General features: G+C 66.3%; 50 protein-coding genes and 5 pseudogenes. 22 read left to right on the top strand and 33 right to left on the bottom strand.

Annotation, left to right across the window (positions count from 1 at the left end; genetic code table 11):
- Nucleotides 1-150 (top strand): annotated as a pseudogene (locus A5787_RS28285) (hypothetical protein); the annotation flags it as partial.
- Nucleotides 151-213: 63 nt separating this feature from the next.
- Here A5787_RS28285 and A5787_RS18945 read toward each other — a convergent pair.
- The gene (locus A5787_RS18945; RefSeq protein WP_066969737.1) at nt 214-1212 is read right to left on the bottom strand and encodes a GGDEF domain-containing protein; all 999 of its coding nucleotides are present in this window, start codon (nt 1210-1212) and stop codon (nt 214-216) included.
- A gap of 265 nt (nt 1213-1477) precedes the next feature.
- Between A5787_RS18945 and A5787_RS18940 the strand changes: the two genes are divergently transcribed.
- Entirely contained in the window at nt 1478-2989 is a 1512-nt protein-coding gene (locus A5787_RS18940) for an FAD-dependent monooxygenase (RefSeq protein ID WP_066969735.1), read from the top strand.
- On the opposite strand, the gene A5787_RS18935 is transcribed toward A5787_RS18940, so the two are convergent.
- Together A5787_RS18935 and A5787_RS18930 are read right to left on the bottom strand one after the other, a co-directional pair.
- On the bottom strand, nt 2956-3237 hold the full coding sequence (locus A5787_RS18935) for a hypothetical protein (RefSeq protein WP_066969733.1): 282 nt from the start codon (nt 3235-3237) through the stop codon (nt 2956-2958). The genes A5787_RS18940 and A5787_RS18935 overlap by 34 nt on opposite strands.
- Nucleotides 3234-3821, bottom strand: a complete 588-nt coding sequence (locus A5787_RS18930) for a TetR/AcrR family transcriptional regulator (protein ID WP_066969731.1) — start codon at nt 3819-3821, stop codon at nt 3234-3236. The genes A5787_RS18935 and A5787_RS18930 overlap by 4 nt, the downstream gene beginning before the upstream one ends.
- 165 nt (nt 3822-3986) lie before the next feature.
- Here A5787_RS18930 and A5787_RS18925 point away from each other — a divergent pair, with 165 nt between their 5' ends.
- Complete coding sequence (locus A5787_RS18925; protein ID WP_066969729.1) at nt 3987-4817, top strand: LLM class F420-dependent oxidoreductase; 831 nt, start codon at nt 3987-3989, stop codon at nt 4815-4817.
- A 15-nt stretch (nt 4818-4832) separates the two neighbouring features.
- Here A5787_RS18925 and A5787_RS27810 read toward each other — a convergent pair whose 3' ends face one another.
- A complete protein-coding gene (locus tag A5787_RS27810) occupies nt 4833-5003 on the bottom strand; it encodes a hypothetical protein (RefSeq protein ID WP_197507269.1) in 171 nt (56 codons plus the stop codon).
- Nucleotides 5004-5128: 125 nt separating this feature from the next.
- On the opposite strand from A5787_RS27810, the gene zwf reads away from it, so the two are divergent.
- Entirely contained in the window at nt 5129-6631 is a 1503-nt protein-coding gene (gene zwf, locus A5787_RS18920) for a glucose-6-phosphate dehydrogenase (protein WP_066969727.1), read from the top strand.
- A gap of 43 nt (nt 6632-6674) precedes the next feature.
- Nucleotides 6675-7106, top strand: a complete 432-nt coding sequence (locus A5787_RS18915) for a nuclear transport factor 2 family protein (protein ID WP_066969725.1) — start codon at nt 6675-6677, stop codon at nt 7104-7106.
- On the opposite strand, the gene A5787_RS18910 is transcribed toward A5787_RS18915, so the two are convergent.
- The gene (locus tag A5787_RS18910) at nt 7081-8322 is read right to left on the bottom strand and encodes a triacylglycerol lipase (protein WP_066969756.1); all 1242 of its coding nucleotides are present in this window, start codon (nt 8320-8322) and stop codon (nt 7081-7083) included. The two genes, A5787_RS18915 and A5787_RS18910, sit on opposite strands and share 26 nt — an antisense overlap.
- Before the next feature lie 270 nt (nt 8323-8592).
- On the opposite strand from A5787_RS18910, the gene A5787_RS18905 reads away from it, so the two are divergent.
- Both A5787_RS18905 and A5787_RS18900 read left to right on the top strand, forming a co-directional pair.
- Nucleotides 8593-9372 carry a PE family protein gene (locus tag A5787_RS18905; protein ID WP_197507267.1) on the top strand — a complete coding sequence of 260 codons (780 nt, stop codon included), beginning with the start codon at nt 8593-8595 and terminating at the stop codon, nt 9370-9372.
- Between the two features lie 26 nt (nt 9373-9398).
- Nucleotides 9399-10298 (top strand): CoA ester lyase, encoded by a 900-nt coding sequence (locus A5787_RS18900; protein WP_197507265.1) that lies wholly within the window; start codon nt 9399-9401, stop codon nt 10296-10298.
- Here the strand turns inward: A5787_RS18900 and A5787_RS18895 are convergent.
- Nucleotides 10295-10870 (bottom strand): cyclic nucleotide-binding domain-containing protein, encoded by a 576-nt coding sequence (locus tag A5787_RS18895; RefSeq protein WP_066969753.1) that lies wholly within the window; start codon nt 10868-10870, stop codon nt 10295-10297. The two genes, A5787_RS18900 and A5787_RS18895, sit on opposite strands and share 4 nt — an antisense overlap.
- Nucleotides 10871-11032: 162 nt before the next feature.
- On the opposite strand from A5787_RS18895, the gene A5787_RS18890 reads away from it, so the two are divergent.
- Nucleotides 11033-12268 (top strand): osmoprotectant NAGGN system M42 family peptidase, encoded by a 1236-nt coding sequence (locus A5787_RS18890; RefSeq protein WP_066969751.1) that lies wholly within the window; start codon nt 11033-11035, stop codon nt 12266-12268.
- A 232-nt stretch (nt 12269-12500) separates the two neighbouring features.
- Entirely contained in the window at nt 12501-12908 is a 408-nt protein-coding gene (locus A5787_RS18885) for a limonene-1,2-epoxide hydrolase family protein (protein ID WP_231994057.1), read from the top strand.
- Here A5787_RS18885 and A5787_RS18880 read toward each other — a convergent pair.
- The 4 genes from A5787_RS18880 to A5787_RS18865 form a co-directional block, all read right to left on the bottom strand.
- Nucleotides 12905-14110: an FAD-dependent oxidoreductase gene (locus tag A5787_RS18880; RefSeq protein WP_082977315.1), complete on the bottom strand. Its 1206-nt coding sequence runs from the start codon at nt 14108-14110 to the stop codon at nt 12905-12907. The genes A5787_RS18885 and A5787_RS18880 overlap by 4 nt on opposite strands.
- A gap of 73 nt (nt 14111-14183) precedes the next feature.
- Nucleotides 14184-15272: a diguanylate cyclase gene (locus A5787_RS18875; protein WP_066969719.1), complete on the bottom strand. Its 1089-nt coding sequence runs from the start codon at nt 15270-15272 to the stop codon at nt 14184-14186.
- Between the two features lie 226 nt (nt 15273-15498).
- Nucleotides 15499-15975 carry an SRPBCC family protein gene (locus tag A5787_RS18870; protein WP_066969717.1) on the bottom strand — a complete coding sequence of 159 codons (477 nt, stop codon included), beginning with the start codon at nt 15973-15975 and terminating at the stop codon, nt 15499-15501.
- The gene (locus tag A5787_RS18865) at nt 15972-16673 is read right to left on the bottom strand and encodes a DUF899 family protein (protein ID WP_066969747.1); all 702 of its coding nucleotides are present in this window, start codon (nt 16671-16673) and stop codon (nt 15972-15974) included. The genes A5787_RS18870 and A5787_RS18865 overlap by 4 nt, the downstream gene beginning before the upstream one ends.
- A 99-nt stretch (nt 16674-16772) precedes the next feature.
- Between A5787_RS18865 and A5787_RS18860 the strand changes: the two genes are divergently transcribed.
- Nucleotides 16773-17015, top strand: coding sequence for a DUF167 domain-containing protein (locus A5787_RS18860; protein ID WP_066969715.1), 243 nt, complete (start codon nt 16773-16775; stop codon nt 17013-17015).
- Here A5787_RS18860 and A5787_RS18855 read toward each other — a convergent pair.
- Together A5787_RS18855 and A5787_RS18850 are read right to left on the bottom strand one after the other, a co-directional pair.
- Nucleotides 17005-17850, bottom strand: coding sequence for an alpha/beta fold hydrolase (locus tag A5787_RS18855; RefSeq protein WP_066969713.1), 846 nt, complete (start codon nt 17848-17850; stop codon nt 17005-17007). The two genes, A5787_RS18860 and A5787_RS18855, sit on opposite strands and share 11 nt — an antisense overlap.
- 106 nt (nt 17851-17956) lie before the next feature.
- Complete coding sequence (locus A5787_RS18850) at nt 17957-18394, bottom strand: nuclear transport factor 2 family protein (RefSeq protein WP_066969711.1); 438 nt, start codon at nt 18392-18394, stop codon at nt 17957-17959.
- A gap of 99 nt (nt 18395-18493) precedes the next feature.
- On the opposite strand from A5787_RS18850, the gene A5787_RS18845 reads away from it, so the two are divergent.
- Nucleotides 18494-18814: a hypothetical protein gene (locus A5787_RS18845; protein WP_066969709.1), complete on the top strand. Its 321-nt coding sequence runs from the start codon at nt 18494-18496 to the stop codon at nt 18812-18814.
- Between the two features lie 63 nt (nt 18815-18877).
- Here A5787_RS18845 and A5787_RS18840 read toward each other — a convergent pair whose 3' ends face one another.
- From A5787_RS18840 to A5787_RS18815, 6 genes are all read right to left on the bottom strand, one after another.
- Nucleotides 18878-19744 carry a maleylpyruvate isomerase family mycothiol-dependent enzyme gene (locus A5787_RS18840; protein WP_156764019.1) on the bottom strand — a complete coding sequence of 289 codons (867 nt, stop codon included), beginning with the start codon at nt 19742-19744 and terminating at the stop codon, nt 18878-18880.
- An 81-nt stretch (nt 19745-19825) separates the two neighbouring features.
- Entirely contained in the window at nt 19826-20389 is a 564-nt protein-coding gene (locus A5787_RS18835) for an FKBP-type peptidyl-prolyl cis-trans isomerase (RefSeq protein WP_066969707.1), read from the bottom strand.
- An 11-nt stretch (nt 20390-20400) separates the two neighbouring features.
- Entirely contained in the window at nt 20401-21585 is a 1185-nt protein-coding gene (locus tag A5787_RS18830; RefSeq protein ID WP_066969705.1) for a serine hydrolase domain-containing protein, read from the bottom strand.
- A complete protein-coding gene (locus A5787_RS18825) occupies nt 21582-23042 on the bottom strand; it encodes a biotin carboxylase (protein ID WP_066969703.1) in 1461 nt (486 codons plus the stop codon). The genes A5787_RS18830 and A5787_RS18825 overlap by 4 nt, the downstream gene beginning before the upstream one ends.
- Nucleotides 23043-23191: 149 nt before the next feature.
- The gene (locus A5787_RS18820) at nt 23192-25876 is read right to left on the bottom strand and encodes a DUF4185 domain-containing protein (protein WP_197507259.1); all 2685 of its coding nucleotides are present in this window, start codon (nt 25874-25876) and stop codon (nt 23192-23194) included.
- A gap of 181 nt (nt 25877-26057) precedes the next feature.
- The gene (locus tag A5787_RS18815; protein WP_156764018.1) at nt 26058-29162 is read right to left on the bottom strand and encodes a hypothetical protein; all 3105 of its coding nucleotides are present in this window, start codon (nt 29160-29162) and stop codon (nt 26058-26060) included.
- Between the two features lie 145 nt (nt 29163-29307).
- Between A5787_RS18815 and A5787_RS28280 the strand changes: the two are divergent.
- Nucleotides 29308-29453, top strand: a pseudogene (locus A5787_RS28280) (cellulose binding domain-containing protein); the annotation flags it as partial.
- Nucleotides 29454-29617: 164 nt separating this feature from the next.
- Here A5787_RS28280 and A5787_RS18810 read toward each other — a convergent pair.
- A complete protein-coding gene (locus tag A5787_RS18810) occupies nt 29618-30436 on the bottom strand; it encodes an alpha/beta fold hydrolase (protein WP_066969697.1) in 819 nt (272 codons plus the stop codon).
- 116 nt (nt 30437-30552) lie between these two features.
- Between A5787_RS18810 and A5787_RS28800 the strand changes: the two are divergent.
- Nucleotides 30553-30765: pseudogene (locus A5787_RS28800) on the top strand (WD40 repeat domain-containing protein); the annotation flags it as partial.
- Here the strand turns inward: A5787_RS28800 and A5787_RS18805 are convergent.
- Nucleotides 30745-31755 carry a zinc-binding dehydrogenase gene (locus tag A5787_RS18805; RefSeq protein ID WP_082977312.1) on the bottom strand — a complete coding sequence of 337 codons (1011 nt, stop codon included), beginning with the start codon at nt 31753-31755 and terminating at the stop codon, nt 30745-30747. The pseudogene A5787_RS28800 and the gene A5787_RS18805 overlap by 21 nt on opposite strands.
- 124 nt (nt 31756-31879) lie before the next feature.
- Between A5787_RS18805 and A5787_RS18800 the strand changes: the two genes are divergently transcribed.
- Nucleotides 31880-32530: a TetR/AcrR family transcriptional regulator C-terminal domain-containing protein gene (locus tag A5787_RS18800; protein WP_066969695.1), complete on the top strand. Its 651-nt coding sequence runs from the start codon at nt 31880-31882 to the stop codon at nt 32528-32530.
- A 660-nt stretch (nt 32531-33190) separates the two neighbouring features.
- On the opposite strand, the gene A5787_RS18795 is transcribed toward A5787_RS18800, so the two are convergent.
- From A5787_RS18795 to A5787_RS18785, 3 genes are all read right to left on the bottom strand, one after another.
- Nucleotides 33191-33394 (bottom strand): cold-shock protein, encoded by a 204-nt coding sequence (locus A5787_RS18795; protein ID WP_066969694.1) that lies wholly within the window; start codon nt 33392-33394, stop codon nt 33191-33193.
- A gap of 103 nt (nt 33395-33497) precedes the next feature.
- A complete protein-coding gene (locus A5787_RS18790; RefSeq protein WP_066969692.1) occupies nt 33498-34775 on the bottom strand; it encodes a DEAD/DEAH box helicase in 1278 nt (425 codons plus the stop codon).
- 406 nt (nt 34776-35181) lie between these two features.
- Complete coding sequence (locus tag A5787_RS18785) at nt 35182-35724, bottom strand: carboxymuconolactone decarboxylase family protein (protein ID WP_231994055.1); 543 nt, start codon at nt 35722-35724, stop codon at nt 35182-35184.
- A gap of 193 nt (nt 35725-35917) precedes the next feature.
- Here A5787_RS18785 and A5787_RS18780 point away from each other — a divergent pair, with 193 nt between their 5' ends.
- On the top strand, nt 35918-36316 hold the full coding sequence (locus tag A5787_RS18780) for a cupin (RefSeq protein ID WP_231994054.1): 399 nt from the start codon (nt 35918-35920) through the stop codon (nt 36314-36316).
- 14 nt (nt 36317-36330) lie between these two features.
- On the opposite strand, the gene A5787_RS18775 is transcribed toward A5787_RS18780, so the two are convergent.
- The 3 genes from A5787_RS18775 to A5787_RS18765 are packed head-to-tail and all read right to left on the bottom strand — an operon-like array spanning nt 36331 to nt 38245.
- Complete coding sequence (locus A5787_RS18775) at nt 36331-36996, bottom strand: nitroreductase family protein (RefSeq protein ID WP_066969743.1); 666 nt, start codon at nt 36994-36996, stop codon at nt 36331-36333.
- A gap of 23 nt (nt 36997-37019) precedes the next feature.
- The gene (locus A5787_RS18770; protein ID WP_066969687.1) at nt 37020-37733 is read right to left on the bottom strand and encodes a 2OG-Fe(II) oxygenase; all 714 of its coding nucleotides are present in this window, start codon (nt 37731-37733) and stop codon (nt 37020-37022) included.
- Complete coding sequence (locus tag A5787_RS18765) at nt 37733-38245, bottom strand: methylated-DNA--[protein]-cysteine S-methyltransferase (protein ID WP_066969685.1); 513 nt, start codon at nt 38243-38245, stop codon at nt 37733-37735. Before A5787_RS18765 ends, A5787_RS18770 begins: the two co-directional genes overlap by 1 nt.
- Nucleotides 38246-38420: 175 nt before the next feature.
- Between A5787_RS18765 and A5787_RS18760 the strand changes: the two genes are divergently transcribed.
- Complete coding sequence (locus A5787_RS18760; RefSeq protein WP_066969683.1) at nt 38421-38927, top strand: RNA polymerase sigma factor; 507 nt, start codon at nt 38421-38423, stop codon at nt 38925-38927.
- A complete protein-coding gene (locus tag A5787_RS18755) occupies nt 38924-39556 on the top strand; it encodes a methylated-DNA--[protein]-cysteine S-methyltransferase (protein ID WP_066969681.1) in 633 nt (210 codons plus the stop codon). Before A5787_RS18760 ends, A5787_RS18755 begins: the two co-directional genes overlap by 4 nt.
- On the opposite strand, the gene A5787_RS18750 is transcribed toward A5787_RS18755, so the two are convergent.
- Nucleotides 39549-40925, bottom strand: a complete 1377-nt coding sequence (locus A5787_RS18750) for an aldehyde dehydrogenase (RefSeq protein WP_066969741.1) — start codon at nt 40923-40925, stop codon at nt 39549-39551. The two genes, A5787_RS18755 and A5787_RS18750, sit on opposite strands and share 8 nt — an antisense overlap.
- 122 nt (nt 40926-41047) lie before the next feature.
- Between A5787_RS18750 and A5787_RS18745 the strand changes: the two genes are divergently transcribed.
- The 4 genes from A5787_RS18745 (at nt 41048) to A5787_RS18730 (ending at nt 46190) form a co-directional block, all read left to right on the top strand.
- Nucleotides 41048-41980, top strand: coding sequence for an alpha/beta hydrolase (locus A5787_RS18745; protein WP_066969679.1), 933 nt, complete (start codon nt 41048-41050; stop codon nt 41978-41980).
- A 35-nt stretch (nt 41981-42015) separates the two neighbouring features.
- Complete coding sequence (locus A5787_RS18740; protein WP_066969678.1) at nt 42016-42624, top strand: TetR family transcriptional regulator; 609 nt, start codon at nt 42016-42018, stop codon at nt 42622-42624.
- Between the two features lie 237 nt (nt 42625-42861).
- The gene (locus A5787_RS18735) at nt 42862-43296 is read left to right on the top strand and encodes an MmpS family transport accessory protein (RefSeq protein ID WP_197507257.1); all 435 of its coding nucleotides are present in this window, start codon (nt 42862-42864) and stop codon (nt 43294-43296) included.
- Nucleotides 43293-46190 carry an RND family transporter gene (locus tag A5787_RS18730; RefSeq protein WP_066969675.1) on the top strand — a complete coding sequence of 966 codons (2898 nt, stop codon included), beginning with the start codon at nt 43293-43295 and terminating at the stop codon, nt 46188-46190. The genes A5787_RS18735 and A5787_RS18730 overlap by 4 nt, the downstream gene beginning before the upstream one ends.
- Nucleotides 46191-46277: 87 nt before the next feature.
- Here A5787_RS18730 and A5787_RS18725 read toward each other — a convergent pair.
- From A5787_RS18725 to A5787_RS18700, 6 genes and pseudogenes are all read right to left on the bottom strand, one after another.
- Nucleotides 46278-47059, bottom strand: a pseudogene (locus A5787_RS18725) (SDR family oxidoreductase).
- A gap of 100 nt (nt 47060-47159) precedes the next feature.
- Nucleotides 47160-47489: a DUF732 domain-containing protein gene (locus tag A5787_RS18720; protein WP_197507255.1), complete on the bottom strand. Its 330-nt coding sequence runs from the start codon at nt 47487-47489 to the stop codon at nt 47160-47162.
- A gap of 257 nt (nt 47490-47746) precedes the next feature.
- Nucleotides 47747-48625, bottom strand: coding sequence for a hypothetical protein (locus A5787_RS18715; RefSeq protein ID WP_066969671.1), 879 nt, complete (start codon nt 48623-48625; stop codon nt 47747-47749).
- Nucleotides 48622-49869 (bottom strand): acyl-CoA dehydrogenase family protein, encoded by a 1248-nt coding sequence (locus A5787_RS18710; RefSeq protein ID WP_066969670.1) that lies wholly within the window; start codon nt 49867-49869, stop codon nt 48622-48624. Before A5787_RS18710 ends, A5787_RS18715 begins: the two co-directional genes overlap by 4 nt.
- Nucleotides 49870-49956: 87 nt before the next feature.
- A complete protein-coding gene (locus A5787_RS18705) occupies nt 49957-50346 on the bottom strand; it encodes a DUF1801 domain-containing protein (protein WP_066969668.1) in 390 nt (129 codons plus the stop codon).
- Entirely contained in the window at nt 50343-51362 is a 1020-nt protein-coding gene (locus A5787_RS18700) for an NAD(P)-dependent alcohol dehydrogenase (protein WP_066969666.1), read from the bottom strand. Before A5787_RS18700 ends, A5787_RS18705 begins: the two co-directional genes overlap by 4 nt.
- A 138-nt stretch (nt 51363-51500) precedes the next feature.
- Between A5787_RS18700 and A5787_RS18695 the strand changes: the two are divergent.
- Nucleotides 51501-51866: pseudogene (locus A5787_RS18695) on the top strand (acyl-CoA thioesterase); the annotation flags it as partial.
- Nucleotides 51867-51919: the final 53 nt, after the last annotated feature.

Raw genomic sequence — 51919 nt, 5'->3', positions numbered from 1 at the left:
GACGGGCGACCGCTGAGTCCAGGATCACTCGCGCGTGCCCCCACCGGCCGCCCGCCCGCCGTACCGCCATGGCCCGGGCCCCTCGGCGAACGCGCCGACTGGTGGTGGTACGACCCCTTCCAGCCGCAACCACCACCAAGCAACAATTAGACTGGCATCTAAGCTGAAATAGGTTGGGGCACAGAGGATTCTAATTCCGCTGGCCAATCGGATCTACAGCGCGTGGCGCAGATCGGGGCCCCGGGCCTCCGGGGATCTCTTCTGCTTGGCGGCGTAGAGATCGTCGTCGGCGACCGCGTACAGCGCGGCGACGTCAGCGCCTTCACCCGGTGCCGATGCCGCGCCGACGCTGGTGCCGGGGGTGTGCAGCCGCACGCCCGCGACGAACCGCTCGGCCGCCGTCGGTGTCCGGCCCGCGCGCTCCGCGATGCACACGGCGAATTCGTCGCCGCCGAACCTGGCCAGAACGGCGTTGGCCGGGGCCACTTTTCGCCACACGCTGGCGCGGCTGACCAGGTGCTCGTCCCCGGCGACGTGTCCGTCGGTGTCGTTGATCCGTTTGAAGTTGTCGATGTCGAGCGCGATGACGGTGACGGTGGCCGCCGATGAACGGGCTCGCGCCAGCAGGTCGGTGGTGGCGATCTCCCAGCCGGCCCGGTTCAGCAGGCCCGTGAGGGGATCGGTGCAGGCGGCGGCGACCAGGCTTCGCGTCACCAGCCCGAAGGACTCGGCGGCCCCGACGATCGCGACCACGAAGATCAGGTAGTCGATGTACAACTTGGCCGTGTGCGAGACCGCCAGGCCGACAATGGACGCCAAGGTGAGCAGGCCGGCCAGCAGCACCCCGCGGCGCGGCGAATAGAACGCGCGCAGGTACATCGCCAGGAACATCGGCGCGATCAGGCAGACGAACTCGGCGGTAATGGAGATGTGGAAGGCCATCACGATGGGCGTGGCCGCGATCGCCGCGGCCGTGGCCGGCGCGGGTTTGTCGGGTCGCACGGCCAGCCACACCAGCGCCGCCACCCCGAGGACGATCGCCACGATGCCCCCTGCCGGATTGCCCGTGGGCAGGCCGTGACGGAGCGGAAACACGGTGGTGAACACCACGCCGTAGGCGTACAGGAACGTGGTGGCGCCCAGATAGATCCGGAGCAGCCGAACCTGGTGCGCGGCATAAAAGCCGCTTCCCGAATCGGCGCGCAGCCGCAATTGGTGTCGGCGAGTGTCTCGACGGCCGAAGGGGCCTGCGTGGCGAAGACCCATCCCGTCACTCTCTGGTCAGCTGTGGTTATGCGAGCGCGCCCGCGATTATCTGAACCGTAATGGATGGGTCGGGCAATGTCCGCAAAAGAAGGGGACGGTTTTAATCCGTCCCACTTCAACATATTACGCACCCGGGGGCTTGCGGCAAGACCGGGGTCATGCCGCAAAATCGCTGGTCGAAGCGGAAGCGGAGCGAATCGGGGGTTGCGAAATGAGTGCGTTGTCAGCGGCGGGGAAAAGCCACGCGGTGGTGATCGCCGGGGGAGGGCCGACGGGGTTGATGTTGGCCGGCGAGTTGGCGCTGGCGGGGGTCGACGTCGCCATTGTCGAGCGGCGCGCCAGCCAGGAGCTGATCGGCGCGCGGGCGGGCGGATTGCATTCGCGCACCATCGAGGTGCTCGATCAGCGCGGAATCGCTGACCGGTTCCTCGCGGAGGGCCAGGTGGCGCAGGTCGCCGGGTTCGCCCAGATTCGATTGGATATCAGCGACTTTCCCACCCGGCACCCCTACGGGCTCGCGCTCTGGCAGGCCCACATCGAGCGGATCCTGGCCGGGTGGGTCGACGAGCTGGCGGTGCCGATCTATCGCGGACGCGAGGTGATTGCCGTCGCCCAGGACGACACCGGCGCCGACGTGGCGCTGTCCGACGGCCGGTTCCTGCGCGCCCACTACGTCGTCGGGTGCGACGGCGGACGCAGCGCGGTCCGTAAGTCCGTCGGCATCGACTTCCCGGGATGGGATGCGACGACGAGCTACCTGCTCGCCGAGGTCGAGATCGCGGGCGACGGCGAGCCGGACTGGGGCATCCGCCACGACGCCCTCGGCGTCCATTCGTTCAGCACGCCGGAGGACGGGGGGCCGGCGCGGGTCATGGTGACCGAGCGGCAGGTGACCGACACCGGCGAGCCCACCCTCCGCGAGCTGAGCGAGGCGCTCGTCGCCGTATACGGGACCGATCACGGGATACACAGTCCCACTTGGATTTCGCGGTTCACCGACGTGGCGCGGCAGGCGGCGGCCTATCGCGCGGGGCGGGTCCTGCTGGCCGGCGACGCCGCACACGTGCATCACCCGATAGGCGGGCAGGGCCTCAACACCGGTGTGCAGGATGCGGTGAATCTGGGTTGGAAGCTGGCCCAGGTGGTCAAGGGGATATCGCCCGACGGGCTGCTCGACAGCTACCACGCCGAGCGGCACCCGGTCGGTGCGCGCGTGCTGCGCAACGCGATGGCTCAGATGACGCTCCTTCGTCCGGATGACCGTCTGAAGGCGTTGCGCGACAGCATGTCCGAGCTCCTCGGCATGGACGAGCCGCGGCGACGATTCGGTGCGATGATGTCGGGCCTGGACATCCATTACGACCTCGGCGAAGGCCACCCGCTGCTCGGGCGCCGCATGCCCGATTTGGAGGTGGCCACCGGCGCCGGCCCGGCGTCGGTATTCAGCATGCTGCGCGACGCGCGGCCGGTGCTGCTCAACTTCGGCGTGGATGCGTGCGACATCGGCGCCTGGGCGGATCGGGTGAAAACGGTCGACGCGAAATACGGTGGGGCCTGGGATCTTCCGGCGCTCGGCGCGGTGACCGCGCCAACCGCCGTGCTGATCCGGCCCGACGGGTATGTCGCGTGGGCGGGCGAGCGAGACGGCGCCGGGCTCGCCGACGCCCTCACCGTGTGGTTCGGCGACGGTCAGCGGCGCCCGAACGCGCCGGGCCCGGCGTGAAACAGCCCGATCAACAGCACCCCGAGCGCCGTCGCGCAGAACGGCCACAGTGGCTCCCGCCCGTGAAAGGCGGCGTGCAGCGCCACCGCGGCCAGCACCAAACCGACCCATCCCGCAACGACATTCGGGACGGGGCCACCGCCGCACGCGTTCGGGTAACGCTGCCTGGTGATGCCGCGGACGAAATGGGGAATGGCGTTGCCGGCCAGCAGGCCGCCGAGGAATGCGAGCGCAAGCGCCGGGATCATCGCGTACGGCCGCCTTTCCGCGAATCGCGGGTCAGCACGGGAATCAGCACGGCGTCCACGATGCGCGCGACCTCGGCGTCGTCGAGCGGCTGGCCGGTGACCAGGACGCGCGTGAAGACGAGCGCGGAGGCGATCTCGGATGCCAACTCGTGGTCCGCCCCGGTCGGCAGCTCCCGGCGCTCGACCGCGCGCGCGACGAGACCCCCGATGACCGATCGCTTTGCGCTCAAGACTTGACCGCGGACATGCTCGGCAAGCTCGCCGTTTTCGCGCATCGCATTGAGCAGACCCAAAATCAAGGCGCCGTCTTGGGACGCCAGGCTGTCGCGCATCTGCGTGATCGCTTGAGCCAGGTCACCGCGGAGATCACCGGTGTCGACCTCCGCGGTCGCGGCCGTGCCGTGCCGCGACAGCGCCGCCATCACCAACTCGGGCTTACCCGGCCAGCGACGGTAGATCGTCGCCTTGCTGGCGCCCGCTCGCGCCGCGACCGCGTCGATGGTGAGCCGGTCGTACCCGGTGGCCGCCATCAATTCGAGGGCCGAATCCAGGATCGCGTCGGCGCGCGCTTCTCCCCGAACCACTCGGCCCTCCGCTGAACGAAACGGTTTCGTACACTTAGCTCCGACGATAGGTGCGCCACCGCCGCCCGGTCAAGGCGGGAAGGAACTGGACGTTCGCTCAGTTTGTAGTGCACGTGCCCGGCCAGAACGCCAAGATCGGTTTGCAGACCACGATGAGAGGCAAAGATGACCGACTCAGCCAGCGGGGTTAGTCCCGGCCACGTGCGAATCGGCGTTCAGCTGTGGCCTGGCGGGACGCCCGACTACCGCACCTGGCGGCAGGCCGTGCTGCACGCCGAAGAACTCGGCGCCGACGCCATCTTCGGCTACGACCACTTCCACAAACCGTTCGTCGACATCGTCGCCGGGGTTCCGCAGCTGCACGATGAACAGCCGGAGGTCAACAACTTCGAGGGCTGGACGGCGCTGGCGTCCTGGGGAGAGATCACCAGCCGCGCCGAGATCGGTCTGCTCGTCACCGGCATGCCCTACCGCAACCCCGACCTGGTCGCGGATATGGCACGCACGGTCGACCACATCAGCGGGGGCCGCCTGATCCTCGGGCTGGGGGCGGGCTGGTACTGGAAAGACTTCACGGTCTACGGATACGACTACGGCAGCGTTCGAGCCAGAATGGACCAATTCGACGAAGGCCTGGCGCGCATCGAGCACCGGCTCACCCACCTGACACCCGGCCCGGTGCGGCACATCCCGATCCTCATCGGCGGCGGCGGTGAGCGGCGGACAATTCCCATCGCGGCGCGCCACGCCGACATCTGGCACAGCTTCGAACCCATCGAGGAATTTCGTCGCAAGAACGATCTCCTCAAGCGGCTGGCCTCCGAGGCCGGACGCGACGAGGCCGCGATCGAACGGGCAATGGCGTGGACGGACGCCCCCACCGCCGACGCCTTCGTCGACGAGGGGGTCACGCTGTTCACCACCGAGATCCACCCGGACGGCGACGGCTACGACTTCTCCGAATTGGAGACGATGCTCGCCTGGCGCGATCGATAGGCCGAGCCGGTACGGCTAGTCCGGCGGCTCTTCCTTGGTGCCGTGGGTGGCGGCGTGTTCCCGCTCGCTGGGCTTGCCGGGTACGTCCTGGGCCTCCCGCTCGTTGGCGACCTTCTCGCCGAGCTCGTCGACGATGTCCTCCAGCTGCTGAGCGTGGCTCACGGGGTCTCTGTCGGGGTTCGTCATGTCGCTTATTCCATACCCAGCCGCGCGATTGGTAACCGCCCGTATTGGGAATGGGGACTGGGACAACATCAACCGGACGCGTCGCAGGGCTGCACACACGGCGCGGCGATGGAAGTATCGCAAGAGTGGCCACCAAGAAACCGCAAACGATCGCGTACCCGGCGCCGGAGAAACGCCCGCGCCACCATCAAACCGAAGCACTCGACCCCCACGTCATCGTCCTTTTCGGTGCGACGGGGGATCTGGCCAAACGCAAGCTGATCCCCGGCCTGGCCTACCTGGACCAGTCCGAGCTTGCCCCCGATATCCAGATCGTCGCGACGTCGCTCGAAGATCTCAGCGACGACGAATTCCGCGAGCTGGCCAAGAACGCGATCGAGTCGTTCGGCACGCACAAGCTCAACGACGAGCAGTGGGCCAACTTCGCGAAGATCATCACCTACGTCCCACAGGGCGCCGGGCCCGAAGCGCTCGCCGCCGCGGTTGAAGAGGCCGAGAACAATCTGGGAACCAATGTGTGCCGGCTGCATTACCTGTCGGTCCCCCCGAAGGCGGCGCGCGCCGTCATCACCATGCTGCGCGACGCCAAGCTCGTCGAGCGCTCGCGGGTGGTGATGGAGAAGCCGTTCGGCACCGATCTGGCCAGCGCGGTGGCGCTCAACGACTTCGTGCACGAAACGTTCGAGGAATCTCAGATTTTCCGCATCGACCACTTCTTGGGCAAAGAGGCCGCCCAGAACATCCTGGCGTTCCGCTTCGCCAACGGGCTGTTCGAGCCGATCTGGAACCGCAACTTCATCGATCACATCCAGATCGACATCCCCGAGGCGCTGGGGCTGGATCAGCGGGCGAACTTTTACGAAGAGACCGGCGCCTACAAGGACATGGTCGTCACGCACCTGTTCCAGGTCATGGCCTTCGTGGTGATGGAGCCCCCGACCGCGCTCGAGCCGTTCGCCATCAGCGAGGAAAAGAACAAGGTGTTTCGGTCGATGCTGCCGATCAAGCCGTCCAACGTGGTGCGCGGCCAGTACAGCGGGTACCGCGACGAGAACGGGGTGGCCAAGGATTCCGACACCGAGACGTTCATCGCGCTCAAGGTCGGCATCGACAACTGGCGCTGGGCCGGCGTACCGATCTATCTGCGCACCGGCAAGAAGATGGCCGAGGGCATCCGCATCATCTCGATCGCCTTCAAAGAGGCTCCGCGCACGATGTTTCCGCCCGGATCGGGCGTGGGGACCCAAGGTCCCGACCATCTCACGTTCGACCTCGCCGACAACTCGAAGGTGTCGCTGTCGTTCTACGGCAAGCGCCCGGGTCCCGGCATGAAGCTCGACAAGTTGTCCATGCAGTTTTCCTCGCAGGAGATCGACACCGTCGCGGATGTGCTGGAGGCCTATGAGCGGCTCATCCTCGACGCGATGCGTGGCGATCACACCCTGTTCAACACCGCGGAGGGCATCGAATCATTGTGGGAGCGTTCGGAAGATCTGCTCAACGATCCGCCCGTCGCCAAGATGTATCAGCCCGGCACGTGGGGTCCCAACGCCATTCATCAGTTGATCGCGCCCAACGCGTGGCGGCTGCCGTTCGAGCGGGAGTGGCGCGAAAAGAAGGAGGACTAGCCGCGTCAGGTTAGTTCGATCGACCCCGGGCAACACAGGGTCTATGACGAATCGAAACGACACCACAGCAGGCGCCGCGGCAGTCGAAGCGGTGACCCACGCCTGGGAGAAGGCATTGGCCGAGCACGATGTTGAGGCGCTCCTGGCGTGCTATGCGCCCGACGCGGTGCTGGAGAGCCCGGTCGCGGCCCACATCCTCGGCGGCAAGGGCGTGTGCCGGGGTCACGACGAGTTGCGTGCTTTCCTCACCGAAGTCGTCGCCCGCACACCCGACGAGCGCAAGTACCACCGCGCCGGATTCTTCACCGACGGGCGCCGGGCGACGTGGGAGTATCCCCGCGAAACCCCGAACGGCCAGCAGATGGACTTCGTCGAGGTGATGGAGATTGACAAGGCGTTGATCACCGCGCACCGCGTCTATTGGGGATGGCGGGGCGTGCAAATCCTTATCAACGATCAGTACCACCGGCCGTGACTGGCCGGCCCAGCCAGTCACGCAATTTCGCATAGATCTCGGCGTGGTTGAGCAGGTCGAAGTGGTGCAGGCCGGTGAGCGTCAGCCCGTGGTCGGGGTCGAACGGAACCCGGCGGGTCTTGCCGTTCCCGGAGGCGCTGCGGTGGCGGACCAGGCGGTCGCCGAGAACGGTTCCGACCGCTCCCGGGCCGGCGCTGGTCGCGACGAAGTGGTAGACGGCATGCGGCAGGAACGGCACCTCGTTGCAGCGGTCGCGCAGGAACTCGTCCGGGTCGCCGTCGCACCAGTCCTCGTCGAGCAGGGCGCCATACCGCAGATCCTTCGTGCCCGAGCTGCGGGCGTTGAGAAATGCGGCCAGGCCTTGGGTTTCGGGCAGTCGCGCGAGCGCCCACGAGGCGGCATTGACGCCCTTCTCCAAATCGGCGCCCAGGTGCGGGGAACCCAGGCAGACGACGTGGCTCACCGAGCCGGGCCAGCCGTGCGGGTGCTGGGTCCCGTAGTGGCACGCGCTGCGTGCCACCAGGCCGCCCATCGAATGACCGATCAGGGCGATCTCCTCGACCGGAACCGGCCACAGCGCCCGCAGCCGATCGATCAAGGAGGCCAGCGATTTCCCGTTGTCCGAGATGTGCAGGCCGGTGTTGTAGCGCAGGTAAACAGGGGTGAAGCCCAACTCGTCGCGCAGGCGGGCGCCGTACGGGGTCGCCTCCTCGCCGTCGCGCGGCCGGCGCCACCACGAGCTTTCGGTCATGCACCAGCCGTGCACGAACACCGCGATCCGCCCGGTAGCCTGCGGGAACGCCGCGGCAATGTCGTTGGCGTTCATCGTGATCGGCTTGCCGCGCCGGCGCATCTGCATGGTCAGCGCGAAACCGTTGCCGCGCTCGGTCAGCTCGTCGCCGTAGATTCCGTTGAGCGCGGCGATGAATCCGGCGACCCGCGGATCCGATTCGACCGTCTCGTCGTCGTCGCTGCCGCGCGCCTCGGCGGCCAGCGCACCGGCCCCGCGCAGCGCGGCCCGAAGCGCGCGGTCGACGGCGTAGTACGTCGCCGCGGCGGTCGTGTTGTGGACGACCTGCACGGGTTTGGACACCGGGCCGATGGAGCCGAAAACCCGCCGCGCGATGCCGCTGTGCGTGTCGCGCACCAGGCTGGTGAGCACGCGGGTGCCCTCGCCGGCGAGGTCGGCGAGTGAACGAATCTCCTGTCGCTGCATGAGCTGCTCCTCCCTGTTCCCGTCCAGGGTTCCCACTCCGGGCCCGGCGTAAAGCGGCCTTTACCAACCGAGAAACGCGGCTTTCGAAGAATTGACAGCCATTTTAGACGTAATCCAGTTTGTTACCCGCAGTGCGCAACTCGACGCCGGCTGACACGGTCAATGATCAAGCGCCAATTCGGCTCCGCATCGACATTCGGCTGTTACGATTCGGCGATCGCCAAATGTCTCGGCGTTATGTTTCGCGACTATTCAGTGGAGGGCGGGATTATGTCGTTGCTGAGCATCGCACCGGACGTGGTGTCAGCGGCCAGCGGAAACCTAGCGAACGTGGGCTCTGCGCTGCGCAGCGCGACCGCGGCGGCGGCTGGTCAGACGACCGCAATAGCGGCGCCGGCCGCCGATGAGGTTTCGGCGGCGGTCACAGCCCTTTTCGGTATGCGCGGTCAAGAATTCCAGGCGCTCAGCGCCAAGGCGGCGGCCTTTCACGACGAGTTTGTGAACCTGTTGAATGGCGGGGCCGCGCAATATGTGAGCGCCGAAGTCGCCAATGCCCGGCAAACGGTGATGAACGCGGTGAATACGACGGGCGCCGGTGCAGCCGCGGCCAGCCCGGCTCAAACGTTCAGCCAGAATTTCGGCCCTCTGCAGGTCGTCATAAGCGGGGGCGCCGGAGGCGTCGCTGAATCCGTCATCCTGAACGGTCCGTTGGGCCAAGTCGGGTCGTTGTCGCTGAGCGGGATCCCGTTCGCTGCGCCCGGCGGCTCGGGCATCGGGTTGGCCGTGAACGGGACCGGGAGCGTCAACACGCCCCTGGGCCCCCTGACGTGGTTGTCGGCGACCGGGAGCGAGTACGCCGGGCCCAGCGGCTTCGGGGCAACCCTCGGCGGGCTCACCCCAGTCGGCTACCAGGCAATTTCGGTGACCGGAAACGCTTTGGGCCAGATCACTGGCGGATCGTTCACCACCTTCGGTTTACAGTTCTTCTTCCAAGGGACCCAGTTCGGCATCATTCCGCAGTTCGGGAACCTCCCGCCGCTGATCTTCTAGCCGCGGGCCCCGCCTACCCTTGCCACGTGGATGTTGAACACCGCGGGGCACCGACGCTGCGCCCGCGCAGGTCGGCCCTTTACCTGCCGGGCAACAACTCCCGGGCGCTGGAGAAGGGCACGACGCTGCCGGCGGACGTGTTGATCTTCGACCTCGAGGACGCCGTGGGACCGGATGCCAAAGGCGACTCGCGGGCCCGGGTCTGCGACGCGATCTCGTCGGAGAGCTACCGGCCTCGCGAGCTCGTGGTGCGCATCAACGGCCTCGACACGGACTGGCACGACGGCGATTTGGCCGCCGCGGCCGCTTCGGCCGCCGATGGGGTGCTGGTGCCAAAGGTCGAAACGGGCGGACAGGTCCAGGCGCTCGCCGCGGCGCTCGACAAGCTCGGCGCCCCTGAGTCGCTGCGGCTCTGGGTGATGATCGAGACGCCGCGGGCCTTCCTGCGGGCGGAGGAGATCGCGTCGGCCAGCGACCGCTTGGCCGCATTCGTGGTGGGCACCAACGATCTCGTGAACGATCTGCACGCACTGCACGTCCCCGGACGCGCGCCGGCGCTGACCGCGTTGTCGCTGGCGGTGTTGGGCGCGAGGGCGGCCGGAAAGGCCGTTCTGGACGGCGTTTTCAACGACATCGCCGACGAAGACGGCTTCCGGGCCGAGGCCCGACAAGGTCGCGAGATGGGGTTCGACGGCAAGACGCTGATCCACCCGTCCCAAATCACCCCGGCCAACGAGCTGTTCGGCCCCTCGCACGAAGAGCTGGCCGACGCCCGCAAGATCGTCTCGGCCTACGATCAGGCCCGGGCAGCGGGAAACAGTGTCATCACGGTCGATGGCCGCATGATCGAGAGCTTGCACGTGCGTGACGCCCAGCGAATCATCGCCCTTGCCGAGCTCATCTCAGAGCGCGAATCGGCTTCCTAGCGCGCGGCGATCCACTGGGTGAGTGCATCCTCGAGCGCCGCCGTGACACTCACGCCGGCGGTGATGGCGGCCTCCTCGAACCGTTCGACCAGGTCCGAGGGGACGGCAGCGTTTACCTTGCAGCGGTCCGGTTTTGGCTTCCCCTGGGCACGGACCACCGGCTCGTGTCGCGCGACGGTCGCGTCCATGGTCTCGCGCAGGGCGGGAATCTCCTTGAGCAGGCGGGCGAGCTCGTCGCGTTCGATGCGGAGTATCTCCGACGGCCCGGTAGTCGTCACCGTCGCAGATCGGAGTTGCCCACGGCGGAGCACAGATTCGCCGATCACCTCGCCCGGCCCCAACACGGCAATGCGGTCCTGGCCGACGTAGACCCCGGCCTCCCCGCTGAGCATGATGTAGCAGGCGTCCGCGGGAGTCTGCTCGTGAATCAGCGGCCACGGCTTGGACCGTGCGATGCGGTGTGCCGCTTCGACGAGTCGCCGCAACTCACCATCCGAGAACTTGTCGAATGCGTTGAATTCACGTAGCCGGCGGACGTCTTCCTCCTGGTGTCCTTCCGCATCTACTTTCATTGCGGGCTCCTCATTCGCGATGTAAACCCGGACATCGAGGAGCCTAACGTGAATTTGCAGCAATGACGGGAAAGATATTCGGCGGCATGCGCCTGCCAGCCGGTCGGGTCCCGCCACCCGGTAGGTTGAACGCGAATCTTGATGACACCGAAGGGAGACACCGTGCGCCAAACCGCGGCCATGGCTGAGGCCGACCGCGCGTGGATGATCGACACTCTGCTCGCGCTGCTGCAGACCCCGAGCCCCGCGGGGCGCACGGACGCGGTGATGCAGCTGATCGGCGACATCTTCGACGACTTTGGCGTGCCGTTTACCCTGACCCGCCGCGGCGCGCTGACCGCCGAGCTGCCGGGGGAGTCCGCGACCACCGACCGGGCGCTGGCGGTTCACGCGGACACCATCGGCTGCATGGTGCGCAGCCTCAAGGACAACGGGCGCCTCGAGCTGATTCCCGTCGGCACCTTCTCGGCCCGGTTCGCCACGGGCGCCCGGGTGCGGATCTTCAGCGACGACCCCGACGAGTTCATCACCGGCACCGTCTTGCCGCTCAAGTCCAGCGGGCACGCGTTCGGCGACGAGATCGACACCCAACCCACGGATTGGAAGCACGTCGAGGTCCGCGTCGACCGCCAGGTCTCCTCGCGGGAAGACCTGGTCCGTCTCGGCCTGAACGTCGGTGACTTCGTCGCGTTGATCGCGAGCCCCGAACTGACCGCCGACGGCTTCATCGTCTCCCGTCACCTCGACGGGAAGGCCGGTGTCGCGATCGCGCTCGCCCTGGCCAAGAACTTTTCGGAGAACAAGGTGGTGCTGCCGCACCGCACCACGATCATGATCACCATCACCGAGGAGGTCGGGCATGGGGCCAGCCACGGCCTGCCCGCGGACGTGGCCGAGCTGGTCTCGGTGGACAACGCGGTGTGCGCGCCCGGCCAGCACTCCGTCGAGGACGGCGTCACCATCCCGATGGCCGACATGCACGGCCCCTTCGACTACCACCTGACCCGGAGGCTCTGCCGGCTCGCCGAGGAGCAATCAATTCCCTTCGTGCGGGACGTGTTCCGCTACTACCGCTCCGACGCCGCCGCCGCGATCGAGGCGGGCGCGGGCACCCGGGCCGCGCTGGTCGGCTTCGGGGTCGACGGCAGCCACGGGTGGGAGCGCACCCATATCGACTCGCTGGAGGCGGCGTACAACCTGCTGCACTGCTGGCTGCGCACGCCGCTGACCTTCGCCAAGTGGGACGCCAAGCCCTCGGGCAATCTGCGCGACTTCCCGTCGTCCAAGCAGCCCGCGCCGAGCGAGCAGTGGGTGCCGCTGGCCCGTGGTGAGCATGCCGAACCCGGCGACGCGTCCCCCGGATCGCCCTGGCCGCCCTCGGAGGGGCCCCAGGCCTGACGCGGCCTGACCACCCGGCACCGACTCGGCGGCGGCGCGGCAGCTCAGTTCTCACGCCGCTGCGAGCACACTGCGGAACCGGGGAGCGGCGGGGCCTTTACCGGACCCGGTGCGCCGGATAGTGTCGAGCCCCAAGCATTAAATCAATCAATTTATTTACGCATCGGGCGAGAATGACCGGGAGAGCGACATGCCAGAGGGCGTTGCCGACAAAAGCGAAACCGAACAGCTGGTGCTCGACTTCATCCATGCGGCGTACGGCCAGGACATGAACATCGACGCGATGACCGCGTTGATGGCGGACGACTTCGCCTGGCAACTGCACGTGCCCCTCTCGCCGGTGGTCGTCGGACGCGAGGCGGCGCGCGCCGAGCTCGAGAAGCACAACAGCCTCGCCACCGGCATGATCGAGGGAAGCGAAATTCGCACGATTGTGTCGAGCGGTGACACCGTGGTAGTCGAACGAATCGACGTGAATGCCATGAACGGCGTCACCGTGAAGTTCTTCGTCACAGCCATTTTCGAGGTCCGCGACGGCGCGATCACGCACTGGCGTGAGTATTGGGACGCCAGCCACGTTGCGCGACAACTCGGTATCGACCCGGCGCACATGTTCGATCCGCTGGCCGGCAACTCCTAGCCGGCGTGCACGTCCGGGGTCCGCACGTGCTCCGGGCGGAACCCGCGTCCGACGATGATCGGCGGGATGAACTGCAGGGGGCCCCGCCCGACGAATTTCGGAATGGGGATGGGGGACAGGTCGCCGGTCAGATTGGGTTCGACCGCCCGGTTCTGGATGAAGACCTGACCGGCCTGGATGATTCGAGTGGGCAACTCGCGGCGTTTCTGAACCTTGGCGAGGTCCGCATCGGTCAGCCGGTTCTCGCGAAGTGGACCGCACAAGATATTCGCCGCGGCGACCGCGTCGGCGACGGCGAGGTTGATGCCGATCCCTCCGGCCGGCGACATGGCGTGCGCAGCGTCGCCGATGCACAGCAGGCCTGTGCGCCACCACTTCTCGAGCCGGTCCACCCGCACGTCCAGGTGGCTGGTGTCGTCCCAGGAGCGCAGGTCGTCGACGTGTTCGCGCAGCTGCGGTCGTGCGGAGACCAGGCGTTCTTTGAACGCTTCCAGCGACCCGTCGCGCGGGTCGGTTCCCTTGGGCATGAGATGGGCGACCTGCCAGTAGTCGCCCCGGTAGATCATAGCCATGAGCAGGCCCCTGCGGATGACCCCGAATAGCTCTTGGGGGTCGCCGGGACGCCATTTCAACCGGAACCACAAGACGTCCATCGGGGAGTGCGCGGCGGCGATGGTCAGGCCGGCGGCAGCGCGAACGGCCGAGGTGCGTCCGTCGGCGCCGATCACCAGCTCGGCGTGCACCTCGAGGTCGGGCGTGCGTACCCCGGCGACGCGCCCGCCATCAAAGATCAGGTCTTTAACCTCCGCGTTGCGGATCAACGTGAATTCCGGGTAGACACTTGCCTTTTCGGCCAGAAAATCCAGGAAGTCCCACTGCGGCATCAGCGCGATATATGGCTGCCGAAAGCCCAGCCGGGTGAGCACGCTGAAGTTGCCGAAGGTGCGAAGTGAGCCGTCGGTGTCGAAGGCGACACGCGTGATCTTGGTGTGGGGTAGGCGCAAGAACTCGTCGATGAACCCGAGCTCGTCCATGATCCGCAGGGTGCTCGGATGCACCGTGTCGCCGCGGAAATCGCGCAGGAAGTCGTTGTGCTTCTCCAGGACGACAACCTCGACGCCGGCACGGGCGAGCAGAAGAGCGTGGACAAGTCCGGCGGGACCGCCGCCGGCTACACAGACCTGGGTTCGCAGAACGGTCATGCGCTGACCCTACGCGCCGACTATGGTGATCTCGTCCCGCTGCCGCAAGGCATTTCCAAGAACGAGATACCCCTCAGGACGTCGAGGCCGCCGCCGGAGATCGGTGGTGCCGCGCCTGGTTTCCGCCGCATCGCTTGGCTTCGTACATGGCGGTGTCGGCGTCGGCGACCAGCTGACGAAACGCCCGTTCGGCGTCATCGCATCCCACGCTGCGCAACGGCAGGGTGGCGGTTCCCACGCTGGCCGTCACCGGGGCGGGGATCGCCGCAACGGCATGACAGAGCCGATGGCCCCACCCGTTCGGCGGTTGTGTCGTGACGACGTCCGCGATCAGGAACTCTTCCCCGCCGACGCGGCCGATGATCGAGGTGTCCAGGCACGCGGCTGTGAGCGCCCGGGCCGCGGCCACGAGCGCCTTGTCGCCGGCCGCATGACCAAGGCTGTCGTTGACCGCTTTGAAGCGGTCGAGGTCGACCATGGCCACGGCCAGAAACATGTGGTCGCCACCGGCGAGCATCCGGCCGATGATGGCGCGGTCACAGGCGCGCCGATTCAATAGGCCGGTCAGCGGATCGCAATTGGCGCGCAATAAATCCACGCCCAGCGCCCGGACGACGATTTGGATGGCGAATGGCACTATCACGTTGAGTTCGAGCACGAGAAAGTAACCGGTGAAGGCCAGCGTCGCCTCGCCGACGAAGACCAGGCGCACCACCTCGAAGGCCCCCACTGCACCGGCCAGGCAAAAGTTGAGAGCCATATATCGGCCGGTGTGAAAAAACGCCACGTAGCCACCCGGAACGGCTAAAGCCGAACATGCCATCAGCGCGACGATCGGCTCGGTCTGCCAGAGGCAGCCGGCGGTCACGCTCGCACTGCCGGTCATCGCGAAAACGATCGATTGCCGCCGCGTGGGCCATCGGGACAACCACACCATCGCCATGCCCAGGCCGACGAGGCCGGCCAGCACCGAGACGGCCAGCGCCACGCGCGGGTAAAACGGGGTCTGCCCCCACAGGACGTTGACCGGCCACAGCGCCAAGGACGCAGAGACGACCGCGAGGACGCGGCGGGTGTTGGTGCTCAGACCGTGGGCTTGCAGGTAGCCGGTCAGCCAGTCGAAGTGGTCGGGCTGTCGCCACCACGCCGCCAACCACCGCATTGGTTGCCTTCCGAACGGGTATCCAGCGGCCGCACGGCGCCGGATTTTTATCATCGAGATTTACCAAACTAAACCGGATCGGACGCTGATTCCAACGAATGCTTTTATTCGACCGGAGGAATGCTTCGGGCGAATAACGTGGAATGCAAGTCTGATGTACCCACGCACTTTTCGGTGGACCGAATACATGACGCGCCACGATCATTCGCGTCGCAAAAGCGCAGGATCAGTGCGCGATCGACCGGTCCAGGGCCGCCAGCGATTGCTCCAGGTAGTCCGGGCCGAAGATGGGCATGGTGCCCACTTGGTCGCGGAAATCCTGCGGCGTGCCGCTCCAGTCATAGGTCAGGGTGACGTCGGTGCCGTCCCCGTTCGGGGCGAGGTCGTAACGCCAGAACCAACCGCCGGGCCGGTGGTTGCCCGCGTCGTCGAGCTGGCCGGGCATCCACCCGATCGCACGGTCCTTTTCGAACAGGTTCACCAGGTTGTGGACGACGTAGTCGCCACCGGCCTGGGTCAGGAACATGTTCATCGCGAACATCTGTCCGGCGCCGGTGATCGGCGCGACATCCACCGCGTCACGGACCCAGTCGGTGGGCTCGGTATTGCAGTGGTGGGACGGGTCCGCGAGGACGGCGAAGATCTGCGTCGGCGTCGCGGCGATGGTGCGGGTGGCGACGTAACGTTCGGCGGTGGCGGTCATGAGTTGTCCCTTGGTCCGTAGGCGCGGGCGATATCGGGGGAGTCGAGCCACCCCGAGTATGTCGGGCGGGAGGGCCAACCTTCAGGGGAATCGAGCCATTCTTCCTGCCGACCCCACGGCAGGATGTCGATCAGCCCGAACGAATGGCTGAGCTGCTCGGTGCCGCGCCCGTTCGTGTGCCACGTGCGGTACACGGTGTCGCCGTCGCGCAGGAAAACATTGACGCCGAAGCCCCCGCCGGGCGGGGCGTCCATGTCGGAGCCGAACGTGCTCTCCGAGGACGAGTACCACTCCATCCGGTTGCCGACCTTGCGCTGGTAGGCGAGCGCCTCCTCGATGGGTCCGTTGGTGACGATGACGAACCGGGCGTCGTAGTTGTCGAGGAACTCCAGCCGGGTGAACTGCGACGTGAAGCCCGTGCACCCGCCGCACTGCCACTCGGCGCCGTCCCACCACATGTGGTGGTAGACGATGAGCTGCGAACGGCCGGCGAACACATCCACCAGGCGAACGGGCCCGTCGGCGGCGGTCAGGGTGTAGTCGGGCAACTCGACCATCGGCAGACGCCGGCGCTGGGCCGCGATCGCGTCCAGTTCGCGGGTCGCGGCCTTCTCGCGCTTGCGCAGTTCGTCGAGCGCGGCGCGCCACGTCCCGGGGTCGACGACGGGGGGTAGGGCTTCGTTGTGCTCGGAGGGCATGGGATCCACCTTTGCGGTCATTTCTTGGCTCTGAAAGGTCTGACTGGTGGCGCGCCCGAAATTCATCGGTGCGGCATCCCGTCGGTAGCCTCACGCGGCATGAGCGACTTCGTCGTCGTCAAGGTCAAGCCCGGCAGCCGCAAGGGGCCGCTTGTCGAGGTCGGTCCCGACGGTGAGCTGACGATCTACGTCCGGGAGCGGGCGGTTGACGGCAAGGCCAACGAAGCGGTCACCCGGTTGCTCGCGGCACACCTTCAATTGCCGAGAAGCCGAATCGAGTTGGTGTCCGGAACGACGGCGCGGCTCAAACGTTTCCGGGTCAGGCCCAGCGCTACGCCCTGATCGCAGCGATCGCGACGATCGCGTCGATGACCGCGTCCGGCTGATCAAGGGAGACAAAGGTTCTCGCGTCGGGCACCTCGATCAGCTTCCCGTTGCCGAACAACCCGGCCAGGCGCCGGCCCAGGCCGGGCGTGAAGCAGCGGTCCTCTTGGCCCCACACTAGGGTGACCGGCTTGGTGAACCGGGGAAGGCGGGTGGCCACATCGTTGAGGTCGAAGGCGGTCACCTGGCGCAGCAGCGCCGCCATGTCGCGGCAGATGCGTGAGTCGTTGAGGCAGGGCTGCAGCCAGGCGGAGGTGAGGTCCGGATCGGGGCGCTTGATGAGCAGGCCGAAGCCCAGCGGCGAGTGGCGCAGCGCCCGCAACCGTAATTGCTGGAACATGGCCTTGATCGAGATGGGGCCCCGCAGCAGCCCGAACGCGATGTCGAACGGGAATGGTGGGCACTTGTCGAAGGCGTCGCAATTGGTGAGCAGCAGACGGCCGATCCGGTCCGGGTGGGCGTCGACGACCAGTTGGCACAGCCCGCCTCCGGTGTCGCTACCGACCAGCGTCACATCGGAAAGGTCGAGGGCGACGATCACGTCGTTGATCAGCTCGGCGATACCGGGCAGGGACAGCGCGGTGGCGTCGTGGACCGGGATGGTGTGCGAGCCCAGCGGCAGGGTCGGCACGATGCAGCGGAAGCCGCGCCGCGCCAGGGGATCGACGACCTCGCGCCACAGTCGCCCGTCGACCAGGATGCCGTGGACGAACAGCACCGGCGCGTGCGGCGAATCCTTCGGTCCGTACTCCTGGTATTCGATGGTGGCCTGCCGGAGCGCGAGCTGTGCCATGCGGTTGTCCCTCCTTGAGCTTTCGGTGCCGACCCCTCACCGAATAAAAGCTCAGCGGCCGCTGCCAGGGCCACCCCAGGAACTGCCATGCACTGCCAATGCCTGCTCAGGGCTCTAGATTCACCAGCGCCGTACCCGTCGACATGTCGAAAGGCACCGACACGTGGTCGTGCGCAATGGCCCAGCGGCCATTGAGCTTGCGAAAGCACGTCGTCGCTCGGACCCAGAAACCGGTGGTCTTTGCACCGTTGCGCAACGTGCCGCTGAGCCGATTGAGGCTGTGGGCAAACGCCACGTCCTCTCCCACCGTGATGGTGAGCTCGCGAACCTCGTATCCGAGGGGGCACTCGTATGCCGCGAAGACGCGTTCCCAGTTCTTCCGTTTTGCTTCCGCACCCACGTGTTGGAGCGGTGGTTCGATGTCGAACGACACGACGTCGGGCGCGTAGATCGACATCGCCGCCTCCAGGTCGTGGGCCCGAAGGGCGCTGGCCAGCTCGTCAACGAGGCGTCGGATCTCCGCGGGGTCGGTTTCAGTCGTCACAGACTCGACGGTAACCGGGGCGAGCGGTCGCGCTCGAGTCTTGACCTGTGCGGCTCGGCTCGGTTCGATGATCCATATGCCACACGGGGGAGGCTCGCCATGAGGACGTTCGTTCGCCGTCTTGTTCCCGCCGTCATGGCGGCGTTGGCATCGATGGCTGCCGTGACGATCGCGACGCCGGCGGTGAGCAGGGCTGACTGCGCGGACGGCGAGTGGTGGGACCCGACGGGCAAGGTCTGCCGGCCGCTGGGTGTCGGGCCGCAGCCGCTGGCATGCGACCCCGGGCAGTGGTGGGACCCGACGGCCAATGTGTGCCGGCCGCTGGGTGTCGGGCCGCAGCCGCTCGCATGCGACAACGGCTGGTGGTGGGATCCGGGCGCCAACGTGTGCCGTCCGCCGCTGGTACCGCCGGCGAGCTAACGAACGGTGGCTTCGCAAGATCGCATAGTAGACGCTGGCGTTCCTTCGCCATGCATAGTAAGCTCATAGCAAGTAGTGAACGTGCTCGTCTATAATCCGCAGAACGAAGGCGCCATGTACACCGCACCATCGCCTTTTGACGACCCGACTACGCCGATTGACGCTCAAGCATTGCGGGCATGGTGGGCACGCCAGCGACGCGAGACGCAGGCCATGCAGCGACGCAAGCCGGAGCGCGTCGCGTTCATCCGTCAGAGATTGTGAGAGGCGCCGGCCCCGCCGCTCAGCCGGCGGGGCACCGGGCGCGCAGCGTCGGGACGCCGGGACCGGCGAGCTCGTCGCAGTGGCGCCGCGCCCGGCCATCGCCATCGTCAGCGCCAGGGTCGTACCGCTGACCAGCGGGCCGGTGCCGGTCGCAAAGGAACTGTCCGTCGCCTCCATGCGCAGACCATCGATCGCACTCCGGCCGGCCACCGTGAAGTCCCGACGAGCAAAGAAGTTAGCGACCGGGGTGACGACGCCCACCGGGGGTGTGCGGAGGAGTCCGAGGGGCCGCCGGATGTCTTGAGCGTGCACGACGACCTCACCCAGCCACGCGGTGGTCGGGCCCAGTGGCGCGGTGGTGCTGGTGATGACCTGCCGGAATCGCTCGAGCGTCTCGGCGGGTGTCCCGCCTCGGTGCTCGGCCAAGCGCCGGTCGTTATGCAAATCGAAGTCGAATCGTGCGCCCAGGGCGCTGGTGAACCAGCGCAGGGGACCGGTGCTCGCGGCCGCCGTCAGGTGGGCAACCACCTCCTCGATAACCCACCGCCCGCACAATGATTCCTGCGCCCACTGCGCATCGTCGAGCCAGGCGAGGTCGTCCGCGAGCGCGGCGCGCTCAGCATGGACCGCCGACCAGAGAGCGTCGCGGTAGGCGCCTTGGAACATGCGAGCCTCCTGTGCGCAGCGAGATGACATCGGTGTAGACCTGCGTTAGCCACCAAAGTCATCGGATGACCGGCACGGGCGTCAGCTCGAGGCGCTCAGGATCTTGATCGCGAACACGAGCGAGTCGCCCGGCCGGATGCCGGCGCTGGGCTGACCGTCGGGATAGCCGTCCGCGGACGTCATTGCGACGGCGACGGTGGACCCGACCTTTTGTCCCGCAATGGCCTTCTGGAACCCTGGCACGACCCCGCCGAGCGGGAAGTCAACCGGGGCGCCCCGGTCGTAGCTGCTGTCGAACACGGATCCGTCGCGCCCGTTGACGCCCATGTAGCAGACGGAAACCTTGGCCGTGCTCGGGACCGCCGCCCCATCTCCGGCGTGCAGCGTGTGCACCTGCGTCTGGGCCACGCTGAAGGGTGCCGTCACGGTCACGCGCGGGGCCGTCGTATCCGTGGACCCGGTGACCGCGACGCTGCCCGTGGTTCCCGCCAGCGTCCACTCAGGCGTCGCGCCGTTCGGCGGCGCGGCGGTGGGGCAGGAGCCGGCGGCGGTGGCCGTGCCCGGCGTGGCGAGCATGACGGTGGCCGCGGCACAGGCCGCGAGCGCGACGGAGTAAGACACCCGGGAAGATTTCACGGCCGTCACGCTACCGCCAGCTAGTGGCGCCGTGCGTGGTGCCCGGCCAGTTCGTGTGCCACCGCATCGAACGCGCGCAGCGTGTCCAGCATGTGCGGCTCGTGGGAATGCGGCTGACTGGACAACTTGGCGGCGACCATCTCGGTCGCGCGATTGATGTAGATCATCTGACCACACATGCCCAGGCACAATGCCACGTTGTTGCCGGGGTAGGGGATCCACACCTGGTCGCGGTACATCCCGCCGGGCAGTTCGGTGTCCTCGGGGCAGGCGGCGAAGGCCTGACGCGAGTCGGGGCCGCCGGCGAGGGTGTCGGCGATCCACGCGGCCGGTATCACCTGCCGGCCGGTAAGCGAGACACCGTCGCGCAAGAACAACGAGCCGAATCGGATCATGTCGGTGAGGCAGGCGTTGACGCCGCCGTCGAAAAATCCGGTGCCGGCCGGGTCTACACCGATGCTGGCGTCACATTGGGCGCCGATGCGGCTCCACAGCAGTTCGGACATCAGTCCGGGCATCCGCTGGCCGCCGGCGACCTCGCAGATCCAGCCGAGTACATCTGTTTCACACGAGCGATATTCGAACGGCCCGCCGTGAGCCGACTTCTGCCGCAAGGTCAGCAGGAAGTCGCGCAGGGTGGCAGGGGCGTCCGGATTACGCTTGGGCGCCCAGCCCATCGCCTGGTCGAGGAGATGAATCTCCGCGGAGGAGTCGTCGTAGTTCTCCGAGAAGGCGATACCCGACCTCATGTCCAGCAGGTGGCGCACCGTCGCACCGTCATAACCGCAATTCGCCAGGGCGGGAACGTATTTCGTGACCGGCGCCTCGAGCTCGATCGCACCGGCCCCGTGCAAAACGCCGACGACGGCGGCTACCAGCGATTTGCTCACCGAGAACAGCAGGTGCCGGGTGTCGGCCGTGAGGTCGTCGAGGTACCTCTCGGCCACCATCGACCCACGATGGGCGACGGCCCACCCTTCGGTCGCGGTGGCCGCCATCACCGCGCCGACGCTGGTCGCTACTCCGTCGGTGTTGGTGACTGGGATCTCCGCGAGGGGAGCGGGGGCCGGGGGTATCGCCGCGACCGGGCCGGTCCCGCGCGAGATCGGCGCGGTCGGCACCATGTCTTCGACATGCTGGAACGACCACTGCGAGTAGGGCGGCGACAGCCAGTTGTCCAGTGAGATGCCGGCCGGTGCGCTCACGCGCGCGCGACGAGCCGAGAGACGATCGGCGCGGCGGGCGTCAGGGGCGTTGACGTGAACTTCGCCTTCATACCCTTGACCCAGCGCTGGCAGCGCTCGCTGAGCTGATAGTCGTCCGTCTGCAGGTGTCCACGGGTGACCAGCACGCCGAGTTGGGCGCCCTCGGAACGCAAGTCGCCGGGCGCCGCGACCCGCATGTAAAAGGCCTCGGAGCCGTCGAGCAGCGTGGCCCAGTCGTTGGCGGTCCGCGAAAAGGAGACCCGACCGTCGTCGTCGATGCGCCATACCCCGGTGCGTGGCGTCGCGGTGAAGATCTCGATATCCGGCGACGTCTCCGTGATGACCACCTGGCCCCAGACCTCGTCGTCGCCATAGCCCCGCTCCCAGCGCGCGTTGACCTCATCGATGTCGAGCTCGTACTCCACGTCCATGTACTCGAGCAGATGAAAGAGGAATAGCGGCATGTCGGCGTAGGCCTCGGCGGTCAAGTTCGTCATCGGGCTGGCGCCGCTGAGGCGCGGATTCACCTCACCGAGGTAGAGCTCGTTGGAGTCGAGGTCGTGCAGAAGGTCCACCTCGAAGTAGCCGAGGTAACCCTCGCGGCGCATCATGTCGCCCAGCTTTGACACCATTTCTCGCGCGGCGTGGGTCTGGGCGGGCGGCAGCACCTCGCGCCAGATGTCGTTGCCACACCAGCTGCCCCGGCTCGGAGTCAGCTCCGAATAACCGACGAGACTCGTCATCGCGGGGCCGACCACGGTGCCGTGGCGGGTCACGGCACCCTCGAGGCACACCTCGACATTGCGGATCCGCTTCATCACCTTGAGGTCCTGCCCGGCCAGGTCGCCGGCGTACTTGTCCCAGTCGCCCGGACCGTGGACAAAGAACGTCCCGCTGCCGGCGTTGCCGTAGGCGATCGAGATGACGAGGTCATCTCCCAATCCGGCGTTTTGCGCGAGCTCCAGAAGTTCGTCGTAGGAGCCGGCCCGCCCGATCGTGTTAGGCACGCTCGGCACCCCCGCCTCGTTCGCCAGGCGCGTCATGACGATCTTGGAGCCCAGGCGCTGGCGTAGCTCGAACGGCGGATGCATGATCTCGAGACCCGCCTGTCGTGCGAGGCCCTGGATTTCCTCGTTCAGCATCACGAAGCAGCACTTGCCACCGGGACCTTTACCTGCGATGAAGTCGAGCGTTTCGGGGTCGGACAAGAGGTGGCTGCACACCTCGTCCATGGAGTCGAAATCGCGGCGGTCGCGTCGGCGGGGCACGAACACGCGCGAGTGGGTGCCCTCGAAAGAGTCAAAGTAGGTCAGGTAGAAGAAGTTTCGTATCCAGCGGTCGACGCCCAGCAGGTTGAACGGGGTCGGCGAGATGAAGTACAGCGGCACCTTGTTCGTGTGAAAGAACGCGCGGATGTCCGACAGGCCGTTCAGCACGCGCGGCTTGGGTTCGCCCATGTTCAGGCCTCCAGGGGTGCTGCGGTCAGCGTGACGCTGATGAAATGACGTAGCTCCATTGCTCAAGTGTGCGCTACGCCCCTGGCCGTGGAGAAGTGCGGAGTGCCGCAAGGCTGGCCGAGTTATCGCCAGGGAGTTGCCGTGTTGAGTCAGGCCGGCAGGAGGTCTTCCAGCCTGGTGGGGTTCCCACCGTTGCGCTCGTTGGACGCATCGAGCAACGCAGTCGTGAGCGCGGCGATGTTGACGGTGTCTGCGCTGAGCGGCGTCGGCTGATTGAGATACTGCGGGCCGGTGTAGAAGCCGTTGACGACATCGATTTCGACCGGCTGCTCCAGACGCCTGCCCTGCAACAAACTCAGGAGCGCCTGCGCGAGTGCGGGATATCCGGAATATGGATTCCCAAGCCAGTCCAGCAGATACGACTCGTCGACGCTACGCACGATGTTGGCCGACGCGAGGGCGGCGATGGTGTCGGTGGGCGACGAGGGCGCTACGCGGGCAGGCGGTGGGAGTCGCACAACAGTGCGCATCACTTGCACCTGATAAGGGCTGGACGTCGACATCAGGTAGACCAGATTCAGGTCGCGGGTGTCGCGGTCGAAGTTAGTGAACTTGTCGATCATGAAGGCGCCGTAAGCGAAGCCCGGGGTGTCCTGCCACGCCAGCCACGTCGGTGGGATGCGGGTATTGAGATCGTCCATGCCGCTCCAGTGCATGAAGTTGCCGTAGGCCCGTTCGCGGCAGGGGTTGAAGATGGGAACCTCGTCGGACCATGGTCCCCACGGGTTTGGAGCGAACCGCACCACGACGGGTCCCGCGGGAAGAAGGGGATCCGGCTTGTTGGCCAAGGAATACGCAACGACCCACTGTCCGGCGTCCTCGATCCACAGCGCGGAAATCGAGGTGTAGTGCGCGGGGAGCGGCGCCAGGCCCACCGCCGAGACTTCGGCTGCAAGAGCATCGTCGACATTGGTGTGCGCGGGCGTCCACGACGAGTCGCCCGTGCAGTATCGTATGGTGCTCGGATCGGGGCTGCCTGGTTGCAAACTCATCCACGCCAAACAGAGCTGGTTTCCCCAGCCGCCGCCCAGCAGAACCACACCCTGCCCGTCCGGGCTGGGGAGGCCCGGATGTTGGGCGTTGTCCACGACCACGGCGGCGACTTGCCAAAATTTCGCGCCCGACCCGTCCCTGAACCGGCTGAGCTTGTATTCGAATTTGAATGGTCCCGGCATGCCGGGATTGGGCTTGCTCGTAAGCAAGGTGCTGACAGGAGGATTAGACCACCCAGGGGGAGTGACCTCGGCGTGGTCGGACCACACGGCCATGACGTACACCGTTTGGTTGTAGGTAAACGCCCCTGTGGGGGTCTGACCCTCGGGCAGCGTGAATGGCTGGTTATTCCCGATCTGAACCGCAAACGGGTCGAACCAATGACCGTCCTTGTCTTTGACCGGGTGCAGCGTGAATCCGCCTGGCTGCAACTCGGTGTCGTCCGTCCAGGCGACGAGGTCGGTGTTGGCCGCAGGGCCGCCACCGCCACCGGGCAGGGTGTCGCCGAAGAAGAAGTAGATGCGGTCACCGAGTTGGGTGCACGCACCGAGGTCGGTTCCCGTCGCGCCGCAGCCACCCCACTCGCCGGCGTTGGGAGGGTTCAAACTGGGCAGGTTCTGCGGGTCGGGCTCGCCGGTGAGCTGGCCGACGCGTTCCGTGCGGATGACGGTGGGGGAGTCGACCACCGCGGGGATGGGGGACGCTGGCGGTGGGGTGCCCGCTAGCGGAACCGGACACGGCAGCCAGGCTTGGTTGTGGACCTTCCACTCGACGTTGAGCAGGCCGCCCCGGTCGACCGAAAACGCCTCCACGTGATCGTATTTCGGGTAAACCGCTGCGGCGATCGGCGCGCCTGCGACGAACCGCTGGTCGGTGACCCCGACCGGACTTTGCCAGGCCCCGTTGTGGTTCTTCCAGAGCACGTTGAAAGCTCCTGAGGCATCGATGGAATACACCTCGAGTTGTTCGGCCGGCGCGTAGTAAAGGCCCGCGATCCCGCAGCCGGCTTGGGCGGTGGCCAGCCGGACCGGGCCCTTCCACGGATTGTTGTTGTCTTTCCACACGTCGTAGAGGCCGCCGTCAGTACTCGTGAAGAAGACCTCGAGTTGGTCGTTGAGTGGCTGATACAGCACCGTCAACGGCGCACCGGGGGAGGCATGGACCGTGGGTGTCAGCGATAAGGGCGCCTGCCACGCGCGGTTGTTGAGCTTCCAGACGTCGTTGACGACGCCCTGGTTGTCGGTCGTGAAGACTTCCAGCGTCTTGAACGTGGGGTAGTAGGCGCCCGCCACGTGTGCGCCGGGCGGGGCAAAGCCCGCGGGTGTGAGCCCAACGGCGCCCTTCCAAGGGTTGTTGTTGTCCTTCCACACGTCATAGAGCGCACCGTCGGCGCCGATGAAGAAGACCTCCAGCTGCTCGTTGAGCGACTGGTAGACGACCGCCAACGGCGCTCCCGGGACCGACGATCCGGCGGCCGTAAGCGCATGAGGCGCTTGCCAAGCACCGTTGTTCTGCTTCCAGACAACGTTCACGGCGCCGTGGCTGTCGATGGCGAACACTTCCAGCGTTTTGAAGGTGGGGTAATACGCACCGGCCACGTGCGCGCCGGGTGGGGCGAAGCCGGGAGGTGTCAGCCCAATCGGCCCCTTCCAGGGGTTGTCGTTATCCTTCCACAGGTCATAGAGCACCCCGTCGGTACCGACGAAGAACACTTCGAGTTGCTCGTCGAGTGGTTGATACACCACCGCCACTGGCGCCGCCGGGTTCACTGCGATGTTCACTAATGCCTCCCGGCCGGTAATGGCCACACTTCGTTCGCGCAATGCGGGTGCGAATCCACGCGTAAGAGTGGCTTTGGGGCCACTCGGTGACCCCACAGCCGCCTGATCAGCGCACCGCCGAACACCAAGCGGCGCAGGCGGATTCGAGGTCCGCCACGGCGCGATTTCACGAGGAGCACGATCACTTCACGTCCGGAGCCGGCGCGAGTGCTTCAACTACCTTCTTGCCGAGAATTCTTCCCAATGCCGTGTATGCGGCGAATTGACCCTCGTTGAACCACTGATTCGTTGTAGGGTCATGCGGGAATTCTTCGTTTGCAGCGGCGTACGTAAGGAGCCAGTCGGGACAACCCTGCCAGACAACGGCTTTCGCAAAGATCAGCTTGCCCGTTCGCTTGTCTGCTGGCAGTCCCGAGGCGTCGGGATAGAGGATTTTGCCGCGCGCCACGCAGCCGCGGCTGAGGCGCGGCTGCAGTGAGGCGAATGCCTTGTCGTCGTTCGGCAATTTTCCCGATCCCGGGGCAAGGCTCCCGACGCCGTAGTCGCCAGTTTCCTCGAGTGTGATCTTGACACCCAATTCGGCTTGCGCGAGCCGTATCGCGTCAGCGAGGCCGCTCAGCAGCGGCGGCGTGTCGCCCCCGCCGTCGATGCAGATGATTAGTCGACACCGCCGTCGAAGGGCCTCGACCAAACCCAAGTTCTCATAATGCCCACCGTCGGTCACCTGTACGAGACTTGCGTCGATCGAGTGGATCCCGAAAAGCTCGCGGTAGAAATAGGTGAACCCCCGCACGGTGGGCAACGAACCAAGCGGCCAGCTGCGCTGTGGTGTGCGAGGGGGAGTCCCTTTCAACTCGGCCATGACCGATGTGGGTGCGGGATCTCGCTCGACAGTCTTGTCGGACAGAATGGCCACATAGTTCGGATTCGGCAGCCAGGTTCCGAGCCTGGCACCCGAAAGAGCGAAAAGCGTTTGCAGTCCCTTATTTTGGCGACCCATCGTCGATGCAACCGCCGCTCCGCTTATGGCCATTGCGGCCTTCACCGTTAGGTCGCGTTTCAGGCGGGATGGACAGGCGGTCCACAATTCCTGCGTCTTGAGCCAACCCAGGTCCGGCCCACCGATGTACTGGTCACTCAACGTGTACGACACCGCATTGAGGCCCGGTGCCGGCTTTCCCTTTCCGGAGATGGCTGCGGCGGCGGCGAACACGAATTGCGGCCCGTCTTCGACGCCGCCGTATGCGTGCAACCAGGTGGCCTCGTCATCGGGGTACTCCTTGGCTTCGCATGTACCTCCGTTTCCCCACCAAAAGCGTTGCACCATGCGGCGCACAGCGAACGCTGATCCCAACCGATTGCGGTAAAACGGATGCAGACTCAGTGACGTGACATCGGTCGCCGACAGGATGATGATCGGCGCGATGACCACGACGAGCCACGCCCAAAGCCATGCCACGGGTCTGAGGTGGCCCGCGACGCCCTGGGTGAGGTAGCCGAACACGCCGGCGGCCACCGCGCCCAGCACGACCAGCCAGGCGACGGCGAGCACCGCCAACGTGAGCATTACGAGCAGCAGAGGTAGCACGCCGCGGGGCAGCTTGTCCCGCCACGAGCCGCCAGCGACCTGTTTTGGGATACGGCCGCGGTACTTCGACGCCATCGCGACGATTGCGGTGACGTATTGCAATCCCAAAATCGCGCCGATCGTTCCGCCGAGGTGCGATGAACCGCCGTTCAGCGACAGGTTGGACAAGAACCGCATCCACGCGGGGAGCAAGACGGTCACAACTAACACCGCAGCGGCGAAGACCCCGGCCACCTGCGCAGCCGTACGAAGGTGGCGACGCCTTCGCTCGCTCGTCGGCCCGACTTGCAACAACTCGATGGAAAGCGCCACACCGCTGGCCACGACGGCAACCGCGATCGGTACCGCGACGGCCCACCACGCCGCCGCATGATGCACCAGCGAAGGGAAATAGGCCGGGTTCCACTTGATTTGGAACTCACTGAGCTGCATTTTCGTGCCTGGCCAGTACCGCGGCACCGGCACGATCGCCGCGACGGGAAGGTACGCGAGGAGGTAACCTGCCAGGAACCCGATCGCCACCGGTAGCCAGAACACGATCAGCACCGATGCCATGAGGTTCTTGAATACTTCTAACAACGCTCGAACCATTGCCGGCACGGAATCCGCGATGAAGCTGGAATGGCGGCGGATGTGTTCGAACTCGACCGACCCCTCCTCAAATCGTTCGGACACGCGCAGTTTCCGGCTCGGGTCGACGCGGCTAGCCGGTGTGGCTATCGGCTTTTCGCCGGCGAGGTCGGTTTCATCGGCGGGAAATTCCTGGCAGCCGAGCAACCGCGCGCCCGCCGTGTATCCGCCACCGGAGACGGAGATGATGTAGTCGACGCAATCGACCAGTGCCGGGGATCGCGACTTGGTGGCCCATTCGGGGTCGTTGACGACGACGCTCGCCGGCGGCGTGGCGGAGAAGACCTGCAATGCCCCCATTGCGACGCAAGCCGATCGCACGCCTCCGCCCGACAAGCAAATAGCCTCAACGATGTCGCGTCGTTGGCGTACCGATTCTGCGCCCGGCACGTTGTACGCGTTGCGCCATCTCCACTGAGCCTCCGACACCGATTCGGGGGTGACTTCGGGAAGTTCAACATCCCGCCAACTGTCGTCCCACCAGCTCGCGCCCTGCCGATGCGGCGATCGTTGCAGCCTCGACCACGCCCGCAAGCCAAGCGCAACGAGTGCGGCCGGAACGGCCAACGCCGAGACAAAGAACGCGCAAACCTTCAGGGTCTCGGCGGCCCCCGTGGCCGTCGTCAAGAATCCGTTCAGGCCGCTGTACGGATCGCCGGCGACGCTGGTTCCGATTCGGAGACCGATGATTTCGATGACATTGGCGAGCGCCGCAACGATGATCGCCCAGCGCGCGATCTGCCCGAACCGTTCGCCAAACGGTGACACCGCCAGTCGGGAACACAGAAATGCGCACGCCCCCAGGGCGAGCACATATCCGAGCGTGATCGCGGCTTGAGGACCGCAAGCCGACCGAATGTCGTCTCGTAAACCAGCCGGCAATGACGATCCACGCGGACGGTCGCCGAGAATATAACGTTGCGAGTTGGGGAATTGCGCGAGGTCCCGAAAGTACCACCAAAGCGCGAGCCCCGACATCAGCAGGATGACCACGACGACGGTCTGGGCTAGGTTTAGCCGTTGCGGCCGAGGACGGCCGAACACGTCGGTAATAACGTTGCCCAACATATTGAGTCCTCAACGTTTCGACAGACATTCGACGCCCGTGGTGTCGATCATTACTACTAGCGGGCTTCAACGCAACCGTGGTAGGGAAAATCAGGCGCTAGCAGGGAGCCGTCAATCGCGATGCCAAACAGGTGCGTGGCCCATCGGGCACGCAGTTGTTATCACCCTCGCGAATTGGAATCGCATGATTGCACCCGGAGGCTCGGCCACAGCTGGTTTCAGACGCGTGCTGAGCGGCACCTACTCGCCGCCGGTGATGGTGCGCTCAGCGGGCAATATCTTTGCACGTAGAGGCGACCGCGCACTGGCGCGCACAGCCACAGACAGATACAGAAGTTCCAAGCTGCGCGAACCCGATTGGGGCGCGACCACTTTGCAGCGGTCCCGCATTCATGGAGTGCGTGAATGCTGCGCGGAAGCACTGGGGTCAGACCGGGTCTAGGCGACCCTTCCGATCAGGACGCGATGAACGCGAGCACATCCGGGTTGAGGACATCCGCGTGCGTCGTCAGCATGCCGTGCGGGTAGCCGGGGTAAGTCTTCAAGACGCCATTCTGGAGCAGGTCGACCGCGCGGGGCACCGCGCTGGCGAACGGAACGATCTGGTCGTCATCGCCGTGCATCACCAGGACGGGAACGGTGATCGTCTTCAGCTCTTCGGAGTAGTCCTGCAGCCAGGACACCACCGTCTCGTAGTGAGCCTGGGCGCTGCCGGACATGCCCTGCCGCCACCAGTTCGCGATGACCGCCTCGGACGGCTCCACCCCCGATCGGTTGAATCCGTAGAACGGACCCTCCGGCACCGCGCGGAAGAACTCCGATCGATTTCCCAAGACACCCGCGCGCACCGCGTCGAACCACTCCTGCGGTTGCCCGCCCGGATTGTCCTCGCTCCGCGCCATGCTCGGCGTTGGGGAGGACACGAGAACCGCCTTGGCGACCCGCTCCTGGTGGCGCGCCACATAGCAGGCCACCTCAGCTCCGCCCGTGGAGTGCCCGATATGGACGGCGTCGCGCAGGTCGAGCTGCTCGGTCAACGCGGCCAAGTCGGCCACCCAGTGCTTGATGTCATTGCCGTTCCCGGCCTGATCGGATCGACCATGCCCGCGCCGGTCGTGCGCGATGACCCGATAGCCGTGGCGCAGGAAGAACATCATCTGCGCGTCCCAGTCGTCGGCCGTCAGCGGCCAGCCATGACTGAAGACGATCGGTTGGCCAGAGCCCCAGTCCTTGTAGAAGATCTCGACACCGTCCGACGTGGTGATGGTAGGCATAGTCGTTCCTTCCGCAGTCGCTCCCCGTCATCCAGTGACAGTCAACCGCAAGCCACGAGTTTTTTCCTGCGAGTTCTCCAGCAAGTTGACAGATGCACTGACGAGCAGTTCGCTCTGTCGCCGTCAGCGCCGACGGGCGCACTGCCGCAACAGGTTCGGACGAGGGGCGGGTGCGCATATGGGATCTGCCGAGCCGCCGGCAACTGCGAACGCTACGCAGCCATAACGGGCCGGTCTACTCAGTTGTCGTCAACGGCAACGGGAACGGTTGCGTTGTGTGGCACGAGGGGCCATGGCGTTTGCGCTGCCTAATCGCTCGCCATCTCTAGGACCAGCTTGTGTCCGGGTGCGAGGCTGTCCAGTCTCCTGTGAGCGTCGTTGACGTCTGAGAACGGCAGCGTCGTCACGATCGGACCGCGGACACTGCCGCCGATGACGCGGTCCAGTTCGTCCTGGAGGATTCGTCGGTACTTGGCGGGCTGCAGCGCGACCAGCAGCGGCACCGAGCACAGGCGTTCCCGCGGAGACGCAAATGCGCGTGCCAGCGCGGTGGCGCCACCCAGCGCCGCATCCATGCGGCCGTGTCCGGGTCGTCCGCTCCATGCGGTGCGCACCACCGTGCCCCCCGGCGCGATCACAGCCCGAACCAGTGGGCTGCCGGTGTGGTCGATACCGGCGTCGATGCCGCCGGGCGCGAGTTTCTGCACCAGCGCCGGCCAGTTCGGATCGCGGTAGTCCACGACCTCAGCGCCGAGCGACTCCGCGCTAGCACGGGTGCGTTCCGACGCCGTACCGACAACGTGCAGCCCGTTCGCGATCGCGCGCTGGGTGGCAATCCTGCCAACTGAGCCCGAAATTCCTTGCACGAAAACGGTTCCCCCGCGCGGGGGAGCGGCGAGTTTCAGCGCCAGCGCGGCGGTAACGAGATCGAGCGCCAGCGCGGCGGCCCGCGCCGAGTCAAGCGCATCGGGCAGAGGTATCAGCCGGTCGGCGGGCACATCGAGATGGGTTGCGTAGCTGCCCATCCGCGCCAGACATCCGGCCACCCGCATACCGACACTGAATCCCCGGCGACCCGCGGCAGCGTTGACGGTTTCTAGCACACCGACAAAGTCGTAGCCGGGAACGAAGCCCGGTCGGGGCTGCAAGAGGTAGTCCCCGGAACGCGCCGCCGCGTCGGTCGACCCGACCGACGAGTGAGTCACCCGCACCCGCAGCTTTCCGCGCCGCGGCCTGCCCAGCGTGAATGTTTGGAAGCGAAGCACCTCAGGTCCGCCGAACCGGGTGACCCGCGCTCGGACCGCGTTCGGCTCTGTCACTGCGGGGCTCCCGCAGCAGCAGGAGAGGTCGCGATGATGGGTTGGTCCATGTTCGATTTCGCCTGCTATCGTCTTCCGTAAGCCTTACGAAAGCGTAAGCCATACGGGAGTTGGGGTCAAGACGATGCAGAAGCAAGCGCGTCGCCGGTGGGGCAGCATCAGCAGGGAGACGGTCGTCGACGGCGCCCTGGAACTCGTCGACAGCGAGGGCCTGGAGGCACTCAGCATGCCCCGACTGGCCCGACACCTGGGGACCGGTGTGATGACGCTCTACGGCCACGTCACCAACAAGGCCGACTTGGTTGATGCGATGGCCGAGCGGGTGTTAGCCGATTTGGAAACCGTCGAAGGCCGGCCTAACGAGTGGGATCGCGACCTGGCCGAGCACATGCGCCGTCTCCGACAGGTGGTCCTTCGCCACCCGTCCCTGGGGGCGGTGCTCGCCGCCCGCGGCCTCGCGACGCCCTCGGTCTTCCGCAATCTGGAAGCCGGCCTTGGGCTGCTGCGATCGGCGGGCTTCGGCCCCCGGACGGCGGTGCAGATCTACTACGCATTGCTGACATACACCCTGGGCTTCCTCGCCTGGGAGATTCCGCGGGTGCACCGCCAGCCCGCGGCCGCATATCACGAACAGTGGCAGAGCGCCCTCGCCGGCCTGGCGGCCACCGAGTACCCCGCCCTTCACGAACTGGCCGACGAACTGCCTGACACCGCCACCGAGACCCAATTCGAGGCCGGCCTACGCGCGCTCCTACGCGGTTTCAAAAACACATGAAGGCACGGTTCCGGTGGTGTGAGGGATGCAGTAATTAACCCGACATAATGTCGCTTATCGGTACAAAGGAATTGCAGCTGGCGGCCCGATCACGCATCCACACTGGACGATTGCCCCCTGCAAGCATGGCTCGCCCATATCGGCCCTCCGCCGTACGGCTCGACGGAGCCCCCAGACGCGGCCGGAAGCTCGAGCGCCCCGCGCGACGGCCGGTAGCGACGGGCCCGGTAGACCCGCCCGGCGCCGACCCCGCGGAACCCTTCCTCCTTCTCCCACCGCTTGATCGAAATACGTCACAGTGACGAATTAGGCTGGTGCGCACGGTCATTGCACTCATGCCGCCGCGGGCCGGAACCACGGTCCACGACCGCAACCAACGCTCATCCCAGCGCAACGCACGGCGACTTCGTCCTCTCATCGATCGGCATGCCGCCCCGGACGCGAAGCGATGCCGGGAGGCATCGGCCCCGCCGGGCACACTCGCCCACCGATGCCGGCGGAAGCGCACGGGTGCATTACGTCACGTGACGATTTGCCGCCCTCCACCCCCGGGGCGCGCTGACTAAAACAACTGGCGGTGTCGCATCTGAAAGGTACGGAAAAGTGCAGTGGGCTGGTGCGAAGCAATCGCACCAGCCCACTGTCAGGTTTGTGAGTTTCCTAGACGGCGGAGACTCCTATTGCCTGCGGCCCCTTGGCTCCTTGTCCAACCTCGAACTGAACACGCTGGTTCTCCTCCAGCGAGCGGTAGCCGCTGCCCTGGATCTCCGAGTAGTGGACGAAGAGGTCCTTCGCGCCGTCGTCAGGGGTGATGAAGCCGAAGCCCTTTTCACCGTTAAACCATTTCACAGTTCCCTGTGCCATTTACTTTCTTCTCTCATCTAAATGCGGGATGTACCTAAAACATCCACACGACTAAATTAGCACGAGCCGGTCCGTCATGAAAACCGTTGTGCAGCCGCGAAAATTAACGCGGCGCCCCGGCGGAGCGACGACCGCGTCTACGACCGGCGGTACCCGAGCGGCGGGGCTGCAACGGATGCGACGTGGCCACCTTCCTCGGTGCGGGAGCCCGGTGGGGCGCCAGTTCACCGACCACCGCATGCACGGCGGCCGAGTCGACGGTGACCTCTTGGGGAGTGACGCGGATTCCTGCGCGGCGCATCAGCGCGTGTGTGTCCTTGCGCTGCTCCGGCAGGACAACGGTCACGACGTCTCCCGCGTTCCCGGCCCGAGCTGTTCGCCCGGACCTGTGCAGGTAAGCCTTGTGCTCGGCGGGCGGATCGATGTGCACCACCAGTTCGATCCCGTCGACGTGCACGCCGCGCGCGGCGATGTCGGTGGCCACCAGCACCCGCGCCTCACCCGTGCTGAACGCGGCGAGGTTCCGGTCGCGTGCCGGTTGAGAAAGGTTGCCGTGCAGATCGACTGCCGGAACACCGGATTCGGTGAGCTGCTTGGCGAGTTTGCGCGCTTGATGCTTGGTGCGCATGAACAGGATTCGGCGCCCGCTACCGGAGGCGAGCCGGTGTACCAGCTCCTTCTTGGCCTGCGCGCCGGAGACGTGGAACACGTGGTGGGTCATCTCGGACACCGGCGAGTGGGAGCCGTCGACAGAGTGCAGCACCGAGTTTCGCAGGAATCGGTTGACGAGCTTGTCGACGCCGTTGTCGAGAGTGGCCGAAAACAGCAGCCGCTGACCGCCGCTCGGCGTTGCCGCCAGGATGCGAGTGACGCCGGGCAGGAAGCCGAGATCGGCCATGTGATCGGCTTCGTCGATCACCGTGATCTCGACCGAGTCCAAGCTGATCAACCGCTGCTTCATCAGGTCTTCGAGTCGGCCGGGGCACGCCACGACGATGTCGGCGCCGGACTTCAGCGCCGCCACCTGCCTGCCTTGCGGTACGCCACCGAAGATCGTTGTCACGCGGAGGTTGTTGGCGGCGGCCAACGGTTCCAGCGTCGCGGTGATCTGGCTGGCAAGCTCCCGCGTGGGAGCCAAAACCAGACCCGACGGTCGCGATGGGCGGCGCGGGTGTCCGGCCAGCCTGCTGACCATCGGGATCGAGAAGGCAAGCGTCTTGCCGCTGCCGGTCTTGCCACGCCCTAGGACGTCGCGGCCGGCGAGTGTGTCGGGAAGCGTTTCGGTTTGGATGGGAAATGGGTGGGTGATCCCCTGCGTGGTCAGCACTTCGATGAGTGCTTCGCGCACGCCGAGATCGGCAAATGTGTTGCCAGTAGTCACTTGATGTCTTTCAGCATCGGTTGTGCCGAGTCGGCGGCGAGATGCGCGCGATCTGTCAGCACAGGGTGGCGAGATTGCCGGTGGGCAAAATCGATCGCCGCGATACGAACTGCGCCAGATTCAGTGCGTCAGCCGCTGAATCTCAGGGCGGGCGCCGGAAGTATGAAGAAGCGTTTCACGACGTACTGGCCATCACTAGGACGGCCAGCGTTGTCCATAGCATAGCAGCACGGCGATCCCGTCCCCGCAAACGCGCCCTGGGACCGATGCCGATGCTGGTCAAATGCGCAGAATGATCCGTAGCGACGGAGATCGGAGACACATATATCAGTTTCTGCGGTTCCCTGATGCGGCCGGCCCGGAGGCAGAACTCGCGGTGCGGCGGAATGTCGGCCGGCCGTGGCATCTAGCCCGTCGCCACCACGGATTCGGAGTTCCACGGCGCCAGCCGTTCGGACGACGCCGCCGTTTCGGGAAGATCATCACTGACGTCCCAGGATGCGGCCAGCCGCCCAATGCCCAGTGCGACGGCGCAATGCACGCCGAGCTCCACCAGCTGGTCTTCGCTGAAATGCTCGCGCAGCTCGTCGTAAACCGCGTCATCGATGGCGAGATGGTTGGTGGCGAACAGCTCGGCGAAGCGCAGGGCGGATCGCTCGGCCGCCGAGAGGTGTTCGGCGTCGGCCGGCCGCTCCAGCGAGCAGACGGCGGCGTCGTCGAGGCCGTCGTCGATGGCGCTTTGGTAGCGCACCGCCATGCAGCTTCGGCACTGGTTGAAAAACGCGATGCGCAGCCGCACCAGCTCGAGTAGCCGGGGCGCCAGCGTTCCGTTGGCGCGCAGCGCCGCGGTCAACGAACCCAGCGCCTCGGTGACCGCGGGGAGACGGCCCATGATCGCGGCTACACCGAGGTTGATCCGATCCCCTTGACCGAGATCTTGTGTCGGCACCGCAGCGAACGCTTCGGAAGGCACGATTCGTGTCAATTCATCGTCTCCTCTACCCAGTTGGTTTCTGGATGAAAACCGTTCACTGGACACTACGACACTTGATTGCTCTGATAGAAGCACTCTTGCAGGCGGCAGAGTCAGAAGAGAGAGGACCACATTGATGCGTCCACGCACCGTAGGTGTTCTCCCGCTTGTGGTCGTACTCTCATTCGTCACACCGCCCGGCCAAAGCCTCGCGACGCCCGACAGTGGGGTGAATTCACAAACGCTCAACCAATCCTCGCAAGAGGGAAGAGATTTCATCATCCGCGAAAGCACCATCGCCGCGGGCGGTAGCACGGGCTGGCACTTCCACGACGGCACGTTGGTCGGCGCGATCAAGCAGGGGACGCTCACCCACTACGCCGCCGATTGCTCGATCGACGGCATCTACAACCCGGGCGACACGATCAACGAACCTGCGGGGCCCGAGCACGTGCACCTCGGCCGCAATCTCGGCGCGACGCCGGTAATCTTGGAGATCATCTACGTCCTCCCGTCGGGTAAGCCCCTGGCCGAGGATGCGGCAAACCCCGGCTGCCCGTTCTCCTGACGGGAAGACGCGACTTAGCGGCCGAACGGTGCTCCGTCGAAGCGCTCGCGGGTCGCGAATTCCGGAACCGACCGTCGCCGCAGCTTCGTCACCTGGCGCACCGGCTTGCCCAGTGGCACGACCGCGGCGATGGCGTACGAGTCGGGCACTCCGAGCAGCTCCTTGACGCGCGGCTCCTCGGCCACGGCCATCGTGGTCAACACCCCGCCGTAGCCCTCATTGCGCGCGGCCAGCAACACGTTCCACACGAACGGGTACACCGAGGCCCCGGGCACCACACCGACGCGGTCGAGGTCCTGATCGGTGGCGGCGACGACGGCGAGGTCCAGGCAGATCACCAGCACCACCGGCGCCTCGCGAATCGGGGCCGACATCTGCGCGGGCGGCTCGGTCGTGTCGATCGTCGACGGGTCGACGCCGCTCGGCCACAACGGATTCCACGGCGACTCGCCGTGTGCGAGCTGCGCGGTGTAGCGGCGGGCGGCGGGCAGTCCGAGGTCGGCCAGGGCCGACCGGGTGTGCGGGTCGCGGAGGACGATGACGCGCACGCCCTGCCGATTGCCGCCGGTCGGCGCGAAGCGGGCGTTGTCCAGGATGCGCGCGAGCACGTCATCGGGAAGCGGGTCATCGGCGAATTCGCGCACGGCGGCCGTGGACCGCATGACGTCGTGGAGCTCCATGAGCACCATCGTGCCGCAGGCGGTCAGGCGGCGTCGTGGAAGATCAGGCCGAGCGTGCAGCGCTCACCGGAGCGGACCACCGAAACCCCGTGACGCACGGGGGCGGCCGACCAACCCCGTGTCGAGCGGATCGGCCTTTCCCTGGTGGTGAAGACGTAGCCGTGCCCATGCGGCAGCGTGGTGGCGGTGCCGCGGGACTGTGCGCGCGGTCGCTGCTCGACGAGCAGGAACTCGCCGCCGGTGTGCGCCACGCCCGGCTCGTTGAGATTGATCACGACCTGCAGCGGAAAGACGAGTTCTCCGTAGAGGTCTCGATGCAGCGCATTCCAGTCACCCGGCCCGTACTTGAGTAACAAGGCCGTGGGTTTGGTTTGGCCGGCGCGATGGCATGCGTCCAGCCACTCGTCGAGCGTGTCGGGCCAGGGCGGCTCGCGGCGCAGCTTGGTCCACCAGTCGCGGGCGATCGGCAGGAGCCGGGGGTAGAGCGCCTGCTTCAGTTCCTCGATCGGCTGCGGGTAGGGCCGCTTGAAGTAGCGGTATTCGCCCTGCCCGTAGCGGTGGCGCGTCATGTCGACGGTGGCACGAAAGAGGCCATCGTCGGGATAGCGGGCAAGCATCGCCGCGCACTCGCCACGAGTCATCAGCTGCGGAAGCAGTGCGCCGCCAACGTCATTCATGTCGGCGGCGACCGCGTCCCAGTCCGCGGCGTCCACTCGCCGGTCCCATTTCGAGGGCATCAGAACAATCTGCCTGCCGCCGCGGGTATCGGTGCCTCCAGGTCGAGCAGGAATCGTTTGCGCTTCAGACCACCCGCGTAACCGGTCAGTGCGCCGTTTCTGCCGACCACGCGGTGACACGGCACGACGATGCTGAGCGGGTTGCGGCCCACCGCCTGGCCGACTTCGTAAGCCGTGGCGCCCTCGCCCAGTTGCGCGGCTAGCTCGCCATAGGTGGTGGTCTCGCCATATCCGATGTCGAGCAACAGTTCCCAGAGCCGGCGCTGACGCGGATTACCGGTCAGGGCGATCGGCAGATCGAACCGAGCGCGCTCCCCACTCAGGTATTCGCGCAGCTGCTCGACCGCCCGACCGAACAGGACGTCGGCGCGCGCCTCCACGTAGCGGCCCAGGGCATCAGCCGTCGGCGGACGCCAATGGTGCCGGAAATACACGCCCGTCAACGCATCGCCGTCGGCGGCCAGGGTCAGCTCGCCGAGTGGGCTGTCGGTCACCGTGTGTCGTGTCTGCATCGTCAAACCTCCTTTCACCGTAAACGATGGGCGGCCCGCAAACGTGAGCTCAGCAGGCCACCGCCGGCGCTAGGTTCGTTGCATCCGTTTTCTCACATTCGCCGATGCGCCGGCGTCTTCGGAATAGGAGTGACTGGATGTTAGGAGGAACCCGAATGCCTACCCCGGCCATTTGATGGATGTCGACCCGCACGTCAAGCCGCCGTTCGAGGCCGTGGTGGCCCGCCACGGTGCCACGGTGTTGCGGGTCGTTCGGGCGGTGGTCGGTCACGCCGACGCCGACGACGCCTGGTCGGACACGTTCCTGGCCGCCATGAAGGCCTACCCGCAGCTACCGGGCGACGCCAACGTCGAGGCGTGGCTGGTGACCATCGCGCACCGCAAGGCCATCGACATCGCCCGCGCGGCGTCGCGGCGGGCCGTCCCGGTCGCCGATCCCCCCGACTCCCCCGCCCGCGAGCGGGCCGACACGCACGATCTCGACCTCGACGCCGCGGTGGGTGCGCTGCCGCCCAAGCAGCGCCAGGCGGTGGCCTACCACTACCTGGCCGGGCTTCCCTATTCCGACATCGCCGCGATTCTCGGCGGCAGCGTTGCCGCCGCCCGGCGGGCCGCCGCCGACGGGATCGCCGCCCTCCGACGCACCTATCCCCGCCTCGACACCGCAAGGAACCACGAATGACCACACCCGATCTGACGAAGCACTACCCGGTCGACCGCGAGCAGCTTCGGCGCCTGCACGCCCGGCTGGAAAGGGACGCCCAGGCCGGCGACCTCCTCGACATCGCTTACCGCACAGTCGATTCCGTCGTCGGGCCGCTGCTGTTGGCGGCCACTCCCCGAGGACTGCTGCGGGTGGCGTTCGCTAACGAAGACCGCGACAGCGTCTTGCAGAACCTTTCGGAGCGCATCAGCCCGCGGGTGCTCGAGTCGCCCACCCGGCTGGATCCTGTTGCGCGGCAACTCGACGAATACCTCACCGGCCGCCGCCACGGCTTCGACGTCGCGCTGGACTGGTCACTGTCCCAAGGCTTTCGGCGCACGGTTCTCCAACACCTCAGCGTCGACGTCGGCTACGGCAGCACTGCCAGCTACGCCACCCTCGCCCGGCTGTCGGGCTCCCCCAAGGCCGTGCGCGCCGTCGGCACCGCATGCGCGACCAACCCCATTCCCATTTTCGTGCCGTGCCACCGGGTGATCCGTTCCGACGGAACGATGGGCGCCTACCGCGGCGGTACCGCCGCCAAGCGCGTCCTGCTGGACCTCGAGCGGACTGCCGAAAGTGGAACTAGCGACGCGTTTCTCAAATAGGGCCGTCGGTAGTTGCACCCTCGCGGGATACGGGCGCGGGCGACCAGTGCACCAGCTTCATCGTGGTCATCTCGTCGAGGAGCTCGGGACCGAAGCCGAACCCACTGCCGCTGGCGCGGCGCGGCTGGGACGCGCCCCCGGGGGCGCCGCCGAACACATTGTTGATCTTGACGGTGCCCACCGGCAGGCTGTGCCACGCCTCCTGCGCGTGCGCCATGTCGGCGGTCAGCACGGTCGCGGCGAGCCCGTAGCGGTCGTCGGCCGCCTCGGCCAGGGCGCCGGCGAAGTCGGGAACCATTCGCACCGCGGCGATCGGACCGAACGTTTCCTCGCTCATCACCAGCATGTCGGGCGTGCAGTCCGTCAGCACCGTGGGCGGGTAGAAGGCCCCCGGACCCGGTCCCGGTTCGCCGCCGGCCAAGACGTGGGCCCCACGCCGGACCGCGTCCTGGACGTGCGCGTGCACCTGATCGCGATGACGCTCGTCGACCAGCGGCCCGATCCGATCGGTCCACGATGCGGCCTCGTCGGCCAGCGCGCCGACGAACGCGTCAGCGATGGACTGGACGACATAGATTCGCTCCACCGACACGCCGACCTGACCCGCGTTGGCGAAGGCGCCCAGTGCGGCCTGGCCGGCCGCCCAGCCGGGGTCGACGTCGGCGTCGACGATCAACGCGTCGTTGCCGCCGTTCTCCAGCAGCGCCTTCGCGCCGCGTTCGGCGCAGGCGCGGGCGATCTCTCGGCCGGCCGCGCTGCTGCCCACGTGCGCGACCACGTCGACGCGCTCCGCCTCGGCCAGCCGGGCACCGACCGTTTCATCGCCGTCGACGATCTGCAGCACGCCGTCGGGCAGGCGCGCGGCCAACAGTTCGGCGAACCGCCGGCCCGTCTGCGGGCAGCGCTCGCTGGGCTTGTGCACCACGGTGTTTCCGGTCACCAGCGCCGCGCCGAGCAGCCCGGCGGCCACCGCCACGGGGTCGTTCCAGGGCGCGAGCACCGCCACCACGCCGCGTGGCTGGGGAACCATCAGATCGGTCGCCGACCACCCGCCCTGCAGGCTGCGCCCGCGGTGCAACGGCCCAAGCTGGGCGTACTGCATCAGGGTGCCGACACCGGCGTCCACGCCACCGAGGGCGTCGTCGCGCAGCTTCCCGGTCTCGCGCTCGTTCAGTTCGGCGAGTTCGCGGGCCGCGGCGCGGACATCGGCCGCCGCCGCGGCGATCGCGGCGGCACGTTCGGCGGAACGCGTGCGCGCCCAGCCGGGTGCGGCCTCCGCGGCTCGCCGGATCGCCTCGTCGCAGTCGGCCGGCTCGGTGATGGGCACCTGCGACACGGTGTCGCCGGTGCGAGGGTCCAGGACGCTGATGATCTTGGTCAGGGTCGAAGCCACGACCCCGTTTACCCCCTCGGCGCACGGGCCAATCAGTTAATGCCTGTGGACGTCGATGGCTTCAGGTAGGGTCGGCGAACCGAACCGAAGGGCACGCGATGGCAAACGCATACGCGGACAACGCCTTCACGTCACGGCACGCGTTGGACCCCGGTCTGCGTGCGGCGGCCCGATTCCTGCCCCGCGGCTACGCCCTGCACCGGGGCTACAAGATCCAGCGCCGGCTCATGAACCTGATGGGCAGCGCGGGCCGGATCCGCAACGTCCCGGTGGCCGCGGTCAACGAGCACGTGACCGTCCGCCTGCATCGGCCTGCCCGCCTTCCCGTGCGGGCGCCGGCGATGTTGTGGATCCACGGCGGCGGCACGATCATGGGTCACGCCGCCCAGGACGACAAATTCCTGCGAAAGCTGTCGCATCGGACCGGGGTCGCGGTGGCCGCGGTCGACCACCGGCTGGCACCCGAGCACCCCTACCCGATCCCGGTCGAGGATTGTTACGCGGCGCTGCGCTGGCTGGCGGACCAGCCGTGGGTCGACCCGGATCGCGTGGCGGTCGGCGGGGCCAGCGCCGGCGGTCACTTCGCGGCGGCCGTGGCGCAGCGGGCGCACGATCGCAAGGACATCAGCCTTGCGTTTCAGATGCTGGTGTACCCGATGCTCGACGATCGCACCGGCGCCAACCGCGGCGGTCACAAGCGGCTCATGTGGACCGACACCGACAACCAGCAGGCGTGGCGGTGGTACCTGAGCGGCGCGGATCCCGCTGAGGCCGCGCCGGCGCGCCGGGAAGATCTCTCGGGCCTGCCGCCGGCCTGGATCGGCGTCGGGACGCTGGACCTGTTCCATCAGGAGTGTCTGGACTACGGGCGGCGGCTGCGCGAAGCGGGGGTTCGCGTGCACGAGGAGGTCGTCCCGGGCGCGTTTCACGCGTTCGACCAGATCGCGGACAAGGCGCCGGTCTCGGTCCGATTCTTCGCCAGTCAATGCGATCACCTGCGCGACGCCCTCGCCCCACCCGCGGCAAGTTGACTGCAAAGTTTGCGGTTTGTGCAACTATTAGTGGCATGGGCAATCCCCTGGGTCTTCGCGAGCGGCGTCGTCGCCAGACCAGCGCCGACGTCCGCGACGCCGCGGTGCGCTTGGCGCTCGAACGCGGCTTCGACAAGGTGACCATCGAAGAGATCTGCGTCGAAGCCGGGATTTCGACGCGCACGTTCTTCAATTACTTCCCGAACAAAGAGTCCGCGATCGCCTATGGCCCGTCGGACCTACCCGGGGAGCTCGCCGCGGAATTCGTCGCGGCCGGGCCGGCGCCCTATTCGGTGGTCCTCGCGGAGCTGATCAGCCTCGCGGGACACCATCTGCGCGACATGCCGCCGCTGCGCGAACAGGCCGCGGGCATGCTCGAACTCTGCAAGACCAGCCCCGCGGTGTTGGCGGCGTTCCTCGCCGAGCTCGAAAGGTTTCAGAACCAGCTGACCGACATCGTCGCCCGTCGCCAAAAGATGCGCCCCGACGACGAGATACCCGCGTTGATCGCGGCGCTGGCGTTGACGGCGGTGCGTTCGGGCATCGAGCGCTGGGCCAGTGCCGACCCACAGGATTTCGACGACACGCCGATGCCCTACGTCGAGCGCGCCGCCGCCCTGGTCAACAGCATCTTCGCCCAGTGACGCCGGATAGTTAGCTAGATCACCTTCGTTTGCATTGTCTGCAAATTATGCAGGCGGTGTATTATGCTGTGGTGGCATCAGACGGGGGTTCGCGGTGCAGGGACAGACTTCCCGGGGCTCGAAAACCCAAACCGATCACGACGGCGGATGAACGCCGTTGTGGCGCAACCTAATAACGGTGATCACCGCGCAGGCGACGCACCAACGTTGATTTGACGACGAGAGGAATCCACGCAGGTGCAGCTATCCAAAGTCGTGCGCAACGCGTGGTTGCCGATGTTGATCGTGGCGGTGGTGGTGATCGGCGGGTTCACGGTGGCGCGGGTCAAGTCGTTCTTCACGGCCAACGACACCGGTGTCCTGACGAGCCCACGGCAGGAGGATTCCAAGCCGTTCAAACCCAAGGTCGTCAAATACGAGATCTTCGGCTCGGCCAGTCACGCCAATGTGAACTATCTGGATCTGTCCGCCGACCCGAAACGGATCGACGACGCGCCGCTGCCCTGGACCTTGGTCCTGTCCACGACCGCCCCGTCGGTCTTCCCGAACCTCTCGGCGCAAAGCGACGGTGACCGCCTCGGTTGTCGCATCACCATCGACGATGAGGTCAAGGACGAGAAGGTAACCGACGGCGTGCACGCCCTGACCTTTTGCTTGGTGAAATCCGCATGAGCGCAAGCGCTGAACACCCGACCGACACCCTCCCCATCACCAGACACGCCGTGCGCCCGGCGATCCCGCGAATCATCCGACGCTTCGCCGTGCCCATCATCCTGGGCTGGATCGGGATCATTGCGGTGCTCAACACGATCGTCCCGCAGCTGGACGAGGTCGGGAAGATGCGCTCGGTCTCGATGAGCCCCGACGACGCGCAATCGGTCATCGCGACAAAACACATGGGTGAGGTGTTCGGCGAATACAAGTCCAACAGCTCGGTCATGATCGTGCTGGAGGGCCAAAATCCGCTGGGCGCCGACGCCCATGCCTACTACGACCGGATGGTCAAAAAGCTCGACGCCGACACCAAACACGTCGAGCACGTCCAAGACATGTGGAGCGACCCACTCAGTGGGGCCGGCGTCCAGAGCAACGACGGCAAGGCCGCCTACGTCCAGGTCTACCTCGCCGGCAACCAGGGCGAGGCCCTGGCCAACGAGTCGGTCGAGGCCGTCCAAGACATCGTCAAAAACCTGCCCCCGCCCAGCGGGGTCAAGGCCTATGTCACCGGACCCGCCGCGGTGCAAGCGGATCAGCACATCGCCGGCGACCGCAGCCTGCAGGTGATCACCACCGTCACCTTCATCGTGATCATCGCGATGCTGCTGATGGTCTACCGGTCCATCGTCACGGTGCTGCTCACGTTGGTGATGGTCGTGCTCGAACTGGCCGCCGCCCGCGGCATGGTGGCCTTCCTCGGCTACCACAACATCATCGGGCTCTCCACCTTCGCCACGAACCTGTTGGTCACGCTGGCGATCGCGGCCGCCACCGACTACGCGATCTTCCTGATCGGGCGATATCAGGAAGCCCGCTCGGTCGGCGAATCGCGAGAAGACGCCTATTACACGATGTTTGGCGGCACCGCGCACGTGGTGGCGGGGTCGGGTTTGACCATCGCGGGCGCGACGTTCTGCCTGCACTTCACCAACCTGCCCTACTTCCAGACGCTGGGCATCCCGTTGGCCATCGGCATGGTCGTCGTGGTCACCGCGGCCTTGACGCTGGGCCCCGCGGTGATCTCGGTGGCGTCGCGCTTCCGCCAGACCCTCGAGCCCAGGCGGGCGCAGCGCATCCGCGGCTGGCGCAAGATCGGCGCCGTCGTCGTCCGGTGGCCCGGGCCCGTTCTGATCGTGACGATCGCGATCGCGCTCGTCGGCCTGCTCACCCTGCCCGGGTACCGGACCAACTACAACGACCGCAAATACCTGCCCGCCGATCTGCCGGCGAACGCCGGCTACGCGGCCGCCGACCGGCACTTCTCCATGGCGCGGATGAACCCCGAGCTACTGATGATCGAAAGTGACCACGACCTCCGCAATTCCGCCGACTTCCTGGTCATCGACAAGATCGCCAAGTCGATCTTCCGGGTGCCCGGAATCTCACGCGTGCAGGCGATCACCCGGCCGCAGGGCACGCCGATCGAGCACACCTCGATCCCGTTTCAGATCAGCATGCAGGGCGTCTCCCAGCAGATGAACCAGAAGTACCAAGCGGATCAGATGGCCGACATGCTGCACCAGGCCGACATGATGCAGACCACCATCGACAGCATGGTCAAGATGCAGAGCATCACCGCGCAGATGGCCGACAGCATGCACATCATGGTCAAAAAGATGCATGAGATGACCATCGACATCGCCGAATTGCGCGACCACATGGCCGATTTCGAGGACTTCTTCCGCCCGCTCCGAAGCTATTTCTACTGGGAAAAGCACTGCTATGACATCCCGGTCTGCTTTTCGCTTCGCTCGGTCTTCGACGCCCTGGACGGCATCGACACGATGACCGATGACATCCAGAGCCTGCTGCCCGTCATGGATCACCTCGACACCCTGATGCCTCAGATGGTGGCGCTGATGCCCTCCATGATCGAGAACATGAAGGCGATGAAAACGACGATGCTGACGATGTATTCGACCCAAAAGGGTCTGCAGGATCAGCAGAACGAGGCCCAGAAGAACTCCAACGCCATGGGCAAGGCGTTCGACGCCTCCAAGAACGACGACTCGTTCTACCTGCCCCCGGAGACCTTCAACAACGCCGAGTTCAAGAAGGGCATGAAGAACTTCCTGCCGCCCGACGGCCACGCGGTGCGCTTCATCATCAGCCACGACGGCGATCCCATGACGCCGGAGGGCATTTCGCACATCGATGGGATCAAGAAGGCCACGTACGAGGCGCTCAAGGGCACGCCGCTGGAAGGCTCCAAGATCTACCTCGGCGGGACCGCGGCCACCTTCAAGGACATGCAGGACGGCAGCAACTATGACCTGCTGATCGCCGGAATCGCCTCGCTGTGCCTGATTTTCATCATCATGCTGATCATCACGCGAAGCGTCGTGGCCTCAGCGGTGATCGTCGGCACGGTCCTGCTTTCGCTCGGGGCGTCCTTCGGGCTTTCGGTGCTCATCTGGCAACACCTGGTCGGCATCGAACTGCACTGGATGGTGCTGGCGATGTCGGTCATCATCCTGCTGGCCGTCGGCGCCGACTACAACCTGCTTTTGGTGTCCCGATTCAAGGAAGAGATCCACGCCGGCCTGAACACCGGCATCATCCGGGCTATGGGCGGAACCGGATCCGTGGTCACCTCGGCGGGGCTGGTGTTCGCCTTCACGATGATGACGATGGCGGTCAGTGAGCTCACGGTCATCGGCCAGGTCGGCACCACCATCGGCCTCGGCCTGCTCTTCGACACGCTGATCGTGCGGTCGCTGATGACGCCGTCGATCGCCGCGCTGCTGGGCAAGTGGTTCTGGTGGCCCCAACGGGTTCGCCAACGGCCGGTGCCGTCGCCGTGGCCCGCGCCGGCAAGGGAGCGCGAATCGTTCGCGGTGGCACCCTGAGCTGGTAACGACGCGCCGAGCCTGAGCGCAGCGCGTGCTAGACCCGAATTTTGTGGCGCTGGACGCAGTTTCGATGTGGGGTGGGGGCTAGGTGACCCACTCGGGCTGCTGGCCGGCGTCGACCGCGGAGAAGTCCTTGTGCGCAAGGCCGGCAGTGGTGCCGCCGTCCACGACGAACTCGGAGCCGGTCGAATAACTCGATTCGTCGCTGGCCAGGTACACCACGAGGTTGGAGACCTCCCTGGGCTCGGCGATGCGGCCCAGCGCGGTGTGGAAGATGTCCTCGGGGACCCACTCGGTCATCGGCGTCTTGATCAGCCCGGGATGGATCGAGTTGACGCGGATCCCACTCGGCCCCAGTTCCAGCGCGGCTGACTTCGTCAGGCCCCGGACCGCGAATTTGGTTGCCGTGTAACCGTGGCAGGCGATGGTGCCGGCCATGCCCTCGATCGAGGAGATGTTGATGATCGATCCCCGTCCCGATTCCTTCATGGGTTTCACCACGGCGCGGATTCCGAGAAACACGCCCGTCAGATTGATGTCCAGGATCCGGTGCCACTCGGACAGTTCGTAGTCCTCGATGGTGCCGATGTTCAGGATGCCGGCGTTGTTCACCAGCACGTCGATCCCGCCGAACTCGCCGATGGCGGTGGCCACCGCCGATTCCCTTGCTCGGGTCTCGTCACGTCCAGGTGCACGTAGCGGGCCGCGTCACCAACCTCGGCCGCGACGGCCTTGCCCTCGTCGTCGAGGATGTCGCCGAACACCACCTTGGCGCCCTCGGCCACCAGCGTCCGCACGTGCGACGCGCCCATCCCCCGCGCACCGCCGCTGATGAGCGCGACCTTTCCCCCCAAGCGTTCTGCCACCGGTCTTCTCCTGTCGTGCCCATGGGTTTGTTGCACCATACATATGCACGCAGATGTATGACCAGGGTTTAGTCGACTCGTGGTCGGGCCCTGTCGGGGGTTACTTCTTCTTGGGGGCGCTGGCCGGATGGTGTTGCGGGCAGTAGTCCGCGGTGGCCGCGGCGACGAACATCTGGGCCTGACCCGGCTGCAGTCGATGCGCCCCGGTGATTTGGTCCACCTCGTCCCTCTCGGTGTAACCCGCGTCGAGATCCTGGCACATCGCGTGCGCCGCCTTCACGGTAAAGGCCGGGGTGCCGAGGTTGACGCCGTGCGACTGCAGGAAGTTGGTGAAGTCCTGGTCCGTCTGGTCGGCGTGCGCGGCCCCTGCCGGCGCCAGCGCGACAGCCACCAGGGCGCCAAACGCGCACGCCGACATTTTCTTTTTCATTTCGCGGTGCTTCATTGTTGTCCCCCATCGCTTTCAACGCCTCACATCAACCGGGCTCGACACTCAAGTCGAAAGTTAAACGCCAGCATCGTGTCCGCTGTTGACGATTTCAGATGTAGATAGTATCCGATGTCAATCATTTTGGGCGTGAACTGCGCTTTGGTCAACCGCCACCCCTGGCCGGACGCCCCGAAAGGCCGAAATTTAACCCACCGTTTGCGTTTAATTCCCGTTCGGGAACGATGCGACCGCGTCGACTAGCGGGCGTCCACGACCTCGAAGATCGCCGCGGCGGAGGTGATCGCTTTGTCCGCGTTTCCCTCGTCGTGCAGCAGCATGCGCACGCCGACGCGCCCGCCCCCTGAACCGGCGATGTGCGCCGTGCCTTCCACCCGGAAGGGGCCCACTTTGCCGCGGGACATGAACATGACGTGCCAGCTGATCACCTGCACCTTCCTGGTCCCGGCAACGTCGGCTGCCAGATCGGTCGCTGCGGTCTCGAGGACGACGTGCTGGGGTCCGATGTGCAGCGCGGCGTCCGGCGAGGCGAGTTCGGCGCTCAGCGCCGGCAGCACCCAATGCCCGTCGTCGCGCTTGCTCGCACCGAAGGCCTCCCACAGCGGCGGCAGGTCGGGTGAGTCCTCGACCACCAGCTCGGTGCCCGAAACATCCATCTTGCCAAGGCCTTCCGGTGGGACACCGATGACCGCTCCCTGCCCCTCGTTGAAGGCGATCACGCGCTCGGGATTGTCGGCATCCACGATCGTGCACCGGCCGTAGCCCATGGTCCGGCCCTGGTGCACGATGCCGGACCCGACGATCTCGACTCGCTTGACGTCGTAGCCGGGGTCGACGATCTGTACCGACGCGATGACCGGATTGGGGACCGCCACCATGTCGGTCTGACATCCCTCCGGGGACGAGATGGCCAGCGGCGCGACCATCAGGCCGCCCGCCTCATTGCGCATGTCGCGACGGATGGTGACGGTGTCGTCGGATTCGCCCACGTTCATGGACGAGTGATTGCGGCCGATGTAGCGGTAGCTGAGCAGGCCGGTCCAGCGCCGGAACAACTCGTCCCGATAGGCATCGGTGTCGTTGGCGAGCTCGCGGATGTCCCGGAGTTGGTCGCTCACTGCTGGCCTCCCTCGGCGGCTTTGCCCCGGCGCACCTGGTTGAACGGCACACCGCGGTCGGCGGCGTACTCGCGGGGAAAGTTCAGGACCCGCTCGCCGATCACGTTGCGCGCCATCTCCGTCGTGCCGCCCCCGATGCTGGCGATCTGGCGGCCCAGGTAACGCGTGCCGACGTCGAGCAGCCCCGCATCGTCCTCAACCACGGCCGCCGGGCCGGCGATGGCGTGGGCGGTGTCGTTCTCGACGTCGTGAACCTCGGCCATGTCGAGCCTGATGATCGATCCCGCGGCCGGGGGCAGAGTTCCGGCGACCACGGCGTGGAAGACGTGCTCGCTGAGTTGCGCGTGTACCGCCCGGTGCACCAGGACGCGGCCGACCATCTCCCGGACGCGTTCGCTGTCGCCCTGCTTCGAGCGGTCGACCAGCGACATCAGGTCGATCGAAATGTCTTCGGCCTCAGCGATTCCCGGGCCGCTGGTGTACTCCGAGCCGTCGCCCATGGTGCGCCGCTCGTGGTAGAGCTGCCGCGACGCGACGTCCCACCCCTTGCCCGGTTCCCCGACGACGGCGTCTTCGCCCACGTCGACGTCGTCGAAGAATTCCTCGCAGAACTCGACCGAGCCGTTGACCTGACGGATCCGGTTGATCGTCACCCCGGGGTGGCGAAGGGGTACCAGAAACATGGTCAGGCCGTTGTGTTTGGGTGCGTCCCAGTCGGTTCGGGCCAGGCACAGGCCGTAGTCGGCGGCGAACGCCCACGTGCTCCACGTCTTGGCGCCGTTGATGATCCAGCGTCCGTCGCGGAGATCGGCGCGGGTGATCACACCCGCCAGATCGGATCCGCCGCTGGGCTCCGACAGCAGCTGGACCAGCACTTCGTCGCCGCGCAGCGCCGCTCGGATGTGGCTGCGCTTCTGCTCCTCGCTGCCCATGTCGAGGATCGTCGCGCAGCAAATGGCAAAGGACGGGATGTTGAGGAGCAGCGGCGTCTCGTAAGCCAGGGCCTCGGCGTCGAACGCCTTCTTGTACTCGTAGCCGAGTCCCAGCCCGCCGTACTCCCGCGGAAAACAGATGCCGGCGAATCCCCCGTCGTACAACTTCCGTTGCAGCTCGCGCGCGCGCCGCCAGGACGCCAGTTCGTCGCGCTCCAACGCCATCGCGTCTTCGGAGTCGAGCCTTGGCAGGTTCTCGGCCAACCAGGCCTTGGCTCGGCTGCGGAACTCCTGGACCGACTCGCCGCTCACCGAATTCGCCTGCGCGTCATCGCCGATGGCCTCCTCGAACTCGTGCTGGGCGACTGTACAGCACCGCTTGACGACTGTACAGGTCGCCTACGACGCGTTCAGCTGCACCGCGGCCCGGATGAGCGCCGTCAGGGCGGTCTCATCGATCTTGTCGCCCTCATGGAAATCGATGGCTCGCCGCGTGTTGCCGTCGAGGCTGGAGTTGAAAAGACCCGACGGATCGTCCAGCGAGGCGCCCTTGGCGAAGGTCATCTTGACCACGTTCTTGTAGGCCTCCCCGGTACAGATCATCCCGTCGTGATACCAGACCGGGACGCCGCGCCACTTCCACTCCTCGACCACATCGGGATCGGCCTGCTTGATCAATCTTCTGATGTGAGCGAGCGTTTCGCCGCGCCAGTCACCCAGCTCCTTGATTCGGGCGTCGATCAGCTTCGAAGGAGAGTCCGTCACGGTGCCGTTGCCTTCCTGCGTCAGGGGATGGTGAGCGCGATCTTGCCGACGTGCCGGCCGGCCCGCATCATCGCCAGTGCGTCGTCGAGGTTCTCCCAGTCAAAGACATGGCTGATGTAAGGCTTGATGCCCGCACTCGACATGAACTCGCACAACTCCCGGTGCGCTCGCACGCTGCCCACGGTGATCCCCACGATACGCAGATTGTTGAGCATCACCTCCGCGACCGAGACGGGCGCCGTGTCGAATCCGGTCAACACGCCGATCACGGCGATCGTGCCGCCCACCCTCGCCGAATGCACCGACTGCGCCAGGGTGGCGGGCCCGCCGAGGTCGACGATCAGGTCGGCGCCTCTTCCGTCGGTCAGCCGCTTGACCTCGGTCTCCCAGTTCGGTGTCGCGCGGTAATTGACGAGATGCGTTGCGCCCAGGTCCGATCCGATCTTCAGCTTCTCGTCGGACGACGACGTCAGGATCACAGTGGCGCCCAACTGCTTGGCGAGCTGGACCGTGAACAGCGATACCCCACCGGTTCCCTGGGTGACCACGACGTCGCCGCCGCCGATGTGGGCTTCCCTCAGGGCACTGAAGGCCGTCACGCCGGCGCAGGGCACCGTGGCGGCTTCGATGTCGCTGAGGTGCGCGGGCGTGGGCACCAGTCCAGAGGCGTCGGCGACCCGGTACTGCTGCAGCCACCCGTCTTCGGTGTCGCCGGGCAGCTCGCGTTTGGACTCCGGTGTCGGCGGCCCATCGAGCCACCCGGGGTGAAACGTCCCCATCACCCGGTCCCCCACCTGCGGCCAGTCGACCCCGGGTCCGACCGCCACCACTTCCCCGGCGCCGTCGCTCATCGGCACGCGTGGCCACGGTCCGGGCAGCAGCCCCATCAGGTTGACGTTGTCGTGAAAGTTGAGGCTCGAGGCCCGCACCCTGATGAGCGCCTGCCCGGGACCGGGTTTCCCGACCGGCCTGTCGACGGTCTCGAGGGGCGCGCCGGGGGCGTTCATCACCATCGCTGCCTGGCGATCCGGAATTTTCATGCGGGACCCACCTCCTTTTGTCCGCGCGGCTCGGCCGAGGCCCCAATTTAGCGGCCCCGCTCGGTGGCAAGTAATCTGCCGTCGGCGCGCATCGCTGTGCGATTTACCGCCCGATGCTATGGCGATCAAGGAATCGGAATGACCGGCACGCACCCGTTTGACGACGCGGTCCAACTCGACGTGATCGACGCCGGGGTCCGGCAGGGCAGGACGCATCCGGAATGGGCCAACATGGTCGGCCCTTTCGGGGGAATCACCACGGCCATCATCGTGCGGGCCATCGAGACGCATCCCGACCGCATCGGTGAGCCGCTGGCCTTGACGGTCAACTTCGCCGCACCCGTCGCCGACGGCGCCTTCGACCTCTCACTGCGCGTCGTGCGCTCCAACCGCACCAATCAGCACTGGTATGTGGAGCTCAGCCAGCAGGGCGAAGCCAAGGCAACTGCGACGGCGGTGTTCGCGACCGTCCGCGACAGCTGGGCCGACACGGAAGCCCGCCCGCGGCGCAGGAAGACCCGTGGATAGAACACGTCGCTCAGGGCGGCCAGCGCCGG

Source organism: Mycobacterium sp. 852002-50816_SCH5313054-b (assembly GCF_001667185.1).
In the GTDB taxonomy this organism is placed as follows: domain Bacteria; phylum Actinomycetota; class Actinomycetes; order Mycobacteriales; family Mycobacteriaceae; genus Mycobacterium.
Note: the sequence above shows the minus strand (reverse complement) of the source record. Positions and strands in the feature narration are given on the sequence as shown.

Coding starts and splice junctions, on each gene's coding strand:
- A5787_RS18940 (WP_066969735.1), top strand. CDS start 1,478: ATGAGTGCGTTGTCAGCGGCGGGGAAAAGCCACGCGGTGGTGATCGCC.
- A5787_RS18935 (WP_066969733.1), bottom strand. CDS start 3,237: ATGATCCCGGCGCTTGCGCTCGCATTCCTCGGCGGCCTGCTGGCCGGC.
- A5787_RS18925 (WP_066969729.1), top strand. CDS start 3,987: ATGACCGACTCAGCCAGCGGGGTTAGTCCCGGCCACGTGCGAATCGGC.
- A5787_RS27810 (WP_197507269.1), bottom strand. CDS start 5,003: ATGACGAACCCCGACAGAGACCCCGTGAGCCACGCTCAGCAGCTGGAG.
- A5787_RS18915 (WP_066969725.1), top strand. CDS start 6,675: ATGACGAATCGAAACGACACCACAGCAGGCGCCGCGGCAGTCGAAGCG.
- A5787_RS18910 (WP_066969756.1), bottom strand. CDS start 8,322: ATGCAGCGACAGGAGATTCGTTCACTCGCCGACCTCGCCGGCGAGGGC.
- A5787_RS18905 (WP_197507267.1), top strand. CDS start 8,593: ATGTCGTTGCTGAGCATCGCACCGGACGTGGTGTCAGCGGCCAGCGGA.
- A5787_RS18895 (WP_066969753.1), bottom strand. CDS start 10,870: ATGAAAGTAGATGCGGAAGGACACCAGGAGGAAGACGTCCGCCGGCTA.
- A5787_RS18880 (WP_082977315.1), bottom strand. CDS start 14,110: ATGACCGTTCTGCGAACCCAGGTCTGTGTAGCCGGCGGCGGTCCCGCC.
- A5787_RS18875 (WP_066969719.1), bottom strand. CDS start 15,272: ATGCGGTGGTTGGCGGCGTGGTGGCGACAGCCCGACCACTTCGACTGG.
- A5787_RS18870 (WP_066969717.1), bottom strand. CDS start 15,975: ATGACCGCCACCGCCGAACGTTACGTCGCCACCCGCACCATCGCCGCG.
- A5787_RS18865 (WP_066969747.1), bottom strand. CDS start 16,673: ATGCCCTCCGAGCACAACGAAGCCCTACCCCCCGTCGTCGACCCCGGG.
- A5787_RS18860 (WP_066969715.1), top strand. CDS start 16,773: ATGAGCGACTTCGTCGTCGTCAAGGTCAAGCCCGGCAGCCGCAAGGGG.
- A5787_RS18855 (WP_066969713.1), bottom strand. CDS start 17,850: ATGGCACAGCTCGCGCTCCGGCAGGCCACCATCGAATACCAGGAGTAC.
- A5787_RS18845 (WP_066969709.1), top strand. CDS start 18,494: ATGAGGACGTTCGTTCGCCGTCTTGTTCCCGCCGTCATGGCGGCGTTG.
- A5787_RS18840 (WP_156764019.1), bottom strand. CDS start 19,744: ATGTTCCAAGGCGCCTACCGCGACGCTCTCTGGTCGGCGGTCCATGCT.
- A5787_RS18825 (WP_066969703.1), bottom strand. CDS start 23,042: ATGGGCGAACCCAAGCCGCGCGTGCTGAACGGCCTGTCGGACATCCGC.
- A5787_RS18815 (WP_156764018.1), bottom strand. CDS start 29,162: ATGTTGGGCAACGTTATTACCGACGTGTTCGGCCGTCCTCGGCCGCAA.
- A5787_RS18810 (WP_066969697.1), bottom strand. CDS start 30,436: ATGCCTACCATCACCACGTCGGACGGTGTCGAGATCTTCTACAAGGAC.
- A5787_RS18800 (WP_066969695.1), top strand. CDS start 31,880: ATGCAGAAGCAAGCGCGTCGCCGGTGGGGCAGCATCAGCAGGGAGACG.
- A5787_RS18795 (WP_066969694.1), bottom strand. CDS start 33,394: ATGGCACAGGGAACTGTGAAATGGTTTAACGGTGAAAAGGGCTTCGGC.
- A5787_RS18775 (WP_066969743.1), bottom strand. CDS start 36,996: ATGGAGCTCCACGACGTCATGCGGTCCACGGCCGCCGTGCGCGAATTC.
- A5787_RS18770 (WP_066969687.1), bottom strand. CDS start 37,733: ATGCCCTCGAAATGGGACCGGCGAGTGGACGCCGCGGACTGGGACGCG.
- A5787_RS18765 (WP_066969685.1), bottom strand. CDS start 38,245: ATGCAGACACGACACACGGTGACCGACAGCCCACTCGGCGAGCTGACC.
- A5787_RS18760 (WP_066969683.1), top strand. CDS start 38,421: ATGGATGTCGACCCGCACGTCAAGCCGCCGTTCGAGGCCGTGGTGGCC.
- A5787_RS18755 (WP_066969681.1), top strand. CDS start 38,924: ATGACCACACCCGATCTGACGAAGCACTACCCGGTCGACCGCGAGCAG.
- A5787_RS18745 (WP_066969679.1), top strand. CDS start 41,048: ATGGCAAACGCATACGCGGACAACGCCTTCACGTCACGGCACGCGTTG.
- A5787_RS18740 (WP_066969678.1), top strand. CDS start 42,016: ATGGGCAATCCCCTGGGTCTTCGCGAGCGGCGTCGTCGCCAGACCAGC.
- A5787_RS18730 (WP_066969675.1), top strand. CDS start 43,293: ATGAGCGCAAGCGCTGAACACCCGACCGACACCCTCCCCATCACCAGA.
- A5787_RS18720 (WP_197507255.1), bottom strand. CDS start 47,489: ATGAAAAAGAAAATGTCGGCGTGCGCGTTTGGCGCCCTGGTGGCTGTC.
- A5787_RS18700 (WP_066969666.1), bottom strand. CDS start 51,362: ATGAAAATTCCGGATCGCCAGGCAGCGATGGTGATGAACGCCCCCGGC.